A 57,671-nucleotide genomic window follows, 5' to 3' on the forward strand; every position below is an offset into this window, starting at 1 on the left:
GAAGTTCAGAACCTTGTCCACAACCGCTCTCCTACAGATTTGATTCAACGCCGTGACGCACGACGCGCTTGTCCAGATCACCGCCGAGCCAATAGGCCAGATCCGCCGGCCGATCGATTTGCCAGGCGACGAAATCGGCGACCTTGCCGGCCTCCAGCGAGCCGTGGCTCTCGGCCATGCCCAGCGCTTGCGCGGCATGAATCGTCGCGCCGGCAAGGGCTTCTTCCGGGGTCATGCGAAAACAGGTGCAGGCCATGTTCAGCATCAGGCGCAACGACAGCGCCGGCGAGGTGCCGGGGTTGAGGTCACTGGCGATGGCAATCTTCACTTTGTGCTTGCGTAAGGCGTCCATCGGCGGCACCTGCGTCTCGCGCAGAAAGTAGAACGCGCCCGGCAGCAGGACCGCGACGGTGTCGGCGGCGGCCATGGCGATGGCGTCGTCCTCGTCCATGAACTCCAGATGATCGGCGGACAAGGCTTGATAACGCGCGGCGAGGCTGGAGCCGTGCAACGAGGAAAGTTGCTCGGCATGCAGCTTCACGGGCAGACCGAGTCGTTGTGCGGCGACGAACACCCGCTCGACCTGCGCCGGCGAGAACGCCAGGTATTCGCAGAACGCATCCACGGCATCGACCAGACCTTCAGCGGCGAGGGCCGGCAGCATCTGATCGCAGACCAGATCGATGTAATCGTCGGCGCGGTCCTTGTACTCCGGCGGCAAGGCGTGCGCCGCCAGGCAAGTGCTGCGTACGCTGATCGGCAGCGCTTCGGCCAGGCGACGGATGACTCGCAGAATCTTGCGCTCATTGGCCAGATCGAGACCGTAGCCAGACTTCATTTCCACGGTGGTCACGCCATCGCGCATCAGGCTTTTCAGACGTTTGGCGGCGCTGGCGAACAGCTCGTCTTCAGTGGCTTCGCGAGTGGCGCGCACGGTGCTGGCGATGCCGCCACCCTGCGCTGCGATCTCGGCATAGCTGACACCTTGCAGGCGCTTTTCGAACTCACCGCTGCGATTGCCGCCGAACACCGTGTGGGTGTGGCAGTCGATCAGGCCAGGAGTGACCCAGGCGCCTTGCAGATCATTGACCGCCGGGTATTCGCCGGACGGCAACTGAGTGCGCGGGCCAATCCACTCGATCAGCGCGCCCGAGGTGACGATCGCGGCATCCTCGATGATCGAATAGGCGCCGTTGGTCATGGTTGCGACGTGGCAGTGCTGCCAGAGGGTTTTCATCCCAAGTCCTCGTCTTGTTCAAAATCGTTTCGCGAGCAGGCTCGCTCCCACAGGGAAACGTATTCCAACTGTGGGAGCGAGCCTGCTCGCGAATAGTCCCTTACAGGCTCGGCAGAAGCTTCGCCGGAACCAGCTCAGTCAAACACCGCGAAGCCAGCAACTCGGTCGCCGCATTGATGTCCGGGGCGAAGAACCGGTCCTTCTCGTAAAACGCCACTTCCTTGCGCAAGATCGCCCGCGCCTGTTCCAGTTTCGGCGAGGTCTTCAGGCCGTTGCGCAGATCCAGGCCCTGCACCGCCGCGAGCCATTCCACCGCAAGAATCCCGCGGGTGTTTTCAGCCATTTCCCACAGACGCTTGCCCGCCGCCGGGGCCATCGACACGTGGTCTTCCTGGTTGGCCGAGGTCGGCAGGCTGTCGACCGAATGCGGATGGGACAGCGCCTTGTTCTCGCTGGCCAGGGCCGCCGCCGTCACTTGGGCAATCATGAAACCGGAGTTCACACCGCCATTGGCAACGAGGAACGGCGGCAGTTGCGACATGTGTTTGTCCATCATCAGCGATATCCGGCGTTCGCTCAGCGAGCCGATTTCGGCGATGGCCAGGGCCATGTTGTCAGCGGCCATCGCCACCGGTTCGGCGTGGAAGTTGCCGCCGGAAATCACATCGCCCTCGGCGGCAAACACCAGCGGGTTATCCGACACCGCGTTGGCCTCGATCGCCAGCACTTCAGCAGCCTGACGGAACTGCGTCAGGCACGCGCCCATGACTTGCGGCTGGCAGCGCAGCGAGTACGGGTCCTGAACCTTGTCGCAGTTCTGGTGCGAGGCGGACACTTCGCTGCGCTCACCGAGCAAATCGCGATAAGCCGCAGCGGCATCGATCTGCCCCTTCTGACCACGGGCGGCGTGAATGCGCGCATCGAACGGCGAGCGCGAACCCAGCACGGCTTCAACGGTGAGACTGCCGAGCGCCAGTGCACCGGCAAACAGGTCCTCACCTTCAAACAATCCGCGCAGCGCAAATGCTGTAGAAACCTGAGTGCCGTTAAGCAGCGCCAGGCCTTCCTTCGCTGCCAACGTCAACGGCGTCAGGCCAGCGATTTTCAGCGCCTCGGTCGCTTCCATCCACTCGCCCCTGTAGCGCGCCTTGCCCTCGCCCAGCAGCACCAGCGACATGTGCGCCAATGGCGCGAGATCGCCCGATGCACCCACCGAACCTTTCAGTGGAATGTGCGGGTAAACCTCGGCATTGATCAGCGCGATCAGTGCGTCGATCACCAGACGGCGAATCCCGGAGAACCCACGGCTGAGGCTGTTGACCTTGAGCACCATGATCAGCCGCACCAGCTCATCGCTGATCGGCTGGCCGACACCGGCTGCGTGCGACAGCACCAGCGAGCGCTGGAGGTTTTCCAGATCTTCACTGGCGATGCGCGTCGAGGCCAGCAGGCCGAAACCGGTGTTGATGCCGTAGGCAGTGCGGTTCTCGGCAAGGATCTGCTCGACGCAGGCGACGCTGGCTTCGATCTGCGCGCTGGCGCTGTTGTCGAGGGTCAACGTGACCGGGTTCTGGTAGACGTCACGCAGTTGGGCCAGGCTCAGTTGGCCGGGGATCAGGTTCAGCGCAGTCATTAATGTGCTCCTTTTGTGAGTTCGTCTCTTGAATAAAGAGAAACTGCCAGTCGCTCCGGAGCATTCCGTTATCCGTCGCCTCTCGTCTTTTGAACGATCCGCGCCTTGGCACGCTGGCAGGGGTAGTTGTCAGTGCAAATTCGGTAAAACGCTGTGCAGCACATTCGGCGCTTTCAACACGCTCGCCGCAGCGGCGATGTCCGGCGCCAGCCAGCGATCCTGATCGTAGGCCGGCACCGTTTCGCGCAGCAGGCGCCAAGCGACATCGGTGCCGGCGCCGAAGCGTTGTTCCTTGAGAAATTCCAGCGCCTGCGCCGCCAGCAGGTATTCGATGGCGAGGATCTGCGTGCAGTTTTCCAGCGCACGGTGCAGCTTCAGCGCGGCGTTGGTGCCCATGCTCAGGTGGTCTTCCTGCAGGCCCGAGGTGATGTAATTGTCGAGGACCGCCGGTTGCGCCAATTGCCGGTTTTCCGCGCATAGCGACGCCGCGACGTATTGCACGATCATCATCCCCGAGTTGACTCCCGGATTGGCCACCAGAAACGCCGGCAGTCCGCTGACGTGCGGGTTGACCAGGCGATCGAGGCGGCGCTCGGCAATCGAGCCGATTTCGGCCATGGCAATCGCCAGCAGGTCCGCCGCCATCGCCACCGACTGCCCGTGCGGGTTGGCTTGCGACATGACCCGGAAGTTGTCCGGCGTGCCGAGCAGCAGCGGGTTATCGGTGCAGCCGTTGAGTTCGGTTTCGACCTGTTTGATCGCATGTTCCAGTTGATCTCGCGCGGCGCCGTGCACCTGCGGGATCGAACGAATGCTCAACGCATCCTGGGTGCGAATGCCCTTGCTCGAAGCGATCACTTCGCTGCCCTCAAGCAGCGCACGCAAATTGGCGCCGACCTGCTGCATGCCCGGATGCGCTTTCAGCGCGATGATCTCGGCATCGAACGCATCGATCTGACCACGCTGGGCTTCGAAGCTCATCGCACCGATGACGTCGGCCCATTGCAGCAGCCGTGTTGCGTCGGCGATGGCCAGGCAGCTGAGGCCGGTCATGCACGGCGTGCCGTTGACCAGGCACAAACCATCCTTCGCACCGAGCGGCACAGGTTGCAGGCCCTCCTCGGCCAGCGCCTGTTGCGCTGGCACGATCTGCCCGCGATAGCTGACATTGCCGACGCCGAGCAGCGCAATGCCGATGTGCGCCATGTGGGTCAGATAACCCACCGAACCCTGCGACGGCACCTGCGGGGTGATGCCGCGATTGAGCAGCGCCAGCAGTCCTTCGACCACCCGCCGATGCAGGCCGGATTTGCCGTGGCTGTAGTTGTGGATCGCAGCGCAGAGGATCGCGCGGGTCTGCTCGTCGGCGAGAACCGGGCCGACCCCGCAGGCATGGCTGAGCAGGGTGTTGCGCGAGAGCTGGCTGAGTTGTTCATCTTGCAGGGAGACGTTAGACAAACCACCCAGGCCGGTGTTGACGCCATAGGCGCGCTCACCGCTGGCGACAATGCGCTGGACGATGCCTTGGGCGTTTTCGATACGCGCCCAGGTCTCGCTGGACAGCTCCAGCCGCGCGCCATGACGGGCGACAGCGAGCACGTCCTGCCAACGCAGGTGGGCACCGGTGATCACAATTTTTTCAGCCTGGGACATCTTTAACCTCATACCAATTCTGTTGATGCAGGTAACCCTGTGGCGAGGGGATTTATCCCCGTTCGGCTGCGAAGCAGTCGTAAAACCAGCCACCGCGGTCTGTCTGACAGATTTGGGGGCATTGTTTGGGGCGGCTTCGCCACCCAACGGGGATAAATCCCCTCGCCACAAAGGCAACTCAGTCTCAGACCACCGCCGCCCGCCGCTGCACAAACCGGTCGACATACTCGTCCGCCGGCGAATGCAGGATCTCTCTCGGCGTACCGACCTGAATCAACCGGCCATCCTTGAGAATCGCAATGCGATTGCCGATGCGCACGGCTTCGTCGAGGTCGTGGGTGATGAAGACGATGGTCTTGTGCAGGGTCTTTTGCAGGTCCAGCAACTGGTCCTGCATCTCGGCGCGGATCAACGGATCCAGCGCACTGAACGCTTCGTCCATCAGGATGATGTCGGTGTCCGCCGCCAATGCCCGGGCGAGGCCGACACGCTGACGCATGCCGCCAGAGAGCTGGTGCGGGTATTTGTTTTCGTAACCTTTGAGGCCCACAGTGTTGATCCAGTGCAGCGCGCGTTCGGCGCACATCTGCTTGCTCTCGCCGCGCACTTTCAGGCCGTAGGCGACGTTGTCGAGCACGCTCTTGTGCGGCAGCAGGCCGAAGCTCTGGAACACCATGCTGATCTTGTGCCGGCGAAATTCGCGCAGGGCGTCCCTGTCGTATTGCAGGATGTCCACGCCGTCGACGAGGATCGCCCCGCTGGTCGGGTCGATCAGGCGATTGAAGTGGCGCACCAAGGTGGATTTGCCCGAGCCGGACAGGCCCATGATCACGAAAATCTCGCCGGTGCCGATGCTCAGCGACAGGTCGTTGACCCCGACCACGCAACCGGTTTCGTTCAGCACCTGATCCTTGGTCTTGCCCTGACCGACCATGGCCAGCGCATCCTTGGCGCGGTTGCCAAAAATCTTGAAGACGTTTTTGACTTCGATCTTGCTCACGGTTGCGTTGCTCATTTGCTCACCTCATGCCGTGGCCGACCGTATGCCTGAGTAATGCGGTCGATGACCACTGCGAGAATCACGATCGCCAGACCAGCCTCGAGGCCACGTCCGACGTTGAGGGTCTGAATCCCCACCAGCACATCTTCACCGAGGCCACGGGCGCCGATCATCGAGGCGATCACTACCATCGACAGGGCCATCATGGTGGTCTGGTTGATCCCGGCCATGATGCTCGGCAGGGCCAGCGGCAGTTGCACACCGAACAGTTGCTGCCAGCGGTTGGCGCCGAACGCGTTGATCGCTTCCATCACTTCGCCGTCAACCTGGCGAATACCGAGGTCGGTCAGGCGAATCAGCGGCGGCGCGGCGTAGATCACGGTGGCGAAAATCGCCGGGACCTTGCCCAGGCCGAACAGCATCAGCACCGGAATCAGGTACACGAAACTGGGCATGGTCTGCATGATGTCGAGCAGCGGCATCAACACCGAACGCAGGCGATTGCTGCGGGCCGAGAGAATCCCCAGCGGAATACCGATCAGCACTGAGATGAGCGTCGCCACCATCATCAGCGCCAGGGTCTGCATGAGCTTGTCCCACAGGCCGACCGCGCCGACGAGGAACAACAGACCGACGATGACGGCCGTCGTTACCACTTTGCGCGTGGCGTGCCAGGCGACGACACCGACGATCGCCAGCATCAACCACCACGGCGCCGCGCGCAGCAGACCTTCGAGGTTGACGATGGCCCAGAGCAGGGTGTCGGAGATGTGGCGGAACACATCGCCGTAGTTGGTGACCAGCGAATCGACCCAACCGTTGACCCAGTCGGCGATGGAAAAGGTAAAGCTTTCGGGAAACATAAGAGACTCTCAATCAAGGGGTTGCGATCAAGCGTCCGGCTGCCGGTGGCGGCAGCCGGAATGGCTCGACCTACAAGGCCGCGTCGATCTTTTTGGCTGCGTCTTCGCTCACCCATGCGTGCCAGACTTCAGGATGTTCCTTGAGAAAGATTTTCGCCAGTTTTGGCGACTCGATGCGCTCCTTGGCCATGCGCCCCAGGTTCTGGTTGAGCAGGTCGATCGGCAAGTTGACCTTCTCCAGCACGGCGACCAGTTCCGGCGCTTCGTCATGGAAGGTTTTCGACAGGCCGACCTTGGTGCTCACGGTCTTGTCGACGCCGGGTTTTTCCTCAAGCTTGACCAGATCCACCTGCCCCATCAGCGGGGTTGGCGACCAGTAATAAAACAGGATCGGCTCGCCACGCTTGTAGCTCGACAGCACGGCTGCATCCAGCGCAGGTCCGGTGCCCGGACGGAAGTTGGTGTAGCTGTTTTCCAGGCCATAGCTTTTCAGCATTTCGCTGTTGTCGAGTTCGCAGGTCCAGCCGGCCGGGCAATTGTAGAAACGGCCCTTGGACGGCTCTTCGGCGTCCTTGAACACGGCGGCGTATTTGCCCAGGTCAGCGATGTTTTTCAGGTCCGGTGCTTTCGGTTCCAGCTTGCGCCTGGCGTCGCCTTCGATCACGTAGCGCGGCACATACCAGCCTTCGATTGCACCCACCACCGGCGCGCCGACACCGACGACCTTGCCGGCCTTCTCGGCCTTGTTCCAGACCTCGCTGCGGCCGACCCACTCTTCGGCGAACACTTGAATGTCGTTGCTGCTCAGGGCGTTTTCCATGGTGATGGAATTGCCCGGCAGGCTGTCGGTCTTGCAGCCGTAGCCTTTTTCCAGCACCACTTGCATGACGTCGGTCAGCAGCATGCCGCTTTCCCAGTTCAGGCCGGCGAATTTCACCGGTTTGCCCGATTCGCACCAGCCGGCAGCCTGGGTCGCGCCGGCACTGGCCAACAGGCCCATGGACAGCAGTGTGGTCAGCAGGGTCTTGTTCGATTTCATTGTTGTGACGCTCCTAATCATGAATGGGCTTACGGCAGTCAAGAGGCATCCAGCCTGTCCACGTCCAATTCAGGCCTGCGCCGCAGCGCGACCGGCCCCGCTTGTTTTAGGTTGTACAACGCTGTTCTGCTCGACCGGCAGAATCAGGTGATCGGGCACTGCGCTGTGCCATTTTTTTGCGCAGACGTAATAGACGGCAGCGGGCAGCAGCAGACCGATGATCCAGGAAATGTCCACGTCACCGAGGGCAGCCACCAGCGGCCCGGTATAGAACTTGGTCGAGATGAACGGCAGCTGCACCAGCACGCCGAACACATAGACGCCGATACCCAGCAGGTTCCAGCGGCCGTAGCGACCGTTCGGATCGGCCAGCGCCGGCACGTCATAGCGCTCGCGGGTAATGCAGTAGTAGTCCACCAGGTTGATCGCGCTCCACGGCGTGAAAAACGCGAGCAGGAACAGGATGAAAGACTTGAACGCACCAAGGAACGAATGCTGGCCGAGCAAGGCAATCAAGGTTGCCGCGCCGACGATAAACAGCACGAACACCAGCCGCTGCAAACGCGTGACCTGCAAGTGGCCGCGAAAACCACTGATGATGGTCGCGATGCACATGAAGCTGCCGTAGGAGTTCAGCGTCGAAATGGTGACCTTGCCGAACGCGATGCTGAAATACAGCAGCGCAGCGGTGGCGCCGGTGCCGCCCAGACCGACGATGTAGGCCACTTCATGTCCGGCGAATTGACCGTTGGCCGAGGCCGCGGCAAACACCCCGAGAATCATCGCAACCTGAGCGCCCACCACCGAACCTGCACCGGCGGCAAAGAAGGTTTTGACCGCCGACGTATTGCTCGGCAGGTAACGGGAGTAGTCAGCGACGTAAGGCCCAAAAGCAATCTGCCAAGAGGCGGCGAGCGATACCGCGAGGAGGAAACTGCTCCAGCTGAAGTGGCGAATTTGCAGGAGCGCGCCCACGTCGGTCTGGCTCATCAGCCGCCAGAACAGGAACACGAAGGCGATCACGCCAATGACACTGGCGACGCGGCCGATCCAGTGGATCACGCGATAACCGAGCACCGTCACCAGCACGATCACGCTGGCAAAAATCAGGATGCCAACGCTGTCGCTGACGTTGAACAACTGGCCCAGCGCCTGCCCGGACAGCACCGTACCGGTGGCGGTGAAGCCCAAGTACATCAGGCACACCAGCACGATGGGAATCGCCGCGCCGTAAACGCCGAACTGCACACGACTGGAAATCATCTGCGGCAAGCCCAGTTTCGGCCCTTGCGCCGCATGCAGCGCCATCACGCCACCGCCGAGCAGTTGCCCGATCAGCAGACCGATCAACGACCAGAACACATCGCCGCCCAGCACCACGGCCAGGGCCCCGGTGACAATCGCGGTGATCTGCAGGTTGGCGCCCATCCACAGGGTGAACTGGCTGAACAGACGACCGTGTCTTTCCGCTTCCGGGATGTAATCGATCGAACGCCTTTCGATCAACGGTTTGCTGCCTGCACGATCGGTGTTAACAGCCATGATTCAACCTCTGTGGATTGTTCCGGGTTTTGTTTTTTTGGCTTTTTGTAGGAGTGAGCCTGCTCGCGATGGCGGTGTGTCAGTCAGCACATTTGCTGAATGTGCTGGCCTTATCGCGAGCAGGCTCACTCCTACAGGGGAAAGCATTACTTTCCAGTGATCATCGGCAGATTCAGCCCCTGCTCTTTCGCGCAGTCGATTGCGATCTGGTAGCCGGCATCGGCATGGCGCATGACCCCGGTAGCCGGATCGTTATGCAACACGCGCGCGATGCGCTCGGCCGCTTCATCGGTACCGTCGCAGACGATCACCATCCCCGAATGCTGCGAGAAGCCCATGCCGACACCGCCGCCGTGGTGCAAGGACACCCAGGTCGCACCGCTCGCGGTGTTGAGCAGCGCATTGAGCAATGGCCAGTCGGACACGGCGTCGGAGCCGTCCTGCATCGATTCGGTTTCGCGGTTGGGACTTGCGACCGAGCCGGAATCGAGGTGGTCGCGACCGATCACGATCGGCGCCGACAACTCGCCGCTGCGGACCATTTCGTTGAAGGCCAGACCCAGCTTGGCGCGCAAGCCCAGACCGACCCAGCAGATACGCGCCGGCAGACCCTGGAAGCTGATGCGCTCGCGGGCCATGTCCAGCCAGTTGTGCAAATGCGCGTCGTCGGGGATCAGCTCTTTGACCTTGGCGTCGGTTTTGTAGATGTCTTGCGGATCACCCGACAACGCCGCCCAACGGAACGGGCCGATGCCACGGCAGAACAGCGGACGGATGTAGGCAGGTACGAAGCCTGGGAAATCGAAGGCGTTTTCGACGCCCTCTTCCTGGGCCATCTGACGAATGTTGTTGCCGTAATCGAAGGTCGGGATGCCTTGCTTCTGAAATTCCAGCATGGCTTTGACGTGCACGGCCATCGACTGCTTGGCAGCCTTGATCACCGCGGCCGGTTCGGTCTTGGCGCGGGCGCGGTATTCGTCCCAGCTCCAGCCGGCCGGCAAGTAACCGTTGAGCGGGTCGTGGGCGCTGGTCTGGTCGGTGACCATGTCCGGACGCACGCCGCGCTTGACCAGCTCCGGGAGAATTTCCGCGGCGTTGCCGAGCAGGGCAATCGAGATGGCTTTGCCTTCTTTGGTGTATTTGTCGATGCGCGCCAGGGCGTCGTCGAGGTCTTTGGCTTGCTCATCGACGTAACGGCTTTTCAGGCGGAAATCGATGCTGACCTGCTGGCATTCGATGTTCAGCGAGCAGGCGCCGGCCAGGGTGGCGGCCAACGGTTGTGCGCCGCCCATGCCACCGAGGCCCGCGGTCAGCACCCAGCGACCTCTAAGGTCAGCGTTGTAGTGCTGGCGGCCGGCTTCGACGAAGGTTTCGTAGGTGCCCTGGACGATGCCCTGGCTGCCGATGTAGATCCAGCTGCCGGCGGTCATCTGGCCGTACATGGCCAGGCCTTTGGCGTCGAGTTCGTTGAAGTGTTCCCAGCTCGCCCAGTGCGGCACCAGGTTGGAGTTGGCGATCAGTACGCGCGGCGCGTTGCTGTGGGTTTTGAACACACCGACCGGCTTGCCCGATTGCACCAGCAGGGTTTCGTCGTCGTTCAGGTTAGTCAGGCTCTCGACGATCTTGTCGTAGCATTCCCAATTGCGCGCAGCACGACCGATGCCACCGTAGACCACCAGCTCTTTAGGGTTCTCGGCGACTTCCGGGTCGAGGTTGTTCATCAGCATGCGCAGCGGCGCTTCGGTCAGCCAGCTCTTGGCGGTCAGCGTGTTACCGCGTGCAGCACGGATTTCGACGTCGCGATACTTTGTGGTTTTCCGGGTATTGTCAGTCACGAAAAAGACTCCTCAGCGATCAATTCAAACCAACCCTGGCAGCGGGCAGCAGCCTGCGCGCATCAATGCGCGACAAGCGAATCAGTGGACGCTGCGGAGAGTCTCGAGCGACTCATACGCATACGTCTTTACTTGTACATACAAGCATATGCAATCAAGCGGCCAACTTGCTGAAGGGCTGTTCAAGAAAAATTGCGCCCGAGGCTGGAGAACGCCTGGATCAAGGGTCCTGGCGTGAATGAAATTTTCTTCGCAGATATTTTGGGGAGGTTGGGATTGGCTGCGAGAGCGTGGTATTGCGCCACGCTGGGGCGTTCGGTAACAAGTTGGTGCGCGGAGGGAAACGGGAAGTGTGAACGCGATTGTGGCGAGGGGATTTATCCCCGCTGGGTCGCGAAGCGGCCCCATTCTCGATTAAAAAAGCGGTCTGCTGCGCAGCCCAACGGGGATAAATCCCCTCGCCACAGGGGTGTGTTCAGTTTTTGAGGAGTTCGATCACGCAGCATGCGGCGTTGGTGGAGACTTCGACCAGCCCGCTGTTGCCGTCCAGTTGCAGGCAATCATGCCGACCGAGCTGCGAAACACCGTCGCCAACACGCACGTCCATCAGCTCACTGATACTGAACACCAGTACCGTCCCCGCCGAACTGAAAAACCGTTGCTCGCCATCCAGCCACTGCAACCGCGCGCTGTAACGTTGCGGCGCATAAATCAGATTGAAGTCGCGAATCGCACCGCCGAGCAAGGTGCACGACACCTGGCTTTCGCCACTGAAGGCGAACGGGTCGAGGGGTAACAGTGGACGGGTATCGTCACCGTCGACACACAGGGTCATGCCGTCACCCTGTAACACGGTGATCACTCGCTCGTAGCCGGCGAAGGTCGAAAAACCGCCCGATTCGGCGATGTCGGCAATCGACAGGCGCCAGCCGAAACCGTCCAGGCCAGCACCCGCGTCGCGGGTGATTTCTTCAGTGCTGCCGCCGCCATTTTTCCACGGCATGCGCGGGTAGCCTTCGGCGCGGAGAACCTTCACTTCATATTTCATTTATGGAACCGCCCTTCCAGACGATGACGCGAACCCGGATGGATCAAACGCGCCGCCGTCACCGGCTGACGCCCCGACCAGGTACGCCGGCGAATCAACAGGCACGGCTCGCCTTTTTCAATTTGCAGCAGTTTGCACTCGGACGGTTCGGCGAGGATCGCCTCGACCACATGTTCGCCTTCGGTCAGCGGCGCCACCTGATTCAGATAGGCATAAGGAGTTTGCAGGGTGAAGTCCTGCTTGAGGTATTCCGGGGCGACCAGTGCGTTGACGAAACGGTCTTCGATTTGCACGGGAATGTCGTTTTCGTAATGCACGATCAACGAGTGAAACACTTTCTGCCCTTCGCGCATGTCCAGCGCCAGTGCGCGCTCGGAACCGGCGGCCTCTTCTTCCAGCGTGATGACCTGGCAGGTGTGACGGTGGCCGCGCGAGGCGATTTCGTCGGCGATGTTGTGCACTTCGAACAGCGCGGACTGGCTCTTCGGCTCGGCGACAAACGTGCCGACGCCCTGCATGCGTACCAGCAGACCGTCGGCGGTCATTTCGCGCAGGGCACGGTTGATCGTCATGCGGCTGAAACCAAGTTGATTGACCAACTCGCTCTCGGATGGCACGCGGTAGTGCGGCGGCCAGTTACCGCTGTCGATCTGCTGGGTGATCATCTGTTTGACGCGGGCGTACAAGGGCGCCGGACTGTCGCCCATGTTCGCGGCCAACGGAGAGACTGGAGGCGGAGTCGGCACGGTTGATCCCTGTTCATTGGATGAAAGTGACTAGCTTGCCGGAGTTTACCGGGCAGGCAAACGTCTGTATATGTATATACAAATAACACACGATGGGGTGCTGAACCATGTCCGCCTTCTTTGCCGAACGCGCGCTGCTGCCTAACGGATGGGCCAACAATGTACGTCTCGAGGTCAGCGCCGAAGGCCTGCTGACCCGCATCCAGGCCGATTCCACTGCAGATGGCGCCGAACGGCTGAGCGGGCCGTTGCTGCCGGGAATGCCCAATCTGCATTCCCACGCTTTCCAACGGGCAATGGCGGGTCTGGCCGAAGTGGCCGGCAATCCGAACGACAGTTTCTGGACCTGGCGCGATTTGATGTATCGCCTCGTCGGAAAAATCAGCCCCGATCAGCTCGGCGTCATCGCCCGGCAGTTGTACATCGAAATGCTCAAGGCCGGTTACACCTCGGTCGCCGAATTCCACTATGTGCACCACGACAGCAACGGCCAGCCGTACGCCGATCCGGCGGAACTGGCCTTGCGCATCAGCCACGCCGCCAGTGAAAGCGGCATAGGCCTGACCCTGCTGCCGGTGCTCTACAGCCATTCCGGTTTTGGCGGTCAGCCCCCGAACGACGGCCAGCGCCGTTTCATCAACAGCACGGAAAACTACCTGAACCTGCAATCGCGCCTGCAGCCGTTACTGGCACAGCAAAAGGCGCAGTCGCTGGGGCTGTGTTTCCACTCGTTGCGCGCGGTGACACCGCAGCAGATCAGCGAAGTGCTCGCCGCCAGCGACAAACAATGCCCGGTGCACATCCACATCGCCGAACAGCAAAAGGAAGTCGACGACTGCCTGAACTGGAGCGAGCGTCGTCCACTGCGATGGCTCTTTGAGAACATCGAAGTCGATGAGCGCTGGTGCTTGGTCCATGCGACCCACGCCAATCCGGAAGAGGTCACGCTGATGGCCAAGAGTCGCGCCATCGCCGGCCTGTGCCTGACCACCGAAGCGAATCTGGGCGACGGGATTTTCCCGGCAGTGGATTTCCTCGCGCAGGGCGGGCGCATGGGCATTGGCTCCGACAGCCATGTATCGCTCAGTGTGGTTGAGGAACTGCGTTGGCTGGAATACGGCCAGCGCTTGCGCGATCAACGGCGCAACCGCTTGTATGGCGCGGATCAGCCGATGGTTGGGCGCACGCTGTATGACGCCGCGCTGGACGGTGGCGCGCAGGCGCTGGGGCAGCCGATCGGCGCGCTGGACGTGGGCAAACGTGCGGACTGGATCGTGCTCGATGGCAACGATCCGTATCTGGCGACGGCCTCGGGTGACGGGATTCTGAATCGCTGGTTATTTGCCGGCGGCGATCGCCAGGTGCGCGATGTGCTGGTGAATGGTCAGTGGGTGGTGCGCGATGGACGGCATGCCGGTGAAGAAGACAGCGCGCGAGCTTTCACCCAGGTCCTGCGCGATCTTTTAGGCTAGCGCAAAATGAACTGTGGGAGCGGGCTTGCTCGCGAAGAGGGCGTGTCAGTCAACGGATTTGGCGACTGACACACCGCTTTCGCGAGCAAGCCCGCTCCCACATTTGTTTTGTATCGCGGCTTAATTCGAAGTTTTGGCCATCTGCCGATCCGACGCCCGCCAGATCAATCGCGTGGTGTCGTAGCCCTGCTGACGTGCCTTGCTCAGCAACTCTTCACGGATTACGCCATTGACGGTCGGTGTGCGTGACAACAGCCACATGTACTTGCGGCTCGGGTCGCCGACAATCGCGGTCTTGTAATCGTCGCTGACGTACAGCACCCAGTATTCGCCCTTCGCCACACCGGGGATCAGGCGCGAAAACCAGTTATCGAACTCGACCCAAAGCTTGTCGGTCTTGCCCGGGACTTGTGGATAAGCCGTGCCTTTGGCCTCTTCCCACTGCCAGTCCGGCGTCAGGCAGCGATTGAGCACACCGATATTGCCGTCAGGCTTGAGCGTGTAATGCGCTTCGGATTGTGCGCAATGGCGCTGGAAATACATGGGCAGACGCGCCAGCTCGTACCAGGTCCCTTGGTAACGTTTCAGATTGACGCTGTCGACGGTCTTCGGCGCCAACGGGTCCACGCCGGAAGTGGCGCAGCCGGCCAGTACCAGGCCGGCAAAAAGGATCAGCAATAACCGCTTCATTTTTCTTCTCCGTGGGCGCGAAGCCCCGGTTTACTTCAGGCCTTGGCCGGAAAACATCAACACTTTGTCACCAGCATACTGCACGCTGATAAAGCTTTTCTGGTCGCCCCAGGTGCAGCTGGACATACCGAGCGCGCCCGAGCAATCAGTCGGTTTGCCGAGGAGGGTCTCCACGTCTGACTTGGCCATGCCGGCCGAGAGCTTCGAGTAGTTTTCCTGATTGACCTTGCTGCATGCGGCCAACAGCACGCAAAACGACAGCAGGGCGAGAGATCGCAGCGACATGGTGTAACTCCTGGAACGAGGGGGGATGGCATGGTGCCAACCAGAAGCTTAGAAGAGAAAACCCTCATCTGGTTCCGTGGGCGGACGGCTATTTATTTGCCCGCCCGTCTGGCTTTTTTCGACAAATCAAAAACTTCGTGACGCTGTCGAGCATTTCGTCGACTTTCGTCGTAGCCGCCTAATCTTTGGCGCGGCGCGGTCGAAATAAGAGCAGCGCACAGCCGCCGGATATGGCAAATTGCCGCGCTTTCTTGACCAGTCCCTTCGCGGTAGTTCATTCAATGACCAGAAACATGAAATTCAGCCACAAGATTCTGCTGGCTGCCGCCCTTGTGGTGGCTGTTGCGTTCGCCTGTTTCATTTTATTCAACGACTATCGCCAACGCGAAGCGCTGGGCAGCAGCACCGATTCGACGATGCAGGAACTGGGCAGCCTGACGTCCAGCAACATCCAGACCTGGCTGGACAGCCGCATTCAGTTGCTGCAATCGTTGTCCCAGCAAGTCGCAGTGGACGGCAACGCGCCCGCCAGCCTGAAGCGCATCATCGATCTGCCCGCCTACACCGGCAATTTCCAGCTCAGCTATTTTGGCGGCGCGGACGGCGTAATGTTCTCGGTGCCGGCCGGCAACCGTGCGCCGGACTACGACCCGCGTGCCCGCGGCTGGTACAAGGCAGCCAACAGCGCACAACAGACCATCGTCACCGAACCCTACATCGCCGCCTCCTCGGGCAAACTGGTGATCACCGTCGCCACGCCGGTGCAGCGCCAGGGTCAGATGCTCGGCGTCGCCGGTGCCGACATCGACTTGAGCAGCGTCAGCGCGATCATCAACTCGCTGAACTTCGACGGCCACGGCCATGCGTTCATTGTCAGTGCCGAGGGCAAAATCCTGATCCACCCGGACAGCAAACTGGTGCTCAAGACGCTCGCCGAGGCCTATCCGAACGGTGCACCGCAAGTCAGCCCGGGCCTCAAGGAAGTCGAATTCGACGGCAAGACCCAACTGGTTTCCTTCACCCGCATCAACGGCGTGCCGTCGGCCGACTGGTACGTGGCACTGGTACTGGATAAAGACACCGCGTTCTCGATGCTCAGCGAGTTCCGCACGTCGGCACTGATCGCCATGGCCATCGCCGTGCTGATCATCATCGCCCTGCTCAGCCTGTTGATTCGGGTCCTGATGCAACCACTGCTGACCATGGGCCGTGCCATGCAAGACATCGCTGAAGGCGAAGGCGACCTGACCAAGCGTCTGGTGATTCACGGCAACGATGAATTCGGCGCGCTGGGCACGTCGTTCAACCGCTTCGTCGAGCGCATCCACACCTCGATCCGCGAAGTGTCCTCGGCCACCGGCCAAGTCAACGAAGTTGCCCTGCGCGTCGTCGCTGCTTCGAACTCGTCAATGTACAACTCCGACCAGCAAGCCAGCCGCACCAACAGCGTCGCCGCGGCGATCAATCAGCTCGGCGCCGCGGCCCAGGAAATCGCCCAGAACGCAGCACTCGCCTCGCAGCATTCCAGCGACGCGCGCAGCCTGGCGGTTGACGGTCAGCAGGTGGTGGATAAAACCATCCAGGCCATGCAACAACTGTCGGCGAAGATCAGCGATTCCTGCGGCAACATCGAAACCCTCAACAGCAACACGGTGAACATCGGCCAGATTCTCGAAGTGATCACCAGCATTTCCCAACAGACCAACCTGCTGGCGCTCAACGCCGCGATCGAAGCTGCGCGCGCCGGTGAAGCCGGGCGCGGTTTTGCCGTGGTTGCCGATGAAGTGCGCAATCTGGCGCACCGCACCCAGGATTCGGCGCAGCAAGTGCAGAAGATGATCGAGGAATTGCAGGTCGGCGCCCGTCAGGCCGTAACCATCATGACCGAGAGCCAGCGCGAGAGCGAAAGCAGCGTCGGCATCGCCAACCAGGCGGGCGAACGCCTGGGCAGCGTGACCCAGCGCATCGGTGAAATCGACGGGATGAACCAGTCGGTGGCCACCGCGACCGAAGAGCAGACGGCGGTGGTCGAGTCGATCAACGTCGATATCAACGAGATCAACACGCTTAATCAGGAAGGCGTGGAGAACTTGCAGGCAACGTTGCGCGCGTGTTCAGACCTTGAGCAGCAGGCGGCGCGGTTGAAGCAACTGGTCGGCAGCTTCAGGATATAGGCTGCTGGCACTGGCCTCTTCGCGGGCAAGCCCGCTCCCACAGGGATCTTCGGTGTTTACGCGATTTGTGTTCCACCACAAAACCCTGTGGGAGCGGGCTTGCTCGCGAAGGCGGCCTCAATGGGCACACCTCAACATCGAATACACTGATCAGCTCGCACTGACGCCGGACTGAATTAAGACTAAACTCAGTCCGATTCCACTTGGCGAGCTAATTCCATGAAGCTTTCAGCACAAATCAAACCTATCAGTTATCTGAAAAGTCATACGGCAGAGATTGTCAAAACGATCACAGAAAGCCGCGAGCCACTGGTGATCACACAAAACGGCGAAGCCAAGCTCGTGGTCATGGACGTTAAAAGCTTTGAAGAACAGGAAGACACGATGGCCTTGCTGAAATTACTGGCAATGGGCAATCGGGAAATCGAGGAAGGCAAATTCGATGACGCCGAGAGGGTATTCTCGGAACTGGACAAGGCCGATCTGCAATGAAGTTAAGGGTCGTCATTCTCCAGTCAGCCCAAACCGATCTCAAAGAACTGCGCACCTATCTCATCAAACAATTTTCAAATGCAATCTGGCAAATCACCTGCGCCGATCTCAAGACTGCCATTAACGGCTTGGCTGACTCGCCTTTTTCCAGATCAATTCCGGAAGAAATCGAAAAGCTCAACCTCGGCCAGTACCGGCAAATAGTTTCGGGAATGAATCGGGTGATTTATGAGGTGCGGGAAAAAACTGTCTACATCCACATCGTTGTCGACACTCGAAAAAGCTTACCTGCACTCCTGATGAAGCGATTGTTACAAGGTAATCCTTGAATTAAAAACGCGAGCCAGGCTGCGAAAGAAACTCCAATTCCTCAGCCGTAGACTCCCGCCCCAACACCGCGTTGCGATGCGGAAACCTTCCAAACCGGGCAATCACCTTCTGATGCCGTTCGGCATAGTCCAGATTATCGGCGAACACCGCCCGCTCCGCCTCCGGCTGTTCAGCCACCAGTTCGATAAACCGGGAAACCGCCTCATTCTGCACCGCGAGGTTTTCGCAGTGTTCGAACACCAGATAAATGAATACCCGCTGAATCGGTTTCAACTGTCGATCAAAATCCGCCGCTATACCTTGCGCGACGAGTTTCTGCGCAAGCAGGTCGCCGGAAAAGGCTTTGGGGGTGTCGCGATAGATCATGCGCGGCAGCTGATCGAGCAGCAGCACCACGGCCAGCCAACCTTCGGGACGTTGCGTCCACTCGGTCAATTCGCCGGCCAGGGCCTGATCGACAAAGACCCCGAACCGCTCACGCGCTTTGAGGTCTTGGCTTTTTCGCTTGCCGAACCACAACTTGCCCTTTTCGGCCGCTACTTCGTTCGCTGATTCGGCGTGTCCGAACCACCAGTCGAGCAACGGCTGCCAGGGCGCGTGCATGGTTTATTCCTTGTGGTAGGCCGTGGCGCGGGCGACTTCTTCTTTCGAGCCGAGGAACACCGCGACGCGCTGGTGCAGGCCTTCCGGCTGGATGTCGAGGATGCGCTGGTGACCGTCGGTGGAGGCACCGCCCGCTTGTTCGACGAGGAACGACATCGGGTTGGCTTCGTACATCAGGCGCAGCTTGCCCGGCTTGGACGGCTCACGGCTGTCGCGCGGGTACATGAACAGACCGCCACGGGTCAGGATGCGGTGCACGTCAGCGACCATTGCCGCGACCCAGCGCATGTTGTAGTTCTTTTTCAGCGGGCCTTCTTCGCCGGCCAGCAACTCGCCGACGTAGCGCTGCACCGGGGCTTCCCAGTGACGCTGGTTGGACATGTTGATCGCAAATTCCTGAGTGGTTTCAGGAATGGTGATGTCTTCGTGGGTCAGCACGAAGCTGCCCATTTCGCGGTCCAGGGTGAAGCCTTTGACGCCGTCGCCCAGGGTCAGTACCAACATGGTCTGCGGGCCGTAGATCGCGTAACCGGCAGCCACTTGCTGGGTGCCTGGCTGCAGGAAGGCTTTTTCGTTCAGCGGCTCGTTCTGGCTCAGGTATTCGTTAGGGCAACGCAGTACCGAGAAGATGGTGCCGACCGGCGCGTTGATGTCGATGTTCGACGAACCGTCCAGCGGGTCGAATACCAGCAGGTAGGCGCCCTTCGGGTATTTGCCCGGGATCTGATAGGCATTGTCCATTTCTTCGGACGCCATGCCGGCCAGGTGACCGCCCCACTCGTTGGCTTCGAGCAGGATTTCGTTCGACAGCACGTCGAGTTTCTTCTGCACTTCGCCTTGTACGTTTTCGGTGCCCATGCTGCCCAGAACACCACCCAGGGCGCCTTTGGACACGGCGTGGCTGATTTCCTTGCAGGCACGCGCCACCACTTCGATCAGGAAGCGCAGATCGGCAGGAGTGTTGTTGCTGCGGGTCTGCTCAATCAAATAGCGACTCAAGGTAACGCGGGACATGGACGGCTCCGGTGGAATGGGGGGCTAAAAACCCGCGCAGTTTACAGGGAGTCTGAAAACCTAGCGAGCGAAGACGCCGGCTAACGTGCGCCTGGGTGTATTTGCCTGTATGAGACGTGATTGTCGGTGGAGAGTTCAGGTGTCGGATTCAGCGTAGTTCGAAACGAGGCGGCGGGGGGGGCGAGTGATGCGACAGTTTTGGTCTTTTGTTGGTAGGTAGATCGCTATCGCGAGCAGGCTCACTCCTACAGGGACCGCTTTCCACCTGAAGAAATGCAGGCCACTGTAGGAGTGAGCCTGCTCGCGATCGGATGCGCAGCATCCGCCTTGTCAGGTATTGGCAGGAGGCTTGCGCAACAGGCTGAACGCCATCGCCCCCAGAAATACCACACTGAGCAGCAGCACCGCCCACAACCCGATCTTCTTCCAGTGGGTCTCGGCCACCGCAGCCGTCGTCGCCGTCGAGGTCTGTGTGAGCACGGCTTCGCTCTGCACCGTCGCCTTGCCCAACGTCGCCAGTTTCTCTGGTTTGAAATCCGGAATCAGCGTCGCCAGCGGCAGATTCGCCGTTTTCACGCGAGGATTACCCACCGCCAGGCTGTAAGGTCCATCGCCACGCGCGAGGAAAATCACCTGCGTCGCCCGCACCGCATATTTCAGGTTCGGCGCCTGTTCACCCAGACCGCCGCCGCGCTCATCCACGGTCAGCTTCAACTGTTGCACGGTCTGCCCGTAGAGCTGCAATTCGTTCTGCACCACGTCCTGAGCGTTCTGCGTCAGGCGATAGAGCAAACCGCTGTTCAAGGTCTGCCACGGCAGGCTGCTTTCGCGGCGGCCGGCCAGTGTCACCGGTGCCAGACTGTTCGACTGCCGGATCTCAACCTGCACCCGTTCGACGTTCAGTCCCATCGGCAATTGCCAGGTGTATTCCCCGGCCCTGGTACTGCTGCCGGCCACTTCCTGCGACCAGACCAGCGGTAGCGGGACGTTGCGCGGATCGCTGCTTTTCAATTGCGCCGAGGTGAGGGTCGGCGCCGAATTCGGTGAATCCCACAACAGGCGCAAATAGCGCGCGGACTGCCCCGGCAAGGCCACTTCGTGTTGTTCGATCCGCTCATCAGAGAAGGTCAACCGCGCCACTTGCCCCTCACCCCACGGCTGCCAGTGCTGCAAATCGTCACTGGCCTCAATGCTGAACCGCTGGAAGCCGTCGCGCTCACTGGTCCAGTCGAGGACCAACTGCTGCAGTGGCGCCTTGATTGCGCTGGCATCCAGCAGCCAGCCCCGCAACACCTCTTCGCCTGCCTCCAGTTGCGAGGATGGCTGCACTTCGACCAGCGTGCCGCTGGTCGTCGATTGCACGCGCACGTTCGGCGCGCGCTCGCTGGCGTCGGCGGCGTTGTACAGCGGGAACCACTTCACTTCGTGCAGCTTGCCGTCGTCGCGGGTCTGCGCCGATTCGCGAGCCAGGGCGTAGGCCTGCGCTTCGCCGGCGGCGTTGAACACCCGCAAGTCGCTGAGATCGGTCTGGCGCGCCTGCAACTGCACGCTCAACGGCAGGTCGAGGCGATACCACGGGCCGTTACCGCTGGTTGCCAGCGGCACCTGCGTGGCGAAGTCCGCCGGTTTTTCCTGGGCGCCGGCCAGCATCACCACGCCCAACGCCAACCAACCCAGATTCAGCATGCGACTCAAGATACAACTCCTTCGGTTTCCGGCGCGGGCTTGTCCGCCACCGGTTCAGCTTCAACACGCTTGGGCGGCAGCGGTGCGAAGTAGCCCACCACCAACAGCAACACGCCGACGCCAATAAACGAAACGATCCGGGCGAGGCCGCCACGGTTGCTCAGTTCGACAAAAACCAGTTTCGCCACCACCAGCGCAATCAGCGCCGCGCCGATCAGCCACACTTCGCGGCGATGGCGCAGATGCCCGCCGATCATCAGCCCCAGCGCCATCAGCGTCCAGACGATGGACAACCCGGCCTGCACCAGCATCGAGGCGAGCAGTTGATCCAGCTCGAAAGGGATCGCCGCCCAATGGTGCGCGGCACGGGTCACCATTGCGGTACAGAAGGCGAACAGCGAAACCCCGGCGATCAGTTGCGTAGCATGATCGGCGTAATCCTGACGGATCGCCCATTGCACCACCGCACGACGCGACCAGACATACACGCCGAACAAGGCGAACAACAGACCCAGCTCCAGCGGATTGAGTAGCGGCACGTAAGGCAGCGGTTCGGCATTGCCATCGCTGACGCTGTTGGCCAGCCAGAACCACGCCAGCATCAACACCGCCAGCGGCGCGGCAGCGTACAAGCGGTACTCGCGGGTAAACGTGGCGACCGGCCACGGCCCACTGCGCGGTGCGGCCATCAGCAGCAGATACACACTTGGGAGAATCGCCCAGCCCAGCCAGCGCCAGGCGTTGTATCGCTCGGACAACAGCAGCAGGCCATAACGCAACTCCAGCGCCAGCACGCCTATCAGCAGCCAGCAGCCGAGTACATGCGCCGCGCTCAAAGCCCGGGCCGGCAACATCGGCGCCAGCCGTCGCAGGCTGAAGACATGCACCGCGAATACCGCCGTCCACGCCAGCCAGCCGAAGTCGGCCGCCGGGTGATAACGCGCATGCCAGGCGCCGAGCAAGACCAGTGCCGCGGCCGGAATCAGCGCGGTGCAAAGCAGACCCAGCGCCGGCCATTTCAGGCGCAGCGCCAACAGCGTCCACAACGCCACACTGAGCGCCGCGGCCAGCAGCAACCACGGGCCTTGCAGATTCGCGGGGGCAAAACGCAAGATTTCGCTGAGCCACGCCAGCGTCCACCAGCCACCCCCCCACACCAGCAACACGGCCGACAAGCGCTGCAAACTCAACGCATCGAACGCCGTGGCATGCTTGCCCAGTTGCAAGCGCCACGCACCGATCATCGCCGCCAGCCCCAGTACCAGCGGCGTCCAGAAGCCACCATGGGCCAACGGTTTCAATCCTTCGCTCGACAACGGCCCAAGCCATTGCGGACCGGCGAGCAAGAACGCCGCGCCGCCGATCACCTGTAACAGCAAACCGAAAACAAAACTGACCCGCTGCTGCAGGTACAGGCTCAGCCAGATAATCAGCACGCCACTGGCAGCCCACACCGCACTCGCGGTCTGCCACGGCAGCACGAACAGCACCGCCAGATTGATCAGCACCAACCCCGCCAGGAGCACCACCGGCAGACCGCGCAGCAGTCGCACATCGCCGCGCACCATGTCATCGCGAGCCGCCAGCAACATGCCGGCGATTAACGCCAGACCGATCAACGAAGCGCTGAGCAAACCGCTCCAGCCGGCGCTGAACACGGCGCTCGAACCCTCGCCCGCCCCTTGCAGGCGCAACAGGAACAACGCCCCGCCAAGCAATTGCACGCCGAACGCAGTGAACAGGAACGTGCGCGATTGAATGCGCAGGCCGACCAACAGCGTCACCAACCCGGCCAGCGCCCAACTGATTGCCGTGCCCTGAATGAAGAAGAACAGCGGTGCCAGCAGATACAGGAAGGTCAGCCCCAGACAGGCGAGCACCGGCAAGCCTTGGCGCTCCCACAGCGATGCCTGCTCTGGCGCGGCCTTGCGCAGTTGAACGAAGCTGAACAATAACGCCATGCCGAGCATCAACGCGCCCAGCGGCGCACCGTCGAGCAGGCTGCTTTCGCCGGCACGTAATTGGCTGAGAAATGCCAGCGCCGAACCCAGTTGCAGCAACAAGGCAAAGACCCGGGCGAATGGCCGCTGTTGGCGCAAGCCGAGCCAGAAAATCCCCGCGCCTTCGACGGCCCACGCCGCCGAGGTCCAGCGCGCATCGAGCCCCAGCGGAATCGCCAGACTGGCGAAGATCACCCCGAGCGCCAGACAGGTTTCCCCCAGCAACACCGCGCGTCCGCCCATCAGCACTTTGGCCAGCGCCATGTAAATCATGCCCAAGGCCAACGCACTGAAGGCTGCCGCGAACTCCAGGTGCTGCACCAGCGCGAACTGCAAACCGAAACCCACGATCGGCGGACCAAAGAGCATTGTACCGTCGACATAATCGCCCTTGCGCGCCGACCAGTGCAGCAGCGCCTCGCGGTCGCTATCCGCCGGCGCGTCCGGCATGTCGAGCAACTTGCGCCGGGCAAACAGCAGGCCGATGGCCAGGTACATGAGAAAAAACAGCAGCAGGAATGGCTCGGTGCTCCACAACAACTGCGGCGTATACGCGCGCAGCCCCCAGGCGAAACCAATGCCGAAGGTGCCAACGAAACCGATCAGATTCAGCAGGCGCCAGGCCTTGAACCAGGCGATGGCGAGAATGCCTGCGTTGAGCAGGGCGAAATAACTGAACAGCGCGACATGGTTGCCGGCGCCGGTCGAGGTCAGGATCGGCGCAGCGAAGCCGCCCAATGCTGCCGCCGCCGCAAGCCCCGGCGCATCCTGGGTAATCGCCAGAATCGCCGAGAACACCGTCACTGCCACCAGCAATCCCAGCGCTGCCGAAGGGTCGAGCAATGGATGCAAACGCATCGCTGCGAACACCGTCAGGTACAGCACCGCGATGCCGGTGCCCTGCAGCATCAACGCGTAGTTGCTGTTGCGCCGGCGCAGCCACCAGCCCAGCGCGAGCAAGCCGAGCGCCGCGGCAGCGACCCCGGCGTACCGCAACTCGATCGGCACAACCATACCTTCAGTGGCATAACGCAACAGAAAGGCCAGGCCGAAGAACAACAGCACGACACCGACACGCAGCACCGTGTTGCCACCGAACAACCAGTTGCGCGCGGCGTTGATGCCGCGCTCGATCAGATTCGGGCCACGCGGTTCGGCAGGTTTTTGTGGTGGTTCAACAGGCGCCGGCTCGGCGCGCCAGACATCGGCCGGCAACGGCTGGCTGGTCTCGCGGGCAGCAGTGGTGATCGGTTCGAGTTCCGGCGGCAGTTCCCAGATCAGCTCAGAGACTGGGGCCGCGGCCTGATCGGCCACCTCGACGGATTCGGCGATTGACTCGGCTTCAGGTTCCACACTCGGCGGTGCCGCCGCGTGCGTGGGTGAACCCTCGAGCACAAACAGACGCTGGGCCACGCCTTGCAACGCCTCTCGCACCTGCTCAAGTTGGCGCTGTTGCTCCGCCGCCTCGGTGCCAAGGCGCGCAATGCGTAGCGTCTGGCCGACGACCAGGCCCAGCAGCGCACCCAGCAGCGCGGCGGTGAACGATTCGTCGAGCAGTCCGCCGAGCACCAGCCCGATCAACATGAACATCCATTGCATGGTCGATATCCCTAAGCGGCCCCGAAGCGGGGCGAGTCCGGCGATGGCTTCAGTCTAGGCAAATTTCCATTGTGGGAGCGGGCTTGCTCGCGAAGGCGGTGTGTCAGTCGAAATCAAATTGACTGACACACCGCCTTCGCGAGCAAGCCCGCTCCCACAGGAGGACTGCGGTGACTGATGCCTCCGGTAACCGGCGCTCAGTATATCGATCTGGCCCAACAAACGTTGGGCCTTGCGCACATTTGCTGCGGAAAGTTACTCCAGCGCTTTCCAGATATCCGTGGCGTACTCGCGAATCGTCCGGTCCGAGGAGAACCAGCCCATTCGCGAGGTGTTGAGCACCGCCGAGCGCCACCAGTTATTCGAATCATGCCAGTGCGCTTCAACGCGTTTTTGCGCTTCCCAGTAAGAATCGAAATCGGCGCAGACCAGGAAGCGGTCGTAATCGATCAGCGAGTCGATCAGCCCGGTGTAGCGCGAGGTGTCGTCCGGCGAGAACACCCCGCTGCGAATCGCTTGCAACACATCGTTGAGGCGATGGGACGCGGCGATGTCCGGCAGCGCACTGAACTCGTGGTTCTGCTTGCGCGCTTCTACCTGCTGGGCGCTGAGGCCGAAGATGAACATGTGCTCGGCACCGATGCGTTCCGCCATTTCCACGTTGGCCCCATCGAGGGTGCCGATGGTCAGCGCACCGTTGAGGCCGAACTTCATGTTGCTGGTACCCGACGCCTCGAAACCGGCAGTGGAAATCTGCTCGGACAAGTCCGCCGCCGGAATAATGCTCTCGGCCAGGCTGACGTTGTAGTTGGGCAGGAACACCACTTTGAGCAAGCCGCGCACCGTCGGGTCGTTGTTCACCACCCGGGCGATGTCGTTGGTCAGCTTGATGATCAGTTTGGCCTGGTGATAACTCGCCGCAGCCTTACCGGCGAAGATTTTCACTCGCGGTACCCAGTCGACTTCCGGCTCGGCGCGAATCGCCTGGTACAGCGCCACGGTGTGCAACAGGTTGAGCAACTGCCGTTTGTACTCATGGATGCGCTTGACCTGCACATCGAACATCGCCGCCGGATTGACGGCGATGCCCAGCCGCTCGTGAATCAGATAGGCCAAGGCTTTTTTGCTGTGCAGGCGCTGCTCGGCGAAGGCTTTGCGGAACGCGGTTTTCTCGGCGAACGGCTGCAAATCGAGCAGGCGTTCTTCGGGATTGTCGAGCAGGTCCGGGCCGAGGGCGTCGACCAGCATCGAGGTCAGTTCCGGGTTGGCCTGATACAACCAGCGGCGGAAGGTGATGCCGTTGGTCTTGTTGTTGATTCGCTCCGGGTAGAGCTTGTGCAGTTCGGCAAACACGGTTTTGCGCATCAGTTGTGTGTGCAGGCCGGACACGCCGTTGACGCTGTGCGAACCGAGGAACGCGAGGTTGCCCATGCGCACCCGGCGACCGTTGTCTTCTTCGATCAGCGACACCGCGCGCAGCACGTCGAAATCGTGAATGCCCTTGGCCCGCAGCGAATCGATGTGCTGAGCGTTGATCAGGTAAATGATCTGCATGTGCCGAGGCAGCATGCGCTCCATCAAGCCTACCGGCCAGGTTTCCAGCGCTTCCGGCAACAGCGTGTGGTTGGTGTACGACAGTGTATCGACGGTGACTTGCCACGCGGCGTCCCAGGCCACGTCATAAACGTCGACCAGTTGGCGCATCAGCTCGGCGACGGCAATCGAGGGATGGGTGTCGTTGAGCTGAATCGCAGCGTGATCGCCCAGGGTCAGCACCGAGGTGTGCATGTTGCGATGGCGACGCAGCAGATCCTGCAGCGAGGCGGCGACGAAGAAGTATTCCTGACGCAGGCGCAGTTCCTGGCCGGCTTCGGTGCTGTCTGCCGGATAAAGGACGCGGGAGATACTCTCGGCGCGGGCCACTTCGGCGACGGCGCCCAAGTGGTCGCCGGCGTTGAAGCGCTCCAGGTGCAGTTCTTCCATGGCGCGGGCGCGCCACAGGCGCAGGGTGTTTACGCTCGCCCCACGCCAGCCAACCACCGGGGTGTCATAGGCAATCGCCCGCACGGTTTCTGCCGGCGACCAGACCTGGCGGGTTTTGCCATTGGCGTCGGTGACCGTTTCGACGCTGCCGCCGAAACCGATCGGGTAAACCACTTCCGGCCGTTCGAATTCCCAGGGGTTGCCGAAATCCAGCCAGTGCTCGGTTTGCTCCTGTTGCCAGCCGTCGACAATCGCCTGGCGGAACAAGCCGTGCTCATAACGAATGCCGTAGCCATGGCCGGCGATGCCGAGGGTCGACATGCTTTCCATGAAGCACGCCGCCAGACGCCCGAGGCCGCCATTGCCCAGCGCCGCGTCGGGCTCCAGCAAGCGAATGCGCTCCAGATCGACGCCCAGTTCGGTCAGCGCTTCACGGGCGACGTCGAGCAGACCGAGGTTGCTCAGGCTGTCGTAGAGCAGACGACCAATCAGAAATTCCAGCGAGAGGTAATAAACGCGCTTCTGGCCTTTGCGGTAGATCTGCCGCGTATGGTCCATCCAGTGCTCGACCATGTGATCGCGCGCAGCCAGGGCGATGGCTTCGAACCAGTCATGGTCAAAGGCGTGATCGGGGTCTTTGCCCACGGCGTAGGTGAGTTTGGTCAGGACGGCGTCGCGGAATGCGGCCACCTCTGCTTCGCGAACTAGTGGTTCTTGAGTCATCAATAAGACCTCGAGCGAGCGGGAATTGTCTGAGCCTAGACGGTCTGACCGACGGTATTGGCTCTGGTTCGGCAGCATTTCCTCGGACTGTGCGACAGTCCGACATAACCTTGGCGGATGAGCCAATGAATGCAGGGGCCGTGCCGTCGTACCGGGCAAAATGCAGTGCACAGAAAAATATCCGGCGAAAGGTTGTTCAAAATTCCACCCGTCCCGGTATGATCGCGCGCCCTGATGCATACACGCTTGGTAACTCCCGATGATGAAGCCCAACCTGATCGCCGCCGCCGAGATTGATCGTCTCGATACGTGGGCCAAATACTCGGCGCCGATGTGCGGCTCGTGTATCTCCAGCTGCTGCACGCTGCCGGTCGAGGTCAAGATCAAGGACCTGGTGCGCATCGGCGTGGTCGACGAATTCGAACTGGGCGACCCGCCGAAGAACATCGCCAAGCGTTTGCAAAAGGAAGGTCTGGTCGAGCGCTTCAATCAGAAATCGGGGATTTTTACCCTGCAGCGCATGAGCAACAACGACTGCTATTACCTCGATCGTAAAAGCCGCTTGTGCACCATTTATGACAAGCGCCCGGACACCTGCCGCAACCACCCGAAAATCGGGCCGCGGCCGGGGTATTGCGCTTATAAACCGAAAGAAGTCGAGCGTGTGCAGAACTTCCGGGCGATCGAGAAGTTTTGATCGCAGCTGAAATTTGCGGCGACTGATCGGCCGCCTTCGCGAGCAGGCTCGCTCCCACAATGGATATCTGGTGCGCACAAAATCTGTGCTCACTGAAGATCCCCTGTGGGAGCGAGCCTGCTCGCGAAGGGGCCGCCACCAGCACTGCATAAACCCAGACAAACAAAAACGCCCCCGGTCGCGAGACCGGGGGCGTTTTTTATTCCAGGGCTAAATTACGCCTTGGCTTTCTTGGCAGCGCGGGTACGCTCGCTTTCGTCGAGGATCTTCTTGCGAAGACGGATCGACTTAGGCGTGACTTCGCACAGCTCGTCTTCCTGGATGTATTCCAGAGCCTGTTCCAGGGTGAACTTCACCGGTGGAACCAGAGCGATGGTTTCGTCTTTACCCGAAGCACGCATGTTGTCGAGCTTCTTGCCCTTGGTAGGGTTGACGCCCAGGTCGTTGTCACGGCTGTTCTGACCAACGATTTGACCGTTGTAGATCTCCTGGCCGTGTTCTACGAACAGCTTGCCGCGAGCCTGCAGGGTTTCCAGCGAGTAGGTCAGTGCCTTGCCGGTTTCAACCGAAACCAGAACGCCGTTCTGACGGCCGGACATGTGGCCCGACTTGACGGTGTCGTAACGATCGAAGATCGAGGTCAGGATGCCAGCGCCGTTGGTCAGGGTCAGGAACTGGTTACGGAAACCGATCAGACCGCGAGCAGGGATGTTGTATTCCAGACGAACACGGCCCTTGCCATCCGGCACCATGTTGCTCAGATCGCCCTTACGCAGGCCCATCTCTTCCATCACCTTGCCCTGGGATTCTTCAGGGATGTCGATGGTGACGTTTTCGAACGGTTCCTGCTTGACGCCGTCAACTTCACGAATGATCACTTCAGGACGGCCCAGGGCCAGTTCGAAGCCTTCGCGACGCATGGTTTCGATCAGTACCGAGAGGTGCAGCTCACCACGGCCGGAAACCTTGAACTTGTCAGCGGTATCGCCTTCTTCAACGCGCAGTGCAACGTTGTACAGCAGCTCTTTGTCCAGACGGTCCTTGATGTTACGGGACGTCACGAACTTGCCTTCCTTGCCGCAGAAAGGCGAATCGTTAACCTGGAAGGTCATGGAAACGGTTGGCTCGTCGACGGTCAGCGGCTTCATCGCCTCGACCGTGTCCGGGTGGCACAGGGTGTCGGAGATGAACAGCGAATCCATACCGCTGATGCAGACGATGTCGCCAGCAGCAGCTTCTTCAACGTCAACGCGGTGCAGACCGTGGTGACCCATCAGCTTCAGGATACGGCCGTTGCGACGCTTGCCATCGGCACCGATCGCGACAACCGGAGTGTTCGGCTTGACGCGACCGCGAGCGATACGGCCAACACCGATAACACCCAGGAAGCTGTTGTAGTCCAGCGCGGAAATCTGCATCTGGAACGGACCGTCACGGTCAACGGCCGGAGGCGGAACGTGATCAACCACCGCTTGGTACAGCGGAGTCATGTCTTCCGCCATGGCGGTGTGGTCCAGACCGGCAATGCCGTTCAGGGCCGAAGCGTAAACAACCTGGAAGTCCAGTTGTTCTTCGGTAGCACCGAGGTTGTCGAACAGGTCGAAGATCTGATCCAGAACCCAGTCCGGACGCGCGCCTGGACGGTCAACCTTGTTGATCACCACGATTGGACGCAGGCCGGCTTCGAAAGCCTTCTTGGTCACGAAACGGGTTTGCGGCATAGGGCCGTCTTGAGCGTCAACCAGCAGCAGAACGGAGTCGACCATCGACATTACGCGTTCAACTTCGCCGCCGAAGTCGGCGTGGCCCGGGGTGTCCACGATGTTGATGTGGTAGCCGTTCCAGTTGATGGCGGTGTTTTTCGCCAGGATGGTAATACCGCGCTCTTTTTCCTGGTCGTTGGAGTCCATCACGCGCTCGTCGTTGAGCTCGTTGCGCTCCAGGGTGCCGGATTGACGCAGGAGTTTGTCTACCAGGGTGGTCTTACCATGGTCAACGTGGGCAATGATGGCGATGTTGCGTAGATTTTCGATCACTTGTGTATCTCGATCAGAGGATTCGGTTTGCTGACAAGTCTTGGCAGCGATTAGCAGTAGTGTCCGGCATGGCCGTTACAGCTTGACGGCGGTGTCGGGGGGCCGGTGACGCAGGCCACAGGCAAACAGCCCCGGGCACTTAGCTCGGTCGATAAACGCGCACATTGGCATGCCCCTCACTGAGCAAATGGTGAGCATGCAGGCGACTCATCACGCCTTTGTCGCAATACAGCAGGTACTGGCGAGTAGGGTCCAGTTCCTTGAAACGTGCGTTCACTGCATAGAACGGCATCGTCTGTACTTCTATGCCAGCGAGTTCCAGCGGGTCATCCTCGGCGGCATCCGGGTGGCGGATGTCGATCACGATCTGACCGGCCAGCGCTTCGCTGACTTCTTCAATCTGCAAATCCTGGCCCAATTCGTCGATCACCCGATCGATCGGCACCAGCTTGGCGTTGGCGAGCGCACGCTCGAGCACCGCCATGTCGAATTCTTTTTCTTCATGCTCGACGCGACCGCGCTTGGCGGCGGTCTTCGGGTTGACCGAAATCACCCCGCAGTATTCCGGCATGTGCCGGGCAAAATCGGCGGTGCCGATCTCGTTGGCCGTGTCGATGATGTCCTGCTTGTGCGCGACGATCAGTGGACGCAGGACCAGTTTGTCGGTCACGCAGTCGATCACCGACAGGTTTGGCAGCGTCTGGCTCGACACCTGGGAAATCGCTTCGCCAGTGACCAGCGCATCGATGTGCAGGCGCTCGGCAATCTCGGACGAGGCGCGCAACATCATACGCTTCAAAACCACGCCCATATGACTGTTATCGACTTTGCCGAGGATTTCGCCCAGCACTTCCTCGAACGGCACACTGACAAATAGCACGCGTTGCGAGCTGCCGTACTTCTTCCAGATGAAATGCGCGACTTCCATCACGCCCAATTCATGGGCACGCCCGCCCAGATTGAAGAAGCAGAAATGCGCCATCAGGCCGCGACGCATGATCTGGTAAGCCGCCACGGTGGAGTCAAAGCCGCCGGACATCAGCACCAGCGTCTGCTCCAGCGCACCGAGCGGATAGCCGCCGATGCCGTTGTGCTGGCTGTGGATCACGAACAACCGTTTGTCGCGAACTTCGATACGGACTTCGATTTGCGGCGCCTTGAGGTCGATTCCGGCAGCGCCACACTCGCGACGCAACTTGCTGCCGACGTACTTTTCGACGTCCATCGAGCTGAAAGGATGCTTGCCCGCACGCTTGCAGCGCACCGAGAAAATCTTCCCGGCCAGCGCATCGCCGTAGTGCTGCTTGCACTTTTCGGTGATGTCGTCGAAGTCGCCCAGCGGGTACTCGTCGATCTGCAGAAAGTGCGCGATGCCCGGCATGCACGTCAGGCGCTCGCCCATCTCTTTCAAGGCTTTGGGGTCGGTAACGCGGGTTTCCAGTTCGAGATTGTCCCACACACCGCTCACCACCACGGCCGGGTCCAGGTCACGGAGCACGGTGCGGATGTTCTTGGCCAACTGGCGGATGAACTTCGTCCGGACAGGTCGGCTTTTGATGGTGATCTCGGGGAAGACTTTTACGATTAGTTTCATGAAAACAGCGCGCGAACGGCCAGCCGAAAAAGGGGGGCGCGGATTATAGCGGAAATTGCTCAAGGTTTAACCAGTTAATGTGCAGAAGGTTTTGCGCGCACCAAAACGGGTCATTTTCGACTGGAGACGCTACATTAGAGGGCGAGATTTTCCGCAATCCAGCGCTTTGCACCTTAATAGGGGTGAATTTGCGGCAAAAAACCCATGCTGGGGCACTGGCATGCAATTTGCTCCCTTGTGAGGCAGGTTGCCTTGGCAGAGTATTCGCGCCGGCATCACCCATATTTAAGGGCATCCACTACCCAGCCCTAAGCCACCCGGAGGACAGTATGTCGAAGACGGTTCAACTCATCAAAGATCATGACGTCAAGTGGATTGATCTGCGCTTCACGGACACCAAAGGCACTCAGCACCACGTGACCATGCCGGCTCGCGATGCGCTGGATGAAGACTTCTTCGAAGTCGGCAAAATGTTCGACGGCTCCTCCATCGCTGGCTGGAAAGGCATCGAAGCCTCCGACATGATCCTCATGCCGGTTGACGAAACCGCCGTTCTCGACCCGTTCACCGAAGACGCCACGCTGATCCTGGTGTGCGACATCATCGAACCTTCGAGCATGCAAGGCTACGACCGCGACCCACGTGCGATCGCCAAGCGCGCCGAAGAACACCTCAAAGCCACCGGTATCGGTGACACCGTGTTCGCAGGTCCAGAGCCTGAGTTCTTCATCTTTGACTCGGTGAAATTCAAGTCGGACATCTCCGGCTCGATGTTCAAGATCTACTCCGAGCAAGGTTCGTGGATGTCCGACCAGGACGTCGAAGGTGGCAACAAAGGCCACCGTCCAGGCGTCAAGGGCGGCTACTTCCCGGTTCCGCCGTTCGACCATGACCACGAAATCCGTACCTCCATGTGCAACGCGCTGGAAGAAATGGGCCTGACCGTCGAAGTTCACCACCACGAAGTGGCGACCGCCGGCCAGAACGAAATCGGCGTCAAGTTCAACACCCTGGTGAAGAAAGCCGACGAAACCCAGACCCTCAAGTACGTTGTGCACAACGTTGCTGACGCTTACGGCCGCACCGCGACCTTCATGCCGAAGCCACTGTACGGCGACAACGGCTCGGGCATGCACGTACACATGTCGATCTGGAAAGACGGCAAGAACACCTTCGCTGGCGAAGGCTATGCCGGTCTGTCCGATACCGCGCTGTACTTCATCGGCGGCATCATCAAGCACGGCAAGGCCCTGAACGGCTTCACCAACCCGGCGACCAACTCCTACAAGCGTCTGGTACCAGGCTTCGAAGCACCGGTCATGCTGGCCTACTCGGCTCGCAACCGTTCCGCTTCGATCCGTATTCCTTACGTGTCGAGCCCGAAAGCCCGCCGTATCGAAGCACGTTTCCCGGATCCGGCAGCCAACCCGTACCTGGCCTTCGCAGCACTGCTGATGGCCGGTCTGGACGGTATCCAGAACAAGATCCACCCAGGCGACGCTGCTGACAAAAACCTGTACGACCTGCCGCCTGAAGAGGCGAAAGAGATCCCACAAGTTTGCGGCAGCCTGAAAGAAGCCCTGGAAGAGCTGGACAAGGGCCGCGCGTTCCTGACCAAGGGCGGCGTGTTCTCCGACGACTTCATCGACGCTTACATCGCGCTGAAATCGGAAGAAGAAATCAAGGTTCGCACCTTCGTACACCCACTGGAATATGAGCTGTACTACAGCTGCTGATCCGGTAGCGCTGCGTAACGCGGCGTGACAAAAAGAGGCCTTCTTCGGAAGGCCTTTTTTATTGCCCGGATTTTATGGCCAACCAAGCCCCCTGTAGGAGTGAGCCTGCTCGAGATCGCGGTGGGTCATTGAAAAAGCTGGCGACTGACACGACGCCATCGCGAGCAGGCTCACTCCTACAGGGGATTTGTGGCGGCTGAATGATTCTGGATATGTTCCCAGTTGGGCCAACCGCCGCACCTGGCCTATGCTGCTATCCATCGTTTCCAACCCCGGTCGATTTCATGGGTCGCACCTTGCTCTTCCTTCTGCTGCTGACCGCCCTGCCCGCCGTCGCGCAGATCTACAAGTACACCGACGCCAACGGCAATACCGCGTACAGCAACCAGCCGCCGGACGGTGTGCAGGCACAACCGGTCGAGCTGCCGCCGCTCAATCGGGTCGAGCCGCAAACGCCGAGTGCGGCACCTTCGCCCGCCGCCGGCGAGCGCCAGGCGCCGCGCAATGCCTATGAGATTCTTGAGCTGGCCGGCCTGCCCGGCGATGAAGCCCTGCGCGCCAACAACGGCACCTTCACCGTCACTGTACTGATCAAGCCGCGCCTGCAACCGCCGCATCAGCTGAGGCTGGTACTCGACGAACAACCCTATGGCCAGCCAAGCAATGTGCCGGTTCTGCAATTGGTGAATATTGATCGCGGCGAGCATCGGCTGGCCGTACAGGTGATCGACGGGCAAACCGTCATCCAGCAGAGCGCGCCCGCCGTCTTCACCGTGCAGCGGGTGCACACGCCATGAGGGGTTTATGGCTGGTCCTCTGCTGCCTGGCCCTGCCCGCTACGGCGCAAGTCTTCACCTACGTCGACGCCCAAGGCAATCGTGTCTACACCGATCAGCCGCGAGCCAACGCCCAGCGGGTGCCGATCGCGACCAGTAATCGCATGTCGGCGCCGACCGCCACTGCGCCGAGCGCCCCGGCCAGAAAACCAGCGCAACAGCCGCCGTTCCACTACGACATGCTGCGCATTCTGATTCCCGAACCCGACGCCACCATTCGCAGCAGCAGCGGCGAACTGATCGTCAGCGTCACCAGCGAACCCGGCCTGCAGAGCGGCCATCGCTATCGCCTGCTGCTGGACGGCAAAAGTACCGGTGAGCCTGGACTCAGCCCGGTGTTCCCGCTGGCCAACATCGATCGTGGCAGTCATAACCTTTCGATTGAAATTCTCGACGCCCAGGGGCGGACGATCGAACGCACGGCCAACCAGCCTTTCCACATGCTGCGCATCTCCCTGGCGCAGAAACGCCAGGTCAAACCCTGCGTTGCCGATGACTATGGCGTGCGTCCCGAATGCCCGCTGAAAGATAAACCGCCCGAGCCGAAAAACCCCTTCCTGCGTTTCTTCTAACGCGCTTGTGCATAGCGCACTATATTGGTGCAACAACTCGCGACGTACTCATATCCCAACCCATTTTGGTTCGAAACTTCCCGTTTGAGCTGGCTCCGTGCCATACAAACGCGCGTCAAACGCCTGTTTCAGGCGCCGAACGCTTCTTTTCGGAGCCTTGGTTTGGTTTTTGCATTTTCCTTTTATCAGCGCTTTGTTCTCGCGCACGCCTTGCTCCAAAAGGGGTCCAGATGACCATAAGCGACGCAATCCACCGTTTGCTGCTCGACAACCTGACCACGGCGACCATCCTGCTCGATGCCGAACTGCGCCTTGAGTACATGAACCCGGCGGCAGAAATGCTCCTGGCCGTGAGCGGCCAGCGCAGCCACGGACAATTCATCAGCGAGCTGTTTACCGAATCCCCCGAGGCGCTCAATTCTCTGCGCCAGGCCGTGGAGCAGGCGCACCCGTTCACCAAGCGCGAAGCGATGCTCACTGCCCTTACCGGACAGACCCTGACGGTGGATTACGCGGTAACGCCGATCCTGAGTAACGGCGCGACTTTGCTGCTGCTGGAAGTTCATCCCCGGGACCGCTTGCTGCGCATCACCAAAGAAGAGGCGCAACTGTCCAAGCAGGAAACCAGCAAGATGCTGGTGCGCGGCCTCGCCCACGAAATCAAGAATCCGCTCGGCGGCATCCGTGGCGCCGCGCAACTGCTGGCCCGCGAGCTGCCGGAAGAAAGCCTGCGCGACTACACCAACGTGATCATCGAAGAGGCCGACCGTCTGCGCAATCTGGTCGACCGCATGCTCGGCTCGAACAAACTGCCGTCATTGGCAATGTGCAATGTCCACGAAGTGCTGGAGCGCGTCTGCCATCTGGTCGAAGCCGAAAGCCAGGGCTGCATCACCTTGGTGCGCGATTACGATCCAAGCATTCCCGACGTATTGATCGACCGCGAACAGATGATCCAGGCCGTTTTGAATATCGTGCGCAACGCCATGCAGGCGATCAGTAGCCAGAACGAGCTGCGCCTGGGCCGCATCAGCCTGCGCACCCGCGCCATGCGCCAGTTCACCATTGGCCACATCCGCCATCGCCTGGTGACCAAGATCGAGATTATCGACAACGGCCCGGGCATCCCGGCAGAACTGCAGGAAACCATTTTCTTTCCGATGGTCAGCGGTCGTCCGGACGGTACCGGGCTGGGCCTGGCCATCACCCAGAACATCATCAGTCAGCACCAGGGCCTGATCGAGTGTGAGAGCCATCCAGGCCACACCACCTTCTCGATCTTTCTGCCACTGGAACAAGGAGCCACATCGACATGAGCCGTAGTGAAACCGTGTGGATCGTCGATGACGACCGTTCTATCCGTTGGGTTCTGGAAAAGGCCTTGCAGCAGGAAGGCATGACCACCCAGAGTTTCGACAGCGCCGATGGCGTGATGAGTCGTCTGGCCCGGCAGCAGCCGGACGTGATCATTTCCGACATTCGCATGCCGGGTGCCAGTGGCCTGGACCTGCTGGCGCGGATTCGCGAGCAGCATCCACGGTTGCCGGTGATCATCATGACCGCGCACTCCGATCTGGACAGCGCTGTCGCCTCCTATCAGGGCGGTGCCTTCGAATACCTGCCCAAGCCCTTCGACGTGGATGAAGCGGTGTCGCTGGTCAAACGCGCCAACCAGCACGCGCAGGAGCAGCAAGGCCTGGAAGTCGTTCCCGCGCTGACCCGCACCCCGGAAATCATCGGCGAAGCGCCGGCGATGCAGGAAGTATTTCGCGCCATCGGCCGCTTGAGCCACTCCAACATCACCGTGCTGATCAACGGCGAATCCGGCACCGGTAAAGAACTGGTTGCCCACGCCTTGCATCGTCACAGCCCGCGCGCAGCCTCGCCGTTCATCGCGCTGAACATGGCGGCGATTCCCAAGGACTTGATGGAGTCGGAGCTGTTCGGCCACGAAAAAGGCGCGTTCACCGGCGCGGCAAATCTGCGCCGCGGACGCTTCGAACAGGCTGACGGCGGCACGCTGTTCCTCGATGAAATCGGTGACATGCCCGCCGACACCCAGACCCGCCTGTTGCGCGTACTGGCCGATGGCGAGTTCTATCGCGTTGGCGGTCATGTCCCGGTCAAGGTCGATGTGCGCATCATCGCGGCGACGCACCAGAATCTGGAAACCCTGGTTCACGCCGGCAAATTCCGTGAGGACTTGTTCCACCGCCTCAACGTGATCCGCATCCATATCCCGCGCCTGTCTGATCGTCGCGAAGACATTCCGACCCTGGCCAAACACTTCCTCAGCCGCGCCGCGCAGGAGCTGGCGGTCGAGCCGAAGCTGCTGAAAAGCGAAACCGAGGAATACCTGAAAAACCTGCCGTGGGGCGGCAACGTACGGCAGTTGGAGAATACTTGCCGCTGGATCACCGTGATGGCTTCCGGTCGCGAAGTGCATATCAGCGACCTGCCGCCGGAACTGCTCAACCTGCCACAGGACTCGGCCCCGGTGACCAACTGGGAGCAGGCGCTACGCCAGTGGGCCGACCAGGCCCTGGCCCGCGGCCAGTCGAGTCTGCTCGACAGCGCAGTGCCGGCCTTCGAACGGATAATGATCGAGACGGCGCTGAAGCACACCGCCGGGCGTCGGCGTGATGCTGCGGTGCTGCTGGGTTGGGGGCGTAACACCCTGACGCGCAAGATCAAGGAACTGGGCATGAAGGTTGATGGTGGGGATGATGATGAGGGGGAAGAGGGTTAATCCGCCTTCGAATCTTCGTCGACACTCATAGCCCATTCGCGAGCAGGCTCGCTCCCACAGGGGACTGCATTTCAACTGTGGGAGCGAGCCTGCTCGCGAAGCTTTTAGGCCACCGTGCACCGCATCAATGCACAATGACCCGTGATCGCGCATAGCCGCATCGCCATCCCGACATCTAAAAGCCCCTGAAAACGCACGCGTCAATAAGCGAAAGCCCCAGATTCCGGGGCTTTCGTTTTGGCGATGCGATTTTTTGTTTCCGCAGATTTAAACCTGGCACGCCCCCTGCAATACCTCTCACAGGTGATTCGTTTCACCACCCGTTTCGGGGACCTTGGTACAGGCAGGCCGGGGATTCCCCTCTTTACACCGGGTCGCACCGCCGCGCGATGCGTCCACCCTTTTGGGATCCTTGGTACAGGCAGGCCGGGGGTTCCCTCTTTATACCGGGCTTACGCGACAAGCGAAGCCCACGCTTTTGGGAACCCTGATACAGGCAGGTCAGGGATTCCCGCTTTTTCATCGCCGTTCGCGCCACGTTAATCAAACCGTGGCCGCTTGGGCAAATGATGCAAGGGCTGGTGTTGCGCCGTTGGGTCAAATTTTCTTGTTTCCTCTTCGAGCCTTTCCAGCATTCTCCCTGGACTGGGCTCAGCGAACGCGATTTCTCGCAAAGTTTCTTGCTCACCCAGACTTGCCTTTTCGAAATGCTCAAGAAAGGACCAGACTCGGCGCTGCAAAAGTGCGCGCTCGACGAGGAACTCAGGCGTACGGATCAGATCCCTGATTTTTTTCATCATCGCAATGTTCGTCTGGTGGGTCAGCGAGCCCCAAAGGGCAATTTTCGCGGCGTGTTGCGCCTGTGGAATATTGTGCATCCAATGATCGATCACCAGATCGTGCGAGGATTTTCCCAACCAGAAATCTTTACCTGTTTGCCGACGTGCAGCGATTAACCGCCGAAAAGAGGCAGGGTCAGAAATCAGCGCGCCGGTCAGATCCAGCTCTGTTCTGAGTTCAACGGTTTCGGGGATAGATCTGATCAGGCTATAGGCCAGATCCAAACGTGTCCTGGGAATTTCGGGTGTCACGCCGTCCGGGAAGCTATTTATCCGAGTACGGCTAAGATCGACTTCCAGCAACGCCGTCATTCCCTGCAATGAGGGTGCTATCGCAAGCGGAGTTTGCGATAAGTTCAATATCTCAAGTCGCGACGGACCGTTCTGCAAACCGAGCCCGAGCGGTGGCGCGGATATGTCGGTATAGGACAGATCCAATATTCGCAAATCAGACATGTGGGTGACATCAGGCGCATGGCGCAATTCAGGATTATGGTAAAGATCAAGCACCTGTAACCGAGACGCTGCGGGCGCATTACCCAGTCCGAGAGGCACAAAGAGTAAATCACAAGAACGTGCGCGCAAGACGCGCAACTCGGTCATTCCCTGCACAGAAAGAGTCGGCCAAATACTGCAGTTCGTCAGGCTCAACTCCTGCAAGCGGGTCAACCGCGTGAAATGCTCAGAATTGGCCGGCAGCAAGAGCCGGCTGTCCTGCATCATCAATACGCTCAACGCAGGAAGTTTATTGATCTCGGCAAACAGCTCTTGGCTCTTGCCCCTGAATCCGCGCACGTCGAGGGATTCAATGTGGGGAAACATCGAGAATAAATTTTCCAGACTTCTCGAGGGGCTGCCCTCCAGGCGAAGAGAGACAATGGATTCAAGTCGAATCGAAAAACCCGGTAGCGCCAGATTCCCTCGACTTCCCAAGTCAAGTTCCAACTTGAAGCCGACCAGCCGCCCCTCACGGTAGACTTTCTCCGAACTCTCTCCCTGCCACTTGTACAGCCGGCGTATCTTGGCACCTATTGCCAGTCGCCGACTACGCTCTGCATCATCCTTGCCCTTATAACCCGCCTCCCAAGCCGTAACCTCACGGTTCAGTTGAGGAAACTCAAGCTGGAGCCGCTTCAGTTCCACCTCTGCGTCGGCCGCTTCACCAAATCGCGCAATGAAATCATCGGCATGCTGATCCGTCGCGTCTGCAAAGTAGCGTTTGACCTGCGCCCGCGTGGCCGCGACAACGACCGGCGCTTGCCCACCCGAGGGTGCCGCGCCGGTGAGCCAGGGGCGATGAAAGTTGAACGGGTTGGCATCTGCCGGGGCATTGCCGTCCGCGCCGCCGCGCAAACCTGTGAGGATGCAAACCCAGGTGTTCCGCTCGTTCCGGGTGATGGCAAGGGTTTCACCGCTACGGCTGGCGCGGTAAATATTCGCGCTGTCTGTGGCGACGGGGTCCTCGGGATGAACCAGACGCCAAGTCTTGTATTCCGGGCGGGACGCATCAAGATCCTGCATCACCTGATACGCCTGTTCATTGATGGCCACATAGAGCTTGCCATCGTGTCGTATCACGCCGTCGCTGCCCGGTTCTGCACCACTGACATCCACTCCGGTACGAAAGGCTTGCAAGTTTGCGTCGGTCAGAGGATTGGTGCGTGCATTGAAGTCGCTGTGCGGGTGCCAGATGCCGCTCTCGATATCACGCAGCAACCATGGGCCGGAGGGCAGCAACTCGCTGGGAAGTCGTGCGCGATACAACCCCGTGTCCAGATCCACCCCGACAAGAACGATGCCACCGTCAGGCACCTCCACATACTGGCGATTTCTGTGCACCCTGAAACCTTCGCTGTCGGCATCCGGCAGTCCGGTCGCTGACTCCAGCCTGTAATGCTCAAGCGACCTGTATTTGAAGAGAAGGGTTTCAGCAGGCCGCGGCTGCGGGCGAACTTCGACCATCGGTGTCCGCAAGATCGTATCCCGGCCTGCATCATCGCCGAGCGAGGTGCTTCGCAGCTTCGAATCATCGACACGAACCGAAGAGGCCGTGCCATCGCGGCCGGGCGTGCCAACCGGTGAAAAATCCTTGTCCGGATTTCGATTCGAGTGGGTGTAAACCTCCGTATCCACGCGGGTGCTGCCACCGCGAGGTGGTTTTACTGGCATATTTCCATCCTTGAAAAGTCGCCCCTTGCATTCGTGCAAGAGACGATGGGTATTGGCATCCTGCCGCTTGAAGGGGCGAACGATAGCGTGCGCGAGCCTCGAATGGAGGTCGGAAAGATGGATAGTATCCGTGGGAAACAACGCCAAAGAGCGTCGGAGCGGACGGCGGTTAGGGGAACACCCTGCCTAGCGCTCTTGTAGGCGGATTTCCAGCCGCCAGCGATCATCGACTTCGCTGCCGGCCCAGTCACCCTGCAGCGGTCGTGCCGCCAGCACCGTCAGCAATAATCCGCCATCGCTTTTGCGCGCGCGCCAGTTCACGTCCTTGCCGTTGAGCCTGAGCTGGCCTTTTTGCGCCCGGCCCTCAGCCTGAAACAGCAATGCGATGGTGCCGTCGATGATTTCACCATGCAGTTTCGGTTCGTTGTTGAACCACACCACCAGGCCGCCATCGGTGACCTCAACCTGCTCCAGCACGCTCGGATCCGGCGTGGTCAGACGGCCGATCATCAAACCGACCATCAAACCGAAAATCGCCAGGGAACCGATCACTCGCGGGAATAGTTTCGAACGCCAGTCCGCTTGCGGCGTAGAATGCGCGTCATCTTTACCTTCGGAGCCGTGCATGTTTCACGTCATCCTTTTTCAACCAGAAATTCCGCCGAACACCGGCAACGTTATCAGGCTGTGCGCCAACAGTGGCTGCCACCTGCATTTGATCGAACCGCTGGGTTTCGAGATGGACGACAAGCGTTTGCGCCGCGCCGGTCTCGACTACCACGAATATGCCACGTTGCAACGTCATGCTTACCTGGCCAGTTGCCTGGAAAGCCTGGGCAATCCGCGGCTGTTCGCCTTCACGACCAAAGGCTCGCGGCCGTTTCATGATGCTGCGTTCGTGCCTGGTGATGCGTTTTTGTTTGGCCCGGAAAGCCGTGGCTTGCCAGCGGACGTTCTCGACGCCTTGCCTGCCGAACAGCGCCTGCGCTTGCCAATGCGCGAAGGCTGCCGCAGCCTGAACCTGTCTAACACCGTGGCCGTCGCCGTGTACGAAGCGTGGCGCCAGAACGACTTCAAATAACCACCACTGATCGTTCCCACGCTCTGCACGGGAATTCAGCCCGTGACGCTCCGCGTCACTGGACGCGGAGCGTCCCTTGAGGCATTCCCACGCGGGAGCGTGGGAACGATCAGCAAATGTGGGAGCGGGCTTGCTCGCGAATGCAGAGTGTCAGATGGCATCAATGTCGCCTGACACACCGTATTCGCGAGCAAGCCCGCTCCCACATTGGACTTGCGTCAACACATCGACCGATTATTGAACGGTCGGGGTCTCGCCGCTTTCCTGCATGCGCTGCAGCTCTTGCGCGTACAGGGCGTCGAAGTTCACCGGGGCCAGCATCAGCGCCGGGAACGAACCGCGGGTCACCAGGCTGTCCAGGGTTTCACGCGCATACGGGAACAGGATGTTCGGGCAGAACGCACCCAGGGTGTGGCTCATCGAAGCCGCGTCCAGGTTCTTGATCAGGAAGATACCGGCCTGCTGCACTTCTGCGATGAAGGCGACTTCTTCACCGTTTTTCACGGTCACCGACAGGGTCAGCACGACTTCGTAGAAATCGCCTTCCAGCGCTTTCTGACGAGTGTTCAGATCCAGGCCGACCGCCGGGTCCCACTGCTGGCGGAAGATCGCCGGGCTTTTCGGGGCTTCGAAGGACAGGTCGCGTACGTAGATGCGCTGCAAGGAGAATTGCGGTGCGGTTTCTTCTTCGCTGGCTGCAGTGTTCTGTTGGTCAGTCATCTCAGATCCTTATCGATCTTGGGTCTTTTAGGGAGTGCTGTACGTGGGTGCAGCCGTTCAGGCCTTGAGCAGCGCGTCGAGTTTGCCGGCGCGCTCCAGGGCGTATAAATCATCACAACCGCCGATGTGCTGGCTGCCGATCCAGATCTGCGGCACGGACGTGCGCCCGGCCTTTTTGGTCATTTCGGCGCGCAGCTGCGGCTTGCCATCGACCTTGATCTCTTCGAAGGCCACGCCTTTGCTGACGAGCAGAGACTTGGCTCGGGAGCAGTAAGGGCAGTAATCGCTGGAGTAGACGACGACATCTTTCATATCACTTCACCAATGGCAGGTTGTCGCCTTTCCAGCTGGAAATCCCGCCGGACAGCTTGGCGGCGGTGAAACCGGACTTCATCAACTCGCGGGCGTGGGTACCGGCGGTCTGACCGAGGGCATCAACCAGAATGATGGTCTTGGCTTTGTGCTTTTCCAGCTCGGCAACGCGGGCAGTCAGTTTGTCGTGGGGAATGTTCAGCGCGCCAACGATGTGGCCAGCGGCGTAATCCTTGACGGGACGGATGTCCACCACCACGCCCGCATCTTTATTGACCAGCGCGGTCAGCTCGCCGGTGCTCAGGCTTTTACCGCCGCCCTGCATCGTGTGCGCCAGCAACAGAGCCAGCAGTACGACGAAGATACCGACAAGAATGTAGTGGTTAGTGGCAAATTCAATCAGGTGAGCAACCATCGAAGGAGGTTCCAGGGCGTTAAAATGTCGGCCAGTATACACAGCCACTATGGTCGGCCAAACCCCGTCCGGCGGTGACGCGGTCGGAACTTCGCTTTAAACTCCAACTCCGTTTTGCATCGCCCTCTTCTTTATTAGCCACGAGTGGATTCCATGACGACTACGCCTAAACCTTTGGTCCTGATGATTCTCGACGGCTTCGGTCACAGCGACAGCCCCGAATCCAATGCCGTGTTTGCGGCGAAGAAGCCTGTCCTCGATCGCCTGTGGGCCACTGTTCCAAACGGCTTGATCTCGGGCAGCGGCATGGACGTCGGCTTGCCGGACGGCCAGATGGGCAACTCCGAAGTCGGCCACATGAACCTCGGTGCCGGGCGCGTGGTGTATCAGGATTTCACCCGTGTGACCAAAGCGATCCGCGACGGCGAGTTCTTTGAGAACCCGACCATCTGCGCCGCTGTGGACAAAGCCGTGGCCGCCGGCAAAGCCGTGCACTTCATGGGCCTGCTCTCCGATGGCGGCGTGCACAGCCACCAGGATCACCTGATCGCCATGGCCGAACTGGCCTTCAAGCGCGGCGCCGAAAAAATCTACCTGCACGCCTTCCTCGATGGCCGCGACACGCCGCCGAAAAGCGCCGCGTCGTCGATCGAACTGCTCGACGCAACGTTCCAGGCCTTGGGCAAAGGCCGGATCGCCAGCATCATCGGCCGTTACTTCGCCATGGACCGTGACAACCGCTGGGACCGCGTGGCCCAGGCGTACAACCTGATCGTCGATGGCAACGGCGAATTCAACGCCGCCACCGCGCAGGAAGGCCTTGAAGCCGCCTATGCCCGTGGCGAGAGCGACGAATTCGTCAAAGCCACCTCCATCGGCGAGCCGGTGAAAGTCGAAGACGGCGACGCCGTGGTGTTCATGAACTTCCGTGCCGACCGCGCCCGCGAGCTGACCCGCGTATTTGTCGAAGACGACTTTAAAGAGTTCGAACGCGCGCGCCAGCCGAAACTGGCCGGCTTCGTCATGCTGACCCAATACGCCGCCAGCATCCCCGCGCCATCGGCGTTCGCCGCTGGCAGTCTGGAAAACGTCCTCGGCGACTATCTGGCGAAAAACGGCAAAACTCAGCTGCGCATCGCTGAAACCGAGAAATACGCCCACGTGACGTTCTTCTTCTCGGGCGGGCGCGAAGAGCCGTTCCCCGGCGAAGAGCGCATCCTGATCCCGTCGCCAAAAGTCGCCACCTACGACCTGCAACCGGAAATGAGCGCCCCGGAAGTCACCGACCGCATCGTCGACGCCATCGAAAACCAGCGCTACGACGTGATCGTGGTCAACTACGCCAACGGCGACATGGTCGGCCACAGCGGTGTGTTCGACGCGGCGGTAAAAGCCGTTGAATGCCTGGATACCTGCGTCGGTCGTATTGTTGAAGCGCTGGAAAAAGTCGGCGGCGAAGCATTGATCACCGCTGACCACGGCAACGTCGAGCAAATGGCCGACGAATCCACCGGCCAGGCGCACACCGCACACACCACCGAGCCGGTGCCGTTCATCTATGTCGGCAAGCGCGACCTGAAAGTGCGCGAAGGCGGCGTGCTGGCGGACGTGGCACCGACCATGCTGATGCTGCTGGGGCTGGAAAAGCCGGCGGAGATGACCGGTACCTCGATCCTGGTCTGACCGAATAGCCCAAACACCGCAAAACCCTTGTAGGAGTGAGCCTGCTCGCGATAGCCATCTGACAGTCAACTACCCTGTTGAATGTGAGAAAGCCATCGCGAGCAGGCTCACTCCTACATGGGTGTGCGTTGTTTTTCTGTCCAGTTATCACACAGCTCCAATTGGGCGTTTTTTTTGCAGCCTCGGGCGGGCATACTAGGCCGTCCCTTACCCTGGTGCCGCCCGCCCCTATGCTTCGCGTCCTGATCGCCCTTGCTCTGACCTGCCTGCTCCAACCGGCCTTCGCTGACGAGCGCGCGCAAACCCAACAGCAACTGGACGCCACGCGTCAGGACATTGCCGAGTTGAAAAAACTCCTGGGCAAGCTCCAGGAAGAAAAGTCCGGCGTGCAGAAAGAGCTCAAGGGCACTGAAACCGAGATGGGCAAGCTGCAAAAGCAGGTCGACGCGCTGCAGAAAGAACTGCAGAAAAGCGAATCCGAGCTGCAGCGGCTCGATGCAGAGAAAAAAAAACTCCAGAGCGCGCGCACTGAACAGCAGCGACTGATCGCCATTCAGGCCAGGGCGGCCTATCAGAACGGTCGCCAGGAATACCTCAAACTGCTGCTCAACCAGCAGAATCCCGAGAAGTTCGCCCGCACCCTGACCTATTACGATTACCTGAGCCAGGCGCGCCTGGAGCAGTTGAAGAGTTTCAACGAAACCCTGCGCCAGTTGGCCAATGTCGAAAAAGACATCGGTTTGCAGCAGGCGCAACTGCTGGTGCAGAAAAGCGACCTCGACACCCAGCGCGAAGCACTCGAGAAAGTCCGCAAGGAGCGTCAGCAGGTCCTCGCCAAACTCAACGATGACGTGAAAGCCCGCGATCAGAAACTTGCCGCCCGCGAGCAGGATCAGGCAGACCTGTCTAAAGTCCTTAAAACTATTGAAGAAACCCTGGCCCGCCAGGCTCGTGAGGCAGAAGAAGCGCGGCAAAAAGCGCTGATCGCCCAGCAGGAAGCGGAAAAAAAGCGCTTGCGTGAGGCGCAGGCTGACGCCAGCGACGCCCCACGCAAACCCGTCAGATCAAGCCCCGGCGCACTGGTATCGAGCAGCGGCGAAACGTTTGGCGGGCCTTTTGCTGCAACCCGGGGAAAACTTCCGTGGCCGGTTGATGGTCGATTACTCGCACGCTTCGGTGAAAGCCGTGGCGACGATGCCCGGACCAAGTGGGATGGCGTGATGATCAGCGCTTCCGCCGGCAGTCAGGTGCACGCCGTACACGGCGGGCGCGTAGTGTTTGCCGACTGGCTGCGCGGTGCCGGGCTGCTGGTGATCCTTGATCACGGCAACGGTTTTCTGAGTCTTTACGGCCACAACCAGACGCTGCTCAAGTCAGCGGGGGATGTGGTCAAAGCGGGCGAGTCGATTTCCACTGTCGGTAACAGTGGCGGTCAGGACACGCCCGCGCTGTATTTCGCAATTCGTCAGCAGGGTCACCCGAGTGATCCGGCGCAATGGTGTCGTGCGCAAGGATAAGCACGTAACCTAATTCAGGAGTTCGTTCGACATGCTGCATTTGTCCCGCCTTACCTCGCTGGCCCTGACGATCGCCCTGGTGATCGGCGCGCCTCTGGCGTTCGCCGCGCAACCGGCCCCGACCGTCGCTCCGGCAGGCACTGCCGCGACCGCCAAGGCACCGTTGCCGCTGGAAGAGTTGCGCACTTTCGCCGAGGTCATGGACCGGATCAAAGCCGCGTACGTCGAACCGGTGGACGACAAGACCCTGCTGGAAAACGCGATCAAGGGCATGCTCAGCAACCTCGATCCGCACTCGGCCTACCTCGGCCCGGAAGACTTCACCGAGCTGCAGGAAAGCACCAGCGGTGAGTTCGGCGGCCTGGGCATCGAAGTCGGCGCCGAAGACGGCTTCATCAAGGTCGTCTCGCCGATCGATGACACGCCCGCGTCGAAGGCTGGTATTCAGGCTGGCGACTTCATCGTCAAGATCAACGGCCAGCCGACCCGCGGCCAGACCATGACCGAAGCCGTCGACAAGATGCGCGGCAAGATCGGCCAGAAAATCACCTTGACCCTGGTTCGCGACGGCGGAACGCCGTTCGACGTGACCCTGGCGCGCGCAGTGATTCAGGTGAAGAGCGTCAAGGCGCAACTGCTGGAATCGGGCTACGGCTATATCCGCATCACCCAGTTCCAGGTCAAGACCGGTGAAGAAGTCTCCAAAGCCCTGGCCAAGCTGCGCAAGGACAACGGCAAGAAGCTCAACGGCATCATCCTCGACCTGCGCAACAACCCCGGCGGCGTGCTGCAATCGGCGGTGGAAGTGGTAGACCACTTCATCACCAAGGGCCTGATCGTCTATACCAAAGGCCGAATCGCCAACTCCGAGTTGCGTTTCTCGGCTACCGGCAAGGACGAAAGCGAAGCGGTGCCAATGGTCGTGCTGATCAACGGTGGCAGCGCCTCGGCCTCGGAAATCGTCGCCGGCGCCCTGCAGGATCAGAAACGCGCCGTGGTCATGGGCACCACCAGTTTCGGCAAGGGCTCGGTGCAAACCGTATTGCCGCTGAACAACGACCGCGCGCTGAAGATCACCACCGCGCTGTACTTCACACCGAACGGCCGCTCGATTCAGGCCCAAGGCATCGTCCCGGACATCGAAGTGCGTCGCGCGAAGATCACCAACGAAGCCGACAGCGAATACTTCAAGGAAGCCGATCTGCAAGGTCACTTGGGCAACGGCAACGGCGGCGCCGACAAACCTTCCGGCTCCGCAGGCAAGGCCAAAGCCATGCCGCAGGATGACGATTACCAGTTGGCCCAGGCCCTGAGCCTGCTCAAAGGGCTGAGCATTACCTCCGGCCGCTGAGGATGTTGCTGCGCTTTCTCGGCGTCCTGTTGTGCTGTCTGGCGGGTGCTGCGCATGCAGAGCCCACCAGTCCAGCGCCGCACAAGGCCTATCTGACATTGATCATCGACGATCTGGGGCAGAATCTGCCCCGGGATCGCCGTGTACTTGCCCTGCCCGGCCCGGTGACGGCGGCGATCATGCCCGACACCCCTCACGCCACCGAGTTTGCCCGCGAAGCCCATCGCGCCGGCAAGATCGTCATCCTGCACATGCCCATGGACCCGGCCACCGGCCCCTATGCCTGGCATCCTGAACTGCCCATCGAAGAACTGCAGAAACGCCTGAACGCCGCGTTTGAAAAAGTACCGTTCACCGCCGGTATAAACAACCACATGGGCAGCCGCATGACCGCACAGCCAGCGGCAATGGCGTGGCTGATGGGTGAGTTGCAGCGACGACACAAGTTCTTCGTCGACAGCCGCACCAGCGCGCAGACCGTCGCCGCTCAGCAAGCGCAAAAAATCGATCTGGCCAGCGTTTCTCGGGATGTTTTTCTGGATGACGAGCGTACCGAAGCGGCGATTACCAATCAGCTTCAGACCGCGATCGCATTGGCGCACAAGCAGGGTTCAGCAGTCATGATCGGCCATCCGTATCCGCAGACCCTGGCAGTGCTGGAACGCGAACTGCCGAAGCTGAAGGCGCAGGGCATCGACTGGATCGATGTCAGGCAAATGATCAGCGTGCGCAGCAATCGCGCCATGGCGGGTCATGGCAAGGGCGGCGTGTATCGGTAATACGCTGTCACGCGTGAACATACATAGTTACCGCCATGGGCCTTGCCCGCATCCGGATAGTGAGACCTGCAAAAGGTCGCGACTCCCCCGAGTCGCATTCAACTATCGAGGATTGACCATGAGCACGCATAACAAGACGGCCGTCTCGGCCGAGCAAATGAAAACCATCCGTTACGACAACCTGCTGATCAATTTCACAACGGAACTTCTGCGCATCTGGGACACCACCGGTTCGCGAGCAAAACCAGCAGCCTTTTGGCGTCCAACGCCCCCAGCAGATGTACTTCCCGGCTTCTTTTCGTTGGGCGACGTTGTGATCGATGAGCACAAAAACATTAGCGGCAGACACGTGGTAGCCGTGGTTTGCGAGGACGAAGCAGCCCGTACAGATCCGGCCAAAGGCAAAGCACTGGCTCGGCCTGACGATTACGAGCTTATCTGGAAGGATTCAGGCTCCGGATCGAAGAAAGACGGGGCCATCTGGCGCCCTGTTCCTCCCGAGGGTTACGTGGCGCTGGGATCGGTATGCTCCGACGGCCACGACAAACCTTCATTCAACGCGGTACGTTGTGTGCGCGCCGATCTGGTTATCGCTTCAGCCTCCGGCGAACCGCTGTGGTCGGACAAGGGTAGCGGAGCTCGACAAAGCATTTGCGCCTGGGGCGCCATACCTCCAGTGCCCTCTGCGGATGAAATCCACTTGGCGCCAGGTACGTTTCTTGGCTTCAACGGTTACTCCAGGCCGGCTCATTTTCTCGCCTACTCATTGCGCTTCAGGATGCCGGTCGAGAACCGCCTTTTACCTCCCGCCCCGGTACTCAGGGACGTAACGCCACCTTCTGTGCAGAAACCAGAGCAACCGACCGGTTGCGTCCGCCTGCCGTGGTTCACGGTAAAAGATCCGCAGCTCTCGCCACCCGAACAACTGCGCAACTCGCCTTTCTACGACTTGCAGCGCACGGATCATTATCAGCTTATCGGCCATAGTCATAACCGCACAAACGCCACCACCACGTCCCGCTGGACCGTTTCCCGCAGTCAGCGCTCAGGCAGCTTGCTAGCGTTCAGCGAGCTCACCTCGATCGAGTTTGATGCGCAATGGCAAAACCAGGCTGCACAGCCATTCCAGTTCAAAGCGCGATTAAATGGTGAATTCACCCACAGCGACATCCACTCGAACCAATGGCACGACACCGGGCGCCTCGAGGTCGCCGCCATCGTCCCCAGAAACAGCGCACTAGCAGTCTATGTGTTGCAAAGTGACTACACGCTGCTGCGCGCGGACGGAAGTCGCGTTACCAGCGACATCAGTCACACCGACTGCAGCAGCCTGCATTTCAGTGAATACACGCCACCGGAACCGACGGTGACAGGCTCCGCCGCCGAGCCAGCGCTCGCACAAGCGCCAGCCGCTACAGATAGCGCCCCATGATTTCATCGACCACGCCTTCTTTGCGCAGTTGATCCAGCGCGGTCTGAAGCTTGTTCACGACTTCGTCGGAAACCTCCTTGTTCAGCGCCAGATACAACTCGGCGCTGTTAAAGCGCAGCACGGTCTTCAGACCGGTCACGCCATCCTGCCGTGCCAGATAACGCCCGGCAGGATCGCCGGTGGCCCACAGATCAATCTGACCGTTGACCAGTTTCTTCGCGTTGTCCTGATCGCGCAGCACCACCACAGGCTTGAGGCCCTGCTTGGTCAGGGTCTCGGCAATCGCATCGCCCTTGTAGGCGCCGATCTTGTATTGGCGGGCGTCATTGAGGGTTTGGAGGGTGATCTTGCTGTCGGCCCTGGCTAACAGGATCCAGTCGTCGGGGCCGATCGGCCCAACCCATTTGAAGCGGTTTTCCCGATCGGGCAAGCGCGCCATCACAAAGGCGCCGTACCCTGGATTTTCCAGCGCGAGTTTGTAGACTCGCTCCCAAGGGAAACGCAGGGTCAGGCTGTACGTGAGGCCGGCGCGCTGGAACATTTCGCGGACGATGTCGGTGGCGATGCCGTTGATGTTCTCGCCCTGGGCGAAATTCTTGCCGTTCTTCGCCATGTTGTACGGCGGGAAGTTTTCGGTGAGCAGCACCAGATCGGTGGCGGGACCGGTTTCGGCCCGGGCGGTGCTGAACAACAACACCGAGGCACTGGCAAGCACAAGAAGCAGGTGTTTGATCATGTCGGGCTACCGGAATCCATGGCGTGCCCAAGAGTGCCTTGGGTACGCCATGCTGTCCACTGGCCTGTATGTTTAGCGCATGACGATGCCGCGCTTGGCCATGTACGCCTTGGCTTCCTGCACGGTGTATTCGCCGAAGTGGAAAATACTCGCCGCCAGCACCGCGCTGGCATGGCCTTCGAGAATGCCGTCAGCCAGGTGCTGAAGGTTGCCGACACCACCGGAAGCGATCACCGGTATGCCCAGCGCATCGCTGATGGCGCGGGTCACGCCGAGGTCGAAGCCATTCTTCATGCCGTCCTGATCCATGCTGGTCAGCAGAATCTCTCCGGCCCCCAGGCCTTCCATTTTCTTTGCCCACTCGACCGCGTCGAGGCCGGTTGGCTTGCGTCCGCCATGGGTGAAGATCTCCCAGCGCGGGGTTTCGCCGGGGCCGGAGACTTTCTTGGCGTCGATGGCAACGACGATGCACTGCGAGCCGAAATGCTGCGCCGCTTCGCCAACGAATTCCGGGTTGAACACGGCGGCGGTGTTGATCGACACCTTGTCCGCGCCGGCATTGAGCAGGTTGCGGATGTCCTGCACGGTACGCACGCCACCGCCGACGGTCAGCGGAATGAACACCTGGCTGGCCATGCGCTCGACGGTATGCAGCGTGGTGTCACGCCCATCGACGCTGGCGGTGATGTCGAGAAAGGTAATCTCGTCAGCGCCCTGCTCGTCATAACGACGGGCGATTTCCACCGGGTCACCGGCATCGCGGATGTTTTCGAACTTCACACCTTTGACGACCCGGCCGTTGTCCACGTCCAGGCAAGGGATGATGCGTTTGGCCAGCGCCATGGTCAGTCCTCAGCCTTGGTACGAATCGCAGAAAGCTTGCGCTTCGGCGACATCGAGAGTGCCTTCATAAATCGCCCGGCCGGTGATTGCACCGATGATGCCCGGTGCCTTGGCGTCGAGCAGCGACTTGATGTCACCGAGGTTATGGATGCCGCCGGAAGCGATCACCGGGATCTTCGTCGCAGCGGCCAGCGCGGCGGTGAACGGTACGTTACAGCCCTGCATCATGCCGTCTTTGGCGATGTCGGTATAAACGATCGATGACACGCCGTCGGCTTCAAATTGCCTGGCCAGGTCGATGACCTGCACGGTGCTGATTTCAGCCCAGCCGTCGGTGGCGACGAACCCGTCTTTGGCATCCAGACCGACAATGATTTTGCCCGGGAAGGCGCGGCAGGCTTCAGCGACAAACGCCGGATCCTTCACCGCTTTGGTGCCGATGATCACGTAGCTCACGCCGGCCTTGACGTAGTGCTCGATGGTTTCCAGCGAGCGGATACCGCCACCGATCTGAATCGGCAGGCTCGGGTAGCGCTTGGCGATTGCGGTGACCACTTCGCCATTGACTGGCTGACCTTCGAACGCGCCGTTCAGATCGACCAAATGCAGACGACGGCAACCGCCCTCCACCCACTTGGCAGCCATGCTCACCGGATCATCGGAGAACACCGTGGAATCTTCCATACGGCCTTGGCGCAGACGGACACAGGCGCCGTCCTTGAGATCGATAGCGGGAATAATCAGCATCTGGCAAACCTTAAAATTGGAATGTTCAGCTTGGCTCGGGAATCAATTTTTCTCGAGCGCCCACAGGTCACTTTCGATGCTTTCAAACCGCTCCTTGAGGTGGGTCTGCACATCGAAAATCGCCCTGTTGTAATAGTGCGGAGCAATCTCGCGGGTAAACAGCTCAAGAATTTCCGCCGCCTCGAATGAACCCAGGTCCAGTTCGAAACGGTCTTCCATGAACCGCTGAATCTTGCGATTGGCCTCGCTCTCCTGCTCGGCAGTGAGCGTCAGGATCGGCGGCTTGGACTTCTTGGCAGCCATTTACCAGCGACCGTCCCACGCGGCGAAGTTCTGCAGCAGTTGCAGGCCGTGGGTATGGCTTTTCTCCGGGTGGAACTGCACGGCGAAACGCGAACCATCGGCCAATGCTGCGGCGAAATCGACCCCGTAATGACCGCTGCCCACCACCTGCCGCGCGTTGGCGGCGGCGATGTAGTAGCTGTGCACGAAGTAGAAACGCGCCAGATCCGGAATGTCGTGCCAGAGCGGGTGACTGATGTTCTGCTTGACCTCGTTCCAGCCCATGTGCGGAACCTTGAGGTGCTCGCCGTCTTCATGCAGATCCTTGCCGAAGAACTTCACCGCGCCGGGGAACAGGCCGATGCAGTCGACGCCGTCGTTCTCTTCGCTGCTGTCGAGCAAAGCCTGCATGCCGACGCAGATGCCGAGAAACGGACGATCCTGGCTGACCTCACGCACCAGCGAGTCAAAGCCGAGGCGACGGATCTCCGCCATGCAATCGCGAATCGCGCCAACACCGGGGAAGACCACGCGGTCGGCTTCGCGTATCACGTTCGCATCGCTGGTGATCAGCACCTTGCCAGCGCCAACGTGCTCCAGGGCCTTGGCCACCGAGTGCAGGTTGCCCATGCCGTAGTCGATAACTGCAACCGTCTGCATTACAGAACGCCTTTGGTCGACGGCATTTGCCCGGCCATGCGCTCATCCAGCTCGACGGCCATGCGCAGCGCGCGGCCGAAAGCCTTGAACACGGTTTCGATCTGGTGGTGAGTGTTGGTGCCGCGCAGGTTGTCGATGTGCAGGCTGACCAACGCATGGTTGACGAAGCCCTGGAAGAATTCCTGGAACAGGTCAACATCGAAGCCGCCGACAGTGGCGCGGGTGTACGGCACGTGCATCTGCAAGCCCGGACGACCAGAGAAGTCGATGACCACACGCGACAGCGCTTCATCGAGAGGCACGTAGGCGTGACCGTAACGACGGATGCCTTTCTTGTCGCCGATGGCTTTGGCGAAGGCCTGGCCGAGGGTGATACCGACGTCTTCCACCGTATGGTGGTCGTCGATATGCAGATCGCCCTTGCATTCGATATCTAGGTCGATCAACCCGTGACGGGCAATCTGATCCAGCATGTGCTCAAGAAAAGGGACACCGATATCGAATCGGGCCTTTCCGGTGCCATCAAGGTTGATCGAGGCTTTGATCTGGGTTTCCAGAGTGTCGCGCTCGACAGACGCCTTACGTTCGGCCATCACCAGCTCCGCAAAATCATTGGGCGAAAAAGGCAGCCATTATAGGCACGCAGGAGGCAAACAGAAACACGAGAGGTGAGATGCCTGACGGATAGAACGCCCGGCTGTCGCGGGTAGACATGTCCATACAAGCCATTACAGGCACCCAGAAACAACTGTAGGAGTGAGCCTGCTCGCGATGAGGGCCTGACTGTCACCATTTCTGTGACTGTCAGACCGCTATCGCGAGCAGGCTCACTCCTACAGGGGTACTACATTTTACTTAGTGAAACAGTACCGCCGTCTTCTGCAGGGTCACCCATACACCCCACGCCAGCGGAATACCGACCACCAGCCACGCAGCAATAGCCAGCGGCTTGCTGCCCGGCGCGGCTTTCCACTCCAGCACGGTGCTGGCATCAGCGCCCTTGTCATGGCCCAGCGCTTGTTCGGCCGCCAGTTCGGCGTCGGTCATGAAGTATTTGTCGGCCACCGGGCGCACCATCAGGTTGCACAGGAAGCCCAGCACCAGCAGGCCGGCGAGGATATACAAGGTGATGTCATAGGCAGCTGCGCGTTCCACGCCGATGCTCAATTGATATTCACGCAGGTAGTTCACCAGCACCGGACCGAGCACACCCGCAGCGGCCCAGGCAGTCAGCAGACGACCGTGGATCGCACCGACCATCTGCGTACCGAACAGGTCGGCCAGGTAAGCCGGAACCGTGGCAAAACCACCGCCGTACATCGACAGGATGATGCAGAACGCCGCCACAAACAGCGCAACGTTGCCCAGATGGCCCATGTTCGGAATCAGCGCGTACAGGGCGAAACCCAGCGCAAAGAACACAAAGTAGGTGTTTTTGCGGCCCAGGTAGTCCGAGAACGAAGCCCAGAAGAAGCGGCCACCGATATTGAACAGGCTCAGCAGACCCGTAAAGCCGGCTGCGATCGCGGCAATCGAGGCCAACTGGCCTGCATCGAGTTGCCCGAACGGCACGTCAACGCCCAGCAGTTTGCCGCCGAACACTTCTTGCAACAGTGGCGAGGCCATGCCGAGGATGCCGATACCCGCCGAAACGTTCAGGCACAGCACCAGCCACACCAGACGGAATTGCGGGGTTTTCCACGCTACGTTCACATGGACGTGACGGTTGGTGATCATCGCGTTCGAGGCTTTCTTCGCCGGCGCGGTCCAGCCTTCAGGCTTCCAGCCCGTTGGCGGCACGCGGTACGACAGAGCGCCACCGATCATGAACACGAAGTAGATCGCCGCCATGGCCACGAAGCTCTGCCATACGCCCACGCCTTCTGGCGAAGCGAAGTGGCTCATCAACGCGGTTGCCAACGGTGCGCCGACCATCGCGCCGCCGCCGAAGCCCATGATCGCCATGCCGGTCGCCATGCCGCGCTTGTCCGGGAACCACTTGATCAGGGTCGACACTGGCGAAATATAGCCCAGGCCCAGGCCGATACCGCCGATCACGCCGGAGCCGATCCACATCAGCCAGATCTGGTGGGTATAGATACCCAACGCAGAAATCAGCAGACCGCCGCACCAGCACAGGGCCGAGACGACGCCTGCCTTGCGCGGACCGGCGTGTTCCAGCCAGCCACCCCAGATCGCTGCCGAGCAGCCGAGGAAGATGAAGAACAGCGTATAGATCCAGCCGAGCATGGAGATCGGCCAGTCGCAGTTCGAAGAAAACACCTGTGCGATGAAGCTCATGTCCGGTGCGCAAGCCACTGGAGCGGTAACGCCCAATGCCTTGGACAGCGGCAACCAGAACACCGAGAAGCCGTAGGCCATGCCGATGCACAAGTGAATGGCCAGCGCGGCCGGTGGCACCAGCCAGCGGTTGAAACCGGGCTTGGCGATAATGCGTTCCTTGGACAGGAACCCAGGCTGGGCGGTGTCGAGACCGTCCGCCGTAATGCTCGTGCTCATTGTGTATCCCCCAATTATTAGTATGGTTCGCCAGCCACTGTTCACCCTCGGCCTTATGCACGCAGGCATGACCGTTTTTTTAGGTGAAGCTCCTTGAAGGCGCGACGTTAAGTCGCAGAAGGGCGGACGAACTGGCGAAGGTTACCATTCTCAGGTGACAGAAAAACCAAACTGATATCACCTTTTTTCAGTCATCTGATCTCTACACCTCGGGGAAACGCATGCCAATCATTGTCCAGACGCTGAAAGACGCCACTTATCAGGATCAACAGGATTTGCAGAAAATCTATCGCGACGCGCCCCAATGGCTGTTTGCACCGTTTTCCGCCGAGGCCGATCTGATCGAAACTGCGTTGGCGGATGGTTCTTTTATTGCCGGGCGTTTCAATGATCGGCTGCTCGGCGCCGGGCGCCTGCAAAGGCACCAGGACGTTTGGTATTTGTCTCATTTATGCGTACGAAAAGTTACTCGACGCCGCGGGGTCGCTGAACGCCTGGTGAACCAAGCGCAGAAAATGGCGTCGCAAGCGGGGGCTGACTTGCGCCTGCTGGCGCCTGCCGGGCATCTTGAGATTGAGGCTCTGGCCGCCAGGTTACAGGTACCGCTGACGGTACTGGCCACATGACGCCACCCCGAAGCAGGCCGTTGCAGCGCTATACTGCGCGGCTAGATGACGAATTCGACTAATTACAAGGACTCGCCCATGAAAGCGTTCGGCAAAATCCTGGGTCTGGTACTTCTCGGGCTGTTGCTGATCATTGTGGCGGCAGGTTTCGCCCTGACCCACCTCTTCGATCCCAACGACTACAAAGACGAGATCCGCCAGATTGCCCGCGACAAGGCCCACATCGAGCTGACGCTCAATGGCGATATCGGCTGGAGCCTGTTCCCCTGGCTCGGCCTGGAACTGCACGAGGCCAGCGTCGCCACTCTGGCAAAGCCTGCCGAACCGTTTGCCGACCTGCAGATGCTCGGCCTGTCGGTGCGCGTGCTGCCACTGCTGCGCCGCGAGGTGCAGATGAGCGACGTGCGCGTCGAAGGTCTCAACCTGCGCCTGAACCGTGACAAGAACGGTCACGGCAACTGGGAAGACATCGGCAAGGTGCCGGTGGCGCCCGGCGAGACTGCGCCAGCCACGCCTGCCGCTGCCGCCAGCGAACCGATGGTCGCCGTGGAAAAACCGGCGCAACCCATTCGCCTCGACATCGACAGCCTGACCGTCAATAACGCCCGCGTCGAATACACCGATGAGCTGACCGGCAAGCAGTTCAGCGCTGAAAGCATCCAGTTGAGCACCGGCCCGGTCCACGATTCGACCAACATTCCGGTGAAGGCTACCGCATTCCTCGGCACCAATCAGCCGGTGCTGCGCGTGCGCACCGAGCTCAGTGGCGAACTGCGCTTTGAACGCGCCCTGCAACGCTACAAGTTCGAAGACCTGAAGCTGTCCGGCGAACTCGCTGGCGATCCGCTGCAAGGCAAGACCATGACCTTCTCGGCCCAAGGCCAGTTGTTGCTGGACAAGGCAGCAAACGTCGCCGAATGGACCGGCATCAAGATATCCGCCAACCAGTTGCGGGCCTTGGGTGAGCTGAAAGCCAACGACCTCGACAAGACACCACAGATCAGCGGTGGTATCTCCATCGCGCAGTTCGATCTGGCGAAGTTCGTCGACAGCATCGGCCAGACCTTGCCGAAGATGGGCGAAGGCAGCCTG

General features: G+C 60.4%; 50 protein-coding genes (2 of these 50 cut by a window edge). 18 read left to right on the forward strand and 32 right to left on the reverse strand.

The window, feature by feature from the left end; all coding sequences use genetic code 11:
• The 11 genes from hutG to hutC all read right to left on the reverse strand — a co-directional run.
• Positions 1-21 carry the beginning of an N-formylglutamate deformylase gene (gene hutG / locus HU755_RS09695; RefSeq protein WP_186631938.1) on the reverse strand. 783 nt of this gene lie to the left of the window's left edge, so 21 of the gene's 804 nt are visible here — the first part of the coding sequence; its start codon is at positions 19-21; its stop codon lies beyond the left edge, outside the window.
• A gap of 10 nt (positions 22-31) precedes the next feature.
• Positions 32-1,237 carry an imidazolonepropionase gene (gene hutI, locus HU755_RS09700; protein WP_186631941.1) on the reverse strand — a complete coding sequence of 402 codons (1,206 nt, stop codon included), beginning with the start codon at positions 1,235-1,237 and terminating at the stop codon, positions 32-34.
• Positions 1,238-1,337: 100 nt separating this feature from the next.
• On the reverse strand, positions 1,338-2,870 hold the full coding sequence (gene hutH, locus HU755_RS09705) for a histidine ammonia-lyase (protein ID WP_186631944.1): 1,533 nt from the start codon (positions 2,868-2,870) through the stop codon (positions 1,338-1,340).
• A 129-nt stretch (positions 2,871-2,999) separates the two neighbouring features.
• Positions 3,000-4,523 carry a histidine ammonia-lyase gene (gene hutH / locus HU755_RS09710; protein ID WP_186631948.1) on the reverse strand — a complete coding sequence of 508 codons (1,524 nt, stop codon included), beginning with the start codon at positions 4,521-4,523 and terminating at the stop codon, positions 3,000-3,002.
• 184 nt (positions 4,524-4,707) lie between these two features.
• Complete coding sequence (locus HU755_RS09715; RefSeq protein WP_186631951.1) at positions 4,708-5,538, reverse strand: glycine betaine/L-proline ABC transporter ATP-binding protein; 831 nt, start codon at positions 5,536-5,538, stop codon at positions 4,708-4,710.
• A complete protein-coding gene (locus tag HU755_RS09720; RefSeq protein ID WP_186552111.1) occupies positions 5,535-6,386 on the reverse strand; it encodes a proline/glycine betaine ABC transporter permease in 852 nt (283 codons plus the stop codon). Before HU755_RS09720 ends, HU755_RS09715 begins: the two co-directional genes overlap by 4 nt.
• 70 nt (positions 6,387-6,456) lie before the next feature.
• Positions 6,457-7,425, reverse strand: coding sequence for an ABC transporter substrate-binding protein (locus HU755_RS09725; RefSeq protein WP_186631954.1), 969 nt, complete (start codon positions 7,423-7,425; stop codon positions 6,457-6,459).
• Positions 7,426-7,494: 69 nt separating this feature from the next.
• Entirely contained in the window at positions 7,495-8,967 is a 1,473-nt protein-coding gene (locus tag HU755_RS09730; RefSeq protein ID WP_186631957.1) for a cytosine permease, read from the reverse strand.
• A 146-nt stretch (positions 8,968-9,113) separates the two neighbouring features.
• The gene (hutU, locus tag HU755_RS09735) at positions 9,114-10,802 is read right to left on the reverse strand and encodes a urocanate hydratase (RefSeq protein ID WP_186631960.1); all 1,689 of its coding nucleotides are present in this window, start codon (positions 10,800-10,802) and stop codon (positions 9,114-9,116) included.
• Between the two features lie 475 nt (positions 10,803-11,277).
• Positions 11,278-11,850 (reverse strand): HutD family protein, encoded by a 573-nt coding sequence (locus HU755_RS09740; RefSeq protein WP_186631963.1) that lies wholly within the window; start codon positions 11,848-11,850, stop codon positions 11,278-11,280.
• On the reverse strand, positions 11,847-12,557 hold the full coding sequence (gene hutC, locus HU755_RS09745; protein WP_163013658.1) for a histidine utilization repressor: 711 nt from the start codon (positions 12,555-12,557) through the stop codon (positions 11,847-11,849). Before hutC ends, HU755_RS09740 begins: the two co-directional genes overlap by 4 nt.
• A gap of 146 nt (positions 12,558-12,703) precedes the next feature.
• Between hutC and HU755_RS09750 the strand changes: the two genes are divergently transcribed.
• Positions 12,704-14,068: a formimidoylglutamate deiminase gene (locus HU755_RS09750; protein WP_186631966.1), complete on the forward strand. Its 1,365-nt coding sequence runs from the start codon at positions 12,704-12,706 to the stop codon at positions 14,066-14,068.
• Positions 14,069-14,188: 120 nt separating this feature from the next.
• Here HU755_RS09750 and HU755_RS09755 read toward each other — a convergent pair whose 3' ends face one another.
• Both HU755_RS09755 and HU755_RS09760 read right to left on the reverse strand, forming a co-directional pair.
• Positions 14,189-14,758 carry a lipocalin family protein gene (locus HU755_RS09755; RefSeq protein WP_186552117.1) on the reverse strand — a complete coding sequence of 190 codons (570 nt, stop codon included), beginning with the start codon at positions 14,756-14,758 and terminating at the stop codon, positions 14,189-14,191.
• Between the two features lie 30 nt (positions 14,759-14,788).
• On the reverse strand, positions 14,789-15,043 hold the full coding sequence (locus tag HU755_RS09760; RefSeq protein WP_186552118.1) for a hypothetical protein: 255 nt from the start codon (positions 15,041-15,043) through the stop codon (positions 14,789-14,791).
• A gap of 281 nt (positions 15,044-15,324) precedes the next feature.
• Between HU755_RS09760 and HU755_RS09765 the strand changes: the two genes are divergently transcribed.
• The 3 genes from HU755_RS09765 (at position 15,325) to HU755_RS09775 (ending at position 18,038) form a co-directional block, all read left to right on the forward strand.
• Positions 15,325-17,217: a methyl-accepting chemotaxis protein gene (locus tag HU755_RS09765; RefSeq protein WP_202885361.1), complete on the forward strand. Its 1,893-nt coding sequence runs from the start codon at positions 15,325-15,327 to the stop codon at positions 17,215-17,217.
• Positions 17,218-17,436: 219 nt separating this feature from the next.
• Positions 17,437-17,709, forward strand: coding sequence for a type II toxin-antitoxin system Phd/YefM family antitoxin (locus tag HU755_RS09770; RefSeq protein WP_186624005.1), 273 nt, complete (start codon positions 17,437-17,439; stop codon positions 17,707-17,709).
• Positions 17,706-18,038, forward strand: coding sequence for a type II toxin-antitoxin system RelE/ParE family toxin (locus HU755_RS09775; protein WP_186631971.1), 333 nt, complete (start codon positions 17,706-17,708; stop codon positions 18,036-18,038). The genes HU755_RS09770 and HU755_RS09775 overlap by 4 nt, the downstream gene beginning before the upstream one ends.
• A gap of 1 nt (position 18,039) precedes the next feature.
• On the opposite strand, the gene HU755_RS09780 is transcribed toward HU755_RS09775, so the two are convergent.
• The 5 genes from HU755_RS09780 to HU755_RS09800 form a co-directional block, all read right to left on the reverse strand.
• Entirely contained in the window at positions 18,040-18,642 is a 603-nt protein-coding gene (locus HU755_RS09780; RefSeq protein ID WP_186631974.1) for a DUF924 family protein, read from the reverse strand.
• 3 nt (positions 18,643-18,645) lie between these two features.
• The gene (locus tag HU755_RS09785) at positions 18,646-19,656 is read right to left on the reverse strand and encodes a class 1 fructose-bisphosphatase (protein WP_039756611.1); all 1,011 of its coding nucleotides are present in this window, start codon (positions 19,654-19,656) and stop codon (positions 18,646-18,648) included.
• Positions 19,657-19,986: 330 nt separating this feature from the next.
• Positions 19,987-21,351, reverse strand: a complete 1,365-nt coding sequence (locus tag HU755_RS09790) for a DUF3999 domain-containing protein (RefSeq protein ID WP_186631977.1) — start codon at positions 21,349-21,351, stop codon at positions 19,987-19,989.
• The gene (locus HU755_RS09795) at positions 21,348-24,941 is read right to left on the reverse strand and encodes a DUF2339 domain-containing protein (RefSeq protein WP_186631980.1); all 3,594 of its coding nucleotides are present in this window, start codon (positions 24,939-24,941) and stop codon (positions 21,348-21,350) included. Before HU755_RS09795 ends, HU755_RS09790 begins: the two co-directional genes overlap by 4 nt.
• Positions 24,942-25,196: 255 nt before the next feature.
• On the reverse strand, positions 25,197-27,647 hold the full coding sequence (locus HU755_RS09800) for a glycogen/starch/alpha-glucan phosphorylase (protein ID WP_186552125.1): 2,451 nt from the start codon (positions 27,645-27,647) through the stop codon (positions 25,197-25,199).
• A gap of 259 nt (positions 27,648-27,906) precedes the next feature.
• Here HU755_RS09800 and HU755_RS09805 point away from each other — a divergent pair, with 259 nt between their 5' ends.
• Positions 27,907-28,344: a YkgJ family cysteine cluster protein gene (locus tag HU755_RS09805; protein WP_064117051.1), complete on the forward strand. Its 438-nt coding sequence runs from the start codon at positions 27,907-27,909 to the stop codon at positions 28,342-28,344.
• A 215-nt stretch (positions 28,345-28,559) separates the two neighbouring features.
• Here the strand turns inward: HU755_RS09805 and typA are convergent, their stop codons facing one another.
• Both typA and thiI read right to left on the reverse strand, forming a co-directional pair.
• On the reverse strand, positions 28,560-30,380 hold the full coding sequence (gene typA / locus HU755_RS09810) for a translational GTPase TypA (protein WP_186552126.1): 1,821 nt from the start codon (positions 30,378-30,380) through the stop codon (positions 28,560-28,562).
• 139 nt (positions 30,381-30,519) lie between these two features.
• Complete coding sequence (gene thiI / locus HU755_RS09815; RefSeq protein WP_186552127.1) at positions 30,520-31,974, reverse strand: tRNA uracil 4-sulfurtransferase ThiI; 1,455 nt, start codon at positions 31,972-31,974, stop codon at positions 30,520-30,522.
• A gap of 329 nt (positions 31,975-32,303) precedes the next feature.
• Between thiI and glnA the strand changes: the two genes are divergently transcribed.
• The 5 genes from glnA (at position 32,304) to ntrC (ending at position 37,867) form a co-directional block, all read left to right on the forward strand.
• Positions 32,304-33,710 carry a type I glutamate--ammonia ligase gene (gene glnA / locus HU755_RS09820; RefSeq protein ID WP_186552128.1) on the forward strand — a complete coding sequence of 469 codons (1,407 nt, stop codon included), beginning with the start codon at positions 32,304-32,306 and terminating at the stop codon, positions 33,708-33,710.
• A 284-nt stretch (positions 33,711-33,994) separates the two neighbouring features.
• Positions 33,995-34,507, forward strand: coding sequence for a DUF4124 domain-containing protein (locus HU755_RS09825; protein WP_186631983.1), 513 nt, complete (start codon positions 33,995-33,997; stop codon positions 34,505-34,507).
• Positions 34,504-35,118, forward strand: coding sequence for a DUF4124 domain-containing protein (locus HU755_RS09830; RefSeq protein WP_186631986.1), 615 nt, complete (start codon positions 34,504-34,506; stop codon positions 35,116-35,118). The genes HU755_RS09825 and HU755_RS09830 overlap by 4 nt, the downstream gene beginning before the upstream one ends.
• Positions 35,119-35,348: 230 nt before the next feature.
• Positions 35,349-36,434, forward strand: a complete 1,086-nt coding sequence (glnL, locus tag HU755_RS09835; RefSeq protein ID WP_186552131.1) for a nitrogen regulation protein NR(II) — start codon at positions 35,349-35,351, stop codon at positions 36,432-36,434.
• Complete coding sequence (ntrC, locus tag HU755_RS09840) at positions 36,431-37,867, forward strand: nitrogen regulation protein NR(I) (protein ID WP_186552132.1); 1,437 nt, start codon at positions 36,431-36,433, stop codon at positions 37,865-37,867. The genes glnL and ntrC overlap by 4 nt, the downstream gene beginning before the upstream one ends.
• 539 nt (positions 37,868-38,406) lie before the next feature.
• On the opposite strand, the gene HU755_RS09845 is transcribed toward ntrC, so the two are convergent.
• On the reverse strand, positions 38,407-40,875 hold the full coding sequence (locus HU755_RS09845) for a leucine-rich repeat domain-containing protein (protein WP_186631989.1): 2,469 nt from the start codon (positions 40,873-40,875) through the stop codon (positions 38,407-38,409).
• Between the two features lie 186 nt (positions 40,876-41,061).
• A complete protein-coding gene (locus HU755_RS09850) occupies positions 41,062-41,502 on the reverse strand; it encodes a hypothetical protein (RefSeq protein ID WP_186552134.1) in 441 nt (146 codons plus the stop codon).
• Here HU755_RS09850 and HU755_RS09855 point away from each other — a divergent pair.
• Positions 41,501-41,956, forward strand: a complete 456-nt coding sequence (locus HU755_RS09855; RefSeq protein ID WP_186631992.1) for a tRNA (cytidine(34)-2'-O)-methyltransferase — start codon at positions 41,501-41,503, stop codon at positions 41,954-41,956. The genes HU755_RS09850 and HU755_RS09855 overlap by 2 nt on opposite strands.
• A gap of 234 nt (positions 41,957-42,190) precedes the next feature.
• Here HU755_RS09855 and secB read toward each other — a convergent pair whose 3' ends face one another.
• From secB to HU755_RS09870, 3 genes are read right to left on the reverse strand one after another with little or no spacing between them, the layout of a single operon-like run.
• Complete coding sequence (secB, locus tag HU755_RS09860) at positions 42,191-42,676, reverse strand: protein-export chaperone SecB (RefSeq protein WP_016772114.1); 486 nt, start codon at positions 42,674-42,676, stop codon at positions 42,191-42,193.
• Between the two features lie 57 nt (positions 42,677-42,733).
• Positions 42,734-42,988: a glutaredoxin 3 gene (grxC, locus tag HU755_RS09865; protein WP_186631995.1), complete on the reverse strand. Its 255-nt coding sequence runs from the start codon at positions 42,986-42,988 to the stop codon at positions 42,734-42,736.
• A 1-nt stretch (position 42,989) separates the two neighbouring features.
• A complete protein-coding gene (locus HU755_RS09870) occupies positions 42,990-43,403 on the reverse strand; it encodes a rhodanese-like domain-containing protein (protein WP_186533775.1) in 414 nt (137 codons plus the stop codon).
• 153 nt (positions 43,404-43,556) lie between these two features.
• Between HU755_RS09870 and gpmI the strand changes: the two genes are divergently transcribed.
• The 5 genes from gpmI (at position 43,557) to HU755_RS09895 (ending at position 50,165) form a co-directional block, all read left to right on the forward strand.
• Positions 43,557-45,086: a 2,3-bisphosphoglycerate-independent phosphoglycerate mutase gene (gene gpmI, locus HU755_RS09875; protein WP_186619445.1), complete on the forward strand. Its 1,530-nt coding sequence runs from the start codon at positions 43,557-43,559 to the stop codon at positions 45,084-45,086.
• Positions 45,087-45,316: 230 nt separating this feature from the next.
• Positions 45,317-46,603 (forward strand): murein hydrolase activator EnvC, encoded by a 1,287-nt coding sequence (locus HU755_RS09880; RefSeq protein ID WP_186631998.1) that lies wholly within the window; start codon positions 45,317-45,319, stop codon positions 46,601-46,603.
• Between the two features lie 31 nt (positions 46,604-46,634).
• Positions 46,635-47,954, forward strand: coding sequence for a S41 family peptidase (locus tag HU755_RS09885; RefSeq protein WP_042608642.1), 1,320 nt, complete (start codon positions 46,635-46,637; stop codon positions 47,952-47,954).
• Positions 47,955-47,956: 2 nt separating this feature from the next.
• Positions 47,957-48,733 carry a divergent polysaccharide deacetylase family protein gene (locus HU755_RS09890; RefSeq protein ID WP_186548430.1) on the forward strand — a complete coding sequence of 259 codons (777 nt, stop codon included), beginning with the start codon at positions 47,957-47,959 and terminating at the stop codon, positions 48,731-48,733.
• 118 nt (positions 48,734-48,851) lie between these two features.
• Positions 48,852-50,165: a Vps62-related protein gene (locus HU755_RS09895; protein ID WP_186632001.1), complete on the forward strand. Its 1,314-nt coding sequence runs from the start codon at positions 48,852-48,854 to the stop codon at positions 50,163-50,165.
• Here the strand turns inward: HU755_RS09895 and HU755_RS09900 are convergent.
• From HU755_RS09900 to HU755_RS09930, 7 genes are all read right to left on the reverse strand, one after another.
• Positions 50,146-50,901 (reverse strand): ABC transporter substrate-binding protein, encoded by a 756-nt coding sequence (locus HU755_RS09900; RefSeq protein WP_186632003.1) that lies wholly within the window; start codon positions 50,899-50,901, stop codon positions 50,146-50,148. The two genes, HU755_RS09895 and HU755_RS09900, sit on opposite strands and share 20 nt — an antisense overlap.
• A 72-nt stretch (positions 50,902-50,973) precedes the next feature.
• Complete coding sequence (hisF, locus tag HU755_RS09905) at positions 50,974-51,744, reverse strand: imidazole glycerol phosphate synthase subunit HisF (RefSeq protein WP_007909211.1); 771 nt, start codon at positions 51,742-51,744, stop codon at positions 50,974-50,976.
• 9 nt (positions 51,745-51,753) lie between these two features.
• Entirely contained in the window at positions 51,754-52,491 is a 738-nt protein-coding gene (gene hisA / locus HU755_RS09910) for a 1-(5-phosphoribosyl)-5-[(5-phosphoribosylamino)methylideneamino]imidazole-4-carboxamide isomerase (RefSeq protein WP_186632006.1), read from the reverse strand.
• A gap of 42 nt (positions 52,492-52,533) precedes the next feature.
• A complete protein-coding gene (locus HU755_RS09915) occupies positions 52,534-52,794 on the reverse strand; it encodes a DUF2164 domain-containing protein (RefSeq protein ID WP_137218353.1) in 261 nt (86 codons plus the stop codon).
• A complete protein-coding gene (gene hisH / locus HU755_RS09920; protein ID WP_186548441.1) occupies positions 52,795-53,433 on the reverse strand; it encodes an imidazole glycerol phosphate synthase subunit HisH in 639 nt (212 codons plus the stop codon).
• Positions 53,433-54,026 carry an imidazoleglycerol-phosphate dehydratase HisB gene (hisB, locus tag HU755_RS09925; protein WP_007909204.1) on the reverse strand — a complete coding sequence of 198 codons (594 nt, stop codon included), beginning with the start codon at positions 54,024-54,026 and terminating at the stop codon, positions 53,433-53,435. The genes hisH and hisB overlap by 1 nt, the downstream gene beginning before the upstream one ends.
• Before the next feature lie 262 nt (positions 54,027-54,288).
• Positions 54,289-55,953, reverse strand: coding sequence for an OFA family MFS transporter (locus HU755_RS09930; protein WP_186619440.1), 1,665 nt, complete (start codon positions 55,951-55,953; stop codon positions 54,289-54,291).
• A 221-nt stretch (positions 55,954-56,174) separates the two neighbouring features.
• Here HU755_RS09930 and HU755_RS09935 point away from each other — a divergent pair, with 221 nt between their 5' ends.
• Positions 56,175-56,579 (forward strand): acetyl-CoA sensor PanZ family protein, encoded by a 405-nt coding sequence (locus tag HU755_RS09935; RefSeq protein ID WP_186619439.1) that lies wholly within the window; start codon positions 56,175-56,177, stop codon positions 56,577-56,579.
• Positions 56,580-56,657: 78 nt separating this feature from the next.
• Positions 56,658-57,671, forward strand: the start of a protein-coding gene (locus tag HU755_RS09940; RefSeq protein ID WP_186632009.1) for an AsmA family protein. The gene runs 1,203 nt beyond the window's last position; 1,014 of the gene's 2,217 nt are visible here — the first part of the coding sequence; it begins with the start codon at positions 56,658-56,660; the stop codon falls past the right edge of the window.

Source organism: Pseudomonas sp. SWRI111 (assembly GCF_014268555.1).
Taxonomy (GTDB): Bacteria; Pseudomonadota; Gammaproteobacteria; order Pseudomonadales; family Pseudomonadaceae; genus Aquipseudomonas; species Aquipseudomonas hamedanensis.

Coding starts and splice junctions, on each gene's coding strand:
- hutI (WP_186631941.1), bottom strand. CDS start 1,237: ATGAAAACCCTCTGGCAGCACTGCCACGTCGCAACCATGACCAACGGC.
- hutH (WP_186631944.1), bottom strand. CDS start 2,870: ATGACTGCGCTGAACCTGATCCCCGGCCAACTGAGCCTGGCCCAACTG.
- hutH (WP_186631948.1), bottom strand. CDS start 4,523: ATGTCCCAGGCTGAAAAAATTGTGATCACCGGTGCCCACCTGCGTTGG.
- HU755_RS09715 (WP_186631951.1), bottom strand. CDS start 5,538: ATGAGCAACGCAACCGTGAGCAAGATCGAAGTCAAAAACGTCTTCAAG.
- HU755_RS09720 (WP_186552111.1), bottom strand. CDS start 6,386: ATGTTTCCCGAAAGCTTTACCTTTTCCATCGCCGACTGGGTCAACGGT.
- HU755_RS09725 (WP_186631954.1), bottom strand. CDS start 7,425: ATGAAATCGAACAAGACCCTGCTGACCACACTGCTGTCCATGGGCCTG.
- HU755_RS09730 (WP_186631957.1), bottom strand. CDS start 8,967: ATGGCTGTTAACACCGATCGTGCAGGCAGCAAACCGTTGATCGAAAGG.
- HU755_RS09740 (WP_186631963.1), bottom strand. CDS start 11,850: ATGAAATATGAAGTGAAGGTTCTCCGCGCCGAAGGCTACCCGCGCATG.
- hutC (WP_163013658.1), bottom strand. CDS start 12,557: ATGGGCGACAGTCCGGCGCCCTTGTACGCCCGCGTCAAACAGATGATC.
- HU755_RS09750 (WP_186631966.1), top strand. CDS start 12,704: ATGTCCGCCTTCTTTGCCGAACGCGCGCTGCTGCCTAACGGATGGGCC.
- HU755_RS09755 (WP_186552117.1), bottom strand. CDS start 14,758: ATGAAGCGGTTATTGCTGATCCTTTTTGCCGGCCTGGTACTGGCCGGC.
- HU755_RS09760 (WP_186552118.1), bottom strand. CDS start 15,043: ATGTCGCTGCGATCTCTCGCCCTGCTGTCGTTTTGCGTGCTGTTGGCC.
- HU755_RS09765 (WP_202885361.1), top strand. CDS start 15,325: ATGACCAGAAACATGAAATTCAGCCACAAGATTCTGCTGGCTGCCGCC.
- HU755_RS09770 (WP_186624005.1), top strand. CDS start 17,437: ATGAAGCTTTCAGCACAAATCAAACCTATCAGTTATCTGAAAAGTCAT.
- HU755_RS09775 (WP_186631971.1), top strand. CDS start 17,706: ATGAAGTTAAGGGTCGTCATTCTCCAGTCAGCCCAAACCGATCTCAAA.
- HU755_RS09780 (WP_186631974.1), bottom strand. CDS start 18,642: ATGCACGCGCCCTGGCAGCCGTTGCTCGACTGGTGGTTCGGACACGCC.
- HU755_RS09785 (WP_039756611.1), bottom strand. CDS start 19,656: ATGTCCCGCGTTACCTTGAGTCGCTATTTGATTGAGCAGACCCGCAGC.
- HU755_RS09795 (WP_186631980.1), bottom strand. CDS start 24,941: ATGCAATGGATGTTCATGTTGATCGGGCTGGTGCTCGGCGGACTGCTC.
- HU755_RS09800 (WP_186552125.1), bottom strand. CDS start 27,647: ATGACTCAAGAACCACTAGTTCGCGAAGCAGAGGTGGCCGCATTCCGC.
- HU755_RS09805 (WP_064117051.1), top strand. CDS start 27,907: ATGATGAAGCCCAACCTGATCGCCGCCGCCGAGATTGATCGTCTCGAT.
- thiI (WP_186552127.1), bottom strand. CDS start 31,974: ATGAAACTAATCGTAAAAGTCTTCCCCGAGATCACCATCAAAAGCCGA.
- glnA (WP_186552128.1), top strand. CDS start 32,304: ATGTCGAAGACGGTTCAACTCATCAAAGATCATGACGTCAAGTGGATT.
- HU755_RS09825 (WP_186631983.1), top strand. CDS start 33,995: ATGGGTCGCACCTTGCTCTTCCTTCTGCTGCTGACCGCCCTGCCCGCC.
- HU755_RS09830 (WP_186631986.1), top strand. CDS start 34,504: ATGAGGGGTTTATGGCTGGTCCTCTGCTGCCTGGCCCTGCCCGCTACG.
- glnL (WP_186552131.1), top strand. CDS start 35,349: ATGACCATAAGCGACGCAATCCACCGTTTGCTGCTCGACAACCTGACC.
- ntrC (WP_186552132.1), top strand. CDS start 36,431: ATGAGCCGTAGTGAAACCGTGTGGATCGTCGATGACGACCGTTCTATC.
- HU755_RS09845 (WP_186631989.1), bottom strand. CDS start 40,875: ATGCCAGTAAAACCACCTCGCGGTGGCAGCACCCGCGTGGATACGGAG.
- HU755_RS09855 (WP_186631992.1), top strand. CDS start 41,501: ATGTTTCACGTCATCCTTTTTCAACCAGAAATTCCGCCGAACACCGGC.
- HU755_RS09850 (WP_186552134.1), bottom strand. CDS start 41,502: ATGCACGGCTCCGAAGGTAAAGATGACGCGCATTCTACGCCGCAAGCG.
- secB (WP_016772114.1), bottom strand. CDS start 42,676: ATGACTGACCAACAGAACACTGCAGCCAGCGAAGAAGAAACCGCACCG.
- grxC (WP_186631995.1), bottom strand. CDS start 42,988: ATGAAAGATGTCGTCGTCTACTCCAGCGATTACTGCCCTTACTGCTCC.
- HU755_RS09870 (WP_186533775.1), bottom strand. CDS start 43,403: ATGGTTGCTCACCTGATTGAATTTGCCACTAACCACTACATTCTTGTC.
- gpmI (WP_186619445.1), top strand. CDS start 43,557: ATGACGACTACGCCTAAACCTTTGGTCCTGATGATTCTCGACGGCTTC.
- HU755_RS09880 (WP_186631998.1), top strand. CDS start 45,317: ATGCTTCGCGTCCTGATCGCCCTTGCTCTGACCTGCCTGCTCCAACCG.
- HU755_RS09885 (WP_042608642.1), top strand. CDS start 46,635: ATGCTGCATTTGTCCCGCCTTACCTCGCTGGCCCTGACGATCGCCCTG.
- HU755_RS09890 (WP_186548430.1), top strand. CDS start 47,957: ATGTTGCTGCGCTTTCTCGGCGTCCTGTTGTGCTGTCTGGCGGGTGCT.
- HU755_RS09895 (WP_186632001.1), top strand. CDS start 48,852: ATGAGCACGCATAACAAGACGGCCGTCTCGGCCGAGCAAATGAAAACC.
- HU755_RS09900 (WP_186632003.1), bottom strand. CDS start 50,901: ATGATCAAACACCTGCTTCTTGTGCTTGCCAGTGCCTCGGTGTTGTTG.
- hisF (WP_007909211.1), bottom strand. CDS start 51,744: ATGGCGCTGGCCAAACGCATCATCCCTTGCCTGGACGTGGACAACGGC.
- hisA (WP_186632006.1), bottom strand. CDS start 52,491: ATGCTGATTATTCCCGCTATCGATCTCAAGGACGGCGCCTGTGTCCGT.
- HU755_RS09915 (WP_137218353.1), bottom strand. CDS start 52,794: ATGGCTGCCAAGAAGTCCAAGCCGCCGATCCTGACGCTCACTGCCGAG.
- hisH (WP_186548441.1), bottom strand. CDS start 53,433: ATGCAGACGGTTGCAGTTATCGACTACGGCATGGGCAACCTGCACTCG.
- hisB (WP_007909204.1), bottom strand. CDS start 54,026: ATGGCCGAACGTAAGGCGTCTGTCGAGCGCGACACTCTGGAAACCCAG.
- HU755_RS09930 (WP_186619440.1), bottom strand. CDS start 55,953: ATGAGCACGAGCATTACGGCGGACGGTCTCGACACCGCCCAGCCTGGG.
- HU755_RS09935 (WP_186619439.1), top strand. CDS start 56,175: ATGCCAATCATTGTCCAGACGCTGAAAGACGCCACTTATCAGGATCAA.